Source organism: Gillisia mitskevichiae, assembly GCF_003634585.1.
GTDB classification, from domain to species: Bacteria; Bacteroidota; Bacteroidia; order Flavobacteriales; family Flavobacteriaceae; genus Gillisia; species Gillisia mitskevichiae.
In genome coordinates, this window is the sequence record NZ_RBLG01000003.1 from 115,344 (window position 1) to 173,014 (window position 57,671).

Annotated in this window: 52 protein-coding genes (2 of these 52 cut by a window edge); 5 read left to right on the forward strand and 47 right to left on the reverse strand. The window is 32.4% G+C overall.

Going from position 1 to position 57,671, the window contains the following annotated elements:
• The 4 genes from thrA to BC962_RS11420 all read right to left on the reverse strand — a co-directional run.
• Positions 1–35: the beginning of a bifunctional aspartate kinase/homoserine dehydrogenase I gene (gene thrA, locus BC962_RS11405; RefSeq protein WP_121346159.1), read on the reverse strand. It extends 2,413 nt beyond the left edge of the window; 35 of the gene's 2,448 nt are visible here — the first part of the coding sequence; it begins with the start codon at positions 33–35; its stop codon lies beyond the left edge, outside the window.
• Positions 36–412: 377 nt separating this feature from the next.
• Positions 413–826: an ester cyclase gene (locus BC962_RS11410; RefSeq protein WP_121346160.1), complete on the reverse strand. Its 414-nt coding sequence runs from the start codon at positions 824–826 to the stop codon at positions 413–415.
• A gap of 77 nt (positions 827–903) precedes the next feature.
• A complete protein-coding gene (locus BC962_RS11415; protein WP_121346161.1) occupies positions 904–2,367 on the reverse strand; it encodes a MoxR family ATPase in 1,464 nt (487 codons plus the stop codon).
• A gap of 68 nt (positions 2,368–2,435) precedes the next feature.
• A complete protein-coding gene (locus tag BC962_RS11420) occupies positions 2,436–3,566 on the reverse strand; it encodes a vWA domain-containing protein (protein ID WP_121346162.1) in 1,131 nt (376 codons plus the stop codon).
• A gap of 208 nt (positions 3,567–3,774) precedes the next feature.
• On the opposite strand from BC962_RS11420, the gene BC962_RS11425 reads away from it, so the two are divergent.
• A complete protein-coding gene (locus BC962_RS11425; protein ID WP_121346163.1) occupies positions 3,775–4,602 on the forward strand; it encodes a phosphatase PAP2 family protein in 828 nt (275 codons plus the stop codon).
• A gap of 45 nt (positions 4,603–4,647) precedes the next feature.
• Positions 4,648–5,727 carry an endonuclease/exonuclease/phosphatase family protein gene (locus tag BC962_RS11430; RefSeq protein ID WP_121346164.1) on the forward strand — a complete coding sequence of 360 codons (1,080 nt, stop codon included), beginning with the start codon at positions 4,648–4,650 and terminating at the stop codon, positions 5,725–5,727.
• Here the strand turns inward: BC962_RS11430 and BC962_RS11435 are convergent.
• The 5 genes from BC962_RS11435 to BC962_RS11455 form a co-directional block, all read right to left on the reverse strand.
• A complete protein-coding gene (locus BC962_RS11435) occupies positions 5,724–6,128 on the reverse strand; it encodes a response regulator (protein ID WP_121346165.1) in 405 nt (134 codons plus the stop codon). The genes BC962_RS11430 and BC962_RS11435 overlap by 4 nt on opposite strands.
• The gene (locus tag BC962_RS11440; RefSeq protein ID WP_121346166.1) at positions 6,128–7,894 is read right to left on the reverse strand and encodes a PAS domain S-box protein; all 1,767 of its coding nucleotides are present in this window, start codon (positions 7,892–7,894) and stop codon (positions 6,128–6,130) included. The genes BC962_RS11435 and BC962_RS11440 overlap by 1 nt, the downstream gene beginning before the upstream one ends.
• 6 nt (positions 7,895–7,900) lie before the next feature.
• Positions 7,901–8,332, reverse strand: a complete 432-nt coding sequence (locus tag BC962_RS11445; RefSeq protein WP_121346167.1) for a response regulator — start codon at positions 8,330–8,332, stop codon at positions 7,901–7,903.
• Positions 8,333–8,362: 30 nt separating this feature from the next.
• Positions 8,363–12,562 (reverse strand): PAS domain-containing sensor histidine kinase, encoded by a 4,200-nt coding sequence (locus BC962_RS11450; protein WP_121346168.1) that lies wholly within the window; start codon positions 12,560–12,562, stop codon positions 8,363–8,365.
• 161 nt (positions 12,563–12,723) lie between these two features.
• Positions 12,724–14,061, reverse strand: a complete 1,338-nt coding sequence (locus BC962_RS11455) for a capsule assembly Wzi family protein (RefSeq protein ID WP_121346169.1) — start codon at positions 14,059–14,061, stop codon at positions 12,724–12,726.
• An 84-nt stretch (positions 14,062–14,145) separates the two neighbouring features.
• Between BC962_RS11455 and BC962_RS11460 the strand changes: the two genes are divergently transcribed.
• Positions 14,146–14,889, forward strand: a complete 744-nt coding sequence (locus BC962_RS11460; RefSeq protein WP_121346170.1) for a tyrosine-protein phosphatase — start codon at positions 14,146–14,148, stop codon at positions 14,887–14,889.
• A gap of 4 nt (positions 14,890–14,893) precedes the next feature.
• Here BC962_RS11460 and BC962_RS11465 read toward each other — a convergent pair whose 3' ends face one another.
• From BC962_RS11465 to BC962_RS11505, 9 genes are all read right to left on the reverse strand, one after another.
• Complete coding sequence (locus BC962_RS11465; protein WP_121346171.1) at positions 14,894–17,290, reverse strand: GumC family protein; 2,397 nt, start codon at positions 17,288–17,290, stop codon at positions 14,894–14,896.
• 6 nt (positions 17,291–17,296) lie between these two features.
• Positions 17,297–18,055, reverse strand: coding sequence for a polysaccharide biosynthesis/export family protein (locus tag BC962_RS11470; RefSeq protein ID WP_121346172.1), 759 nt, complete (start codon positions 18,053–18,055; stop codon positions 17,297–17,299).
• A 50-nt stretch (positions 18,056–18,105) separates the two neighbouring features.
• On the reverse strand, positions 18,106–20,112 hold the full coding sequence (locus BC962_RS11475) for a polysaccharide biosynthesis protein (protein WP_121346173.1): 2,007 nt from the start codon (positions 20,110–20,112) through the stop codon (positions 18,106–18,108).
• Between the two features lie 17 nt (positions 20,113–20,129).
• Positions 20,130–21,287 (reverse strand): DegT/DnrJ/EryC1/StrS family aminotransferase, encoded by a 1,158-nt coding sequence (locus BC962_RS11480; RefSeq protein ID WP_121346174.1) that lies wholly within the window; start codon positions 21,285–21,287, stop codon positions 20,130–20,132.
• 5 nt (positions 21,288–21,292) lie between these two features.
• Positions 21,293–21,892 carry an acetyltransferase gene (locus BC962_RS11485; protein ID WP_121346175.1) on the reverse strand — a complete coding sequence of 200 codons (600 nt, stop codon included), beginning with the start codon at positions 21,890–21,892 and terminating at the stop codon, positions 21,293–21,295.
• 2 nt (positions 21,893–21,894) lie between these two features.
• Positions 21,895–22,500: a sugar transferase gene (locus BC962_RS11490; protein WP_121346382.1), complete on the reverse strand. Its 606-nt coding sequence runs from the start codon at positions 22,498–22,500 to the stop codon at positions 21,895–21,897.
• Between the two features lie 118 nt (positions 22,501–22,618).
• On the reverse strand, positions 22,619–23,776 hold the full coding sequence (locus BC962_RS11495; protein WP_121346176.1) for a glycosyltransferase family 4 protein: 1,158 nt from the start codon (positions 23,774–23,776) through the stop codon (positions 22,619–22,621).
• Positions 23,777–23,930: 154 nt separating this feature from the next.
• On the reverse strand, positions 23,931–25,028 hold the full coding sequence (locus BC962_RS11500) for a hypothetical protein (protein ID WP_121346177.1): 1,098 nt from the start codon (positions 25,026–25,028) through the stop codon (positions 23,931–23,933).
• Positions 25,029–25,467: 439 nt separating this feature from the next.
• Positions 25,468–26,442, reverse strand: a complete 975-nt coding sequence (locus BC962_RS11505) for a hypothetical protein (RefSeq protein WP_147405652.1) — start codon at positions 26,440–26,442, stop codon at positions 25,468–25,470.
• Positions 26,443–26,697: 255 nt separating this feature from the next.
• Here BC962_RS11505 and BC962_RS11510 point away from each other — a divergent pair, with 255 nt between their 5' ends.
• Both BC962_RS11510 and BC962_RS11515 read left to right on the forward strand, forming a co-directional pair.
• Entirely contained in the window at positions 26,698–27,360 is a 663-nt protein-coding gene (locus BC962_RS11510; protein ID WP_121346179.1) for a PglD-related sugar-binding protein, read from the forward strand.
• Positions 27,360–28,310, forward strand: a complete 951-nt coding sequence (locus BC962_RS11515; protein ID WP_121346180.1) for a glycosyltransferase family 2 protein — start codon at positions 27,360–27,362, stop codon at positions 28,308–28,310. Before BC962_RS11510 ends, BC962_RS11515 begins: the two co-directional genes overlap by 1 nt.
• A gap of 23 nt (positions 28,311–28,333) precedes the next feature.
• Here BC962_RS11515 and BC962_RS11520 read toward each other — a convergent pair whose 3' ends face one another.
• The 29 genes from BC962_RS11520 to BC962_RS11660 form a co-directional block, all read right to left on the reverse strand.
• Complete coding sequence (locus BC962_RS11520) at positions 28,334–29,473, reverse strand: glycosyltransferase (RefSeq protein WP_121346181.1); 1,140 nt, start codon at positions 29,471–29,473, stop codon at positions 28,334–28,336.
• The gene (locus BC962_RS11525; protein WP_121346182.1) at positions 29,470–30,315 is read right to left on the reverse strand and encodes a glycosyltransferase family 2 protein; all 846 of its coding nucleotides are present in this window, start codon (positions 30,313–30,315) and stop codon (positions 29,470–29,472) included. The genes BC962_RS11520 and BC962_RS11525 overlap by 4 nt, the downstream gene beginning before the upstream one ends.
• Positions 30,316–30,341: 26 nt before the next feature.
• The gene (locus BC962_RS11530; protein ID WP_121346383.1) at positions 30,342–31,322 is read right to left on the reverse strand and encodes a polysaccharide deacetylase family protein; all 981 of its coding nucleotides are present in this window, start codon (positions 31,320–31,322) and stop codon (positions 30,342–30,344) included.
• A 183-nt stretch (positions 31,323–31,505) separates the two neighbouring features.
• Positions 31,506–32,258 carry a hypothetical protein gene (locus tag BC962_RS16515; protein WP_245984172.1) on the reverse strand — a complete coding sequence of 251 codons (753 nt, stop codon included), beginning with the start codon at positions 32,256–32,258 and terminating at the stop codon, positions 31,506–31,508.
• 439 nt (positions 32,259–32,697) lie between these two features.
• Complete coding sequence (locus tag BC962_RS11540) at positions 32,698–33,639, reverse strand: GNAT family N-acetyltransferase (RefSeq protein WP_121346184.1); 942 nt, start codon at positions 33,637–33,639, stop codon at positions 32,698–32,700.
• Positions 33,640–33,777: 138 nt separating this feature from the next.
• Positions 33,778–34,923: a glycosyltransferase gene (locus tag BC962_RS11545; protein WP_121346185.1), complete on the reverse strand. Its 1,146-nt coding sequence runs from the start codon at positions 34,921–34,923 to the stop codon at positions 33,778–33,780.
• A 232-nt stretch (positions 34,924–35,155) separates the two neighbouring features.
• Complete coding sequence (locus BC962_RS11550; protein WP_121346186.1) at positions 35,156–36,247, reverse strand: glycosyltransferase; 1,092 nt, start codon at positions 36,245–36,247, stop codon at positions 35,156–35,158.
• A 6-nt stretch (positions 36,248–36,253) separates the two neighbouring features.
• The gene (locus BC962_RS11555) at positions 36,254–37,129 is read right to left on the reverse strand and encodes a GNAT family N-acetyltransferase (RefSeq protein ID WP_147405653.1); all 876 of its coding nucleotides are present in this window, start codon (positions 37,127–37,129) and stop codon (positions 36,254–36,256) included.
• An 8-nt stretch (positions 37,130–37,137) separates the two neighbouring features.
• On the reverse strand, positions 37,138–37,845 hold the full coding sequence (locus BC962_RS11560) for a polysaccharide deacetylase family protein (RefSeq protein WP_183075501.1): 708 nt from the start codon (positions 37,843–37,845) through the stop codon (positions 37,138–37,140).
• Positions 37,846–38,012: 167 nt separating this feature from the next.
• Entirely contained in the window at positions 38,013–39,179 is a 1,167-nt protein-coding gene (locus BC962_RS11565; RefSeq protein ID WP_121346189.1) for a glycosyltransferase family 4 protein, read from the reverse strand.
• Positions 39,180–39,246: 67 nt separating this feature from the next.
• Positions 39,247–39,783 carry a serine O-acetyltransferase gene (locus BC962_RS11570; protein ID WP_121346190.1) on the reverse strand — a complete coding sequence of 179 codons (537 nt, stop codon included), beginning with the start codon at positions 39,781–39,783 and terminating at the stop codon, positions 39,247–39,249.
• Positions 39,784–39,933: 150 nt separating this feature from the next.
• Positions 39,934–40,920 carry a hypothetical protein gene (locus BC962_RS11575; RefSeq protein ID WP_121346191.1) on the reverse strand — a complete coding sequence of 329 codons (987 nt, stop codon included), beginning with the start codon at positions 40,918–40,920 and terminating at the stop codon, positions 39,934–39,936.
• Positions 40,917–42,152 (reverse strand): polysaccharide biosynthesis protein, encoded by a 1,236-nt coding sequence (locus BC962_RS11580; protein WP_121346192.1) that lies wholly within the window; start codon positions 42,150–42,152, stop codon positions 40,917–40,919. The genes BC962_RS11575 and BC962_RS11580 overlap by 4 nt, the downstream gene beginning before the upstream one ends.
• Complete coding sequence (locus BC962_RS11585; RefSeq protein WP_121346193.1) at positions 42,149–42,826, reverse strand: acylneuraminate cytidylyltransferase family protein; 678 nt, start codon at positions 42,824–42,826, stop codon at positions 42,149–42,151. Before BC962_RS11585 ends, BC962_RS11580 begins: the two co-directional genes overlap by 4 nt.
• Positions 42,826–43,869: a nucleotidyltransferase family protein gene (locus BC962_RS11590; RefSeq protein WP_121346194.1), complete on the reverse strand. Its 1,044-nt coding sequence runs from the start codon at positions 43,867–43,869 to the stop codon at positions 42,826–42,828. The genes BC962_RS11585 and BC962_RS11590 overlap by 1 nt, the downstream gene beginning before the upstream one ends.
• Before the next feature lie 3 nt (positions 43,870–43,872).
• A complete protein-coding gene (gene neuC / locus BC962_RS11595; RefSeq protein ID WP_121346195.1) occupies positions 43,873–45,030 on the reverse strand; it encodes a UDP-N-acetylglucosamine 2-epimerase in 1,158 nt (385 codons plus the stop codon).
• The gene (gene neuB, locus BC962_RS11600; protein WP_121346196.1) at positions 45,027–46,040 is read right to left on the reverse strand and encodes an N-acetylneuraminate synthase; all 1,014 of its coding nucleotides are present in this window, start codon (positions 46,038–46,040) and stop codon (positions 45,027–45,029) included. The genes neuC and neuB overlap by 4 nt, the downstream gene beginning before the upstream one ends.
• Positions 46,037–46,660 carry an acetyltransferase gene (locus tag BC962_RS11605; RefSeq protein WP_121346197.1) on the reverse strand — a complete coding sequence of 208 codons (624 nt, stop codon included), beginning with the start codon at positions 46,658–46,660 and terminating at the stop codon, positions 46,037–46,039. Before BC962_RS11605 ends, neuB begins: the two co-directional genes overlap by 4 nt.
• Complete coding sequence (locus BC962_RS11610) at positions 46,650–47,792, reverse strand: LegC family aminotransferase (protein ID WP_121346198.1); 1,143 nt, start codon at positions 47,790–47,792, stop codon at positions 46,650–46,652. Before BC962_RS11610 ends, BC962_RS11605 begins: the two co-directional genes overlap by 11 nt.
• Positions 47,792–48,979 carry a UDP-N-acetylglucosamine 4,6-dehydratase gene (locus BC962_RS11615; protein WP_121346199.1) on the reverse strand — a complete coding sequence of 396 codons (1,188 nt, stop codon included), beginning with the start codon at positions 48,977–48,979 and terminating at the stop codon, positions 47,792–47,794. The genes BC962_RS11610 and BC962_RS11615 overlap by 1 nt, the downstream gene beginning before the upstream one ends.
• A gap of 60 nt (positions 48,980–49,039) precedes the next feature.
• Entirely contained in the window at positions 49,040–50,611 is a 1,572-nt protein-coding gene (locus BC962_RS11620) for a hypothetical protein (RefSeq protein WP_121346200.1), read from the reverse strand.
• 144 nt (positions 50,612–50,755) lie between these two features.
• The gene (gene rffA, locus BC962_RS11625; protein WP_121346201.1) at positions 50,756–51,907 is read right to left on the reverse strand and encodes a dTDP-4-amino-4,6-dideoxygalactose transaminase; all 1,152 of its coding nucleotides are present in this window, start codon (positions 51,905–51,907) and stop codon (positions 50,756–50,758) included.
• A gap of 1 nt (position 51,908) precedes the next feature.
• A complete protein-coding gene (locus BC962_RS11630; protein WP_121346202.1) occupies positions 51,909–52,784 on the reverse strand; it encodes a formyltransferase family protein in 876 nt (291 codons plus the stop codon).
• 11 nt (positions 52,785–52,795) lie between these two features.
• Positions 52,796–53,722 (reverse strand): glycosyltransferase family 2 protein, encoded by a 927-nt coding sequence (locus BC962_RS11635; RefSeq protein WP_121346203.1) that lies wholly within the window; start codon positions 53,720–53,722, stop codon positions 52,796–52,798.
• Positions 53,723–53,726: 4 nt separating this feature from the next.
• On the reverse strand, positions 53,727–54,089 hold the full coding sequence (locus BC962_RS11640) for an EamA family transporter (protein ID WP_121346204.1): 363 nt from the start codon (positions 54,087–54,089) through the stop codon (positions 53,727–53,729).
• Positions 54,089–54,946: a glucose-1-phosphate thymidylyltransferase RfbA gene (rfbA, locus tag BC962_RS11645; protein WP_121346205.1), complete on the reverse strand. Its 858-nt coding sequence runs from the start codon at positions 54,944–54,946 to the stop codon at positions 54,089–54,091. Before rfbA ends, BC962_RS11640 begins: the two co-directional genes overlap by 1 nt.
• 6 nt (positions 54,947–54,952) lie before the next feature.
• A complete protein-coding gene (rfbB, locus tag BC962_RS11650) occupies positions 54,953–55,996 on the reverse strand; it encodes a dTDP-glucose 4,6-dehydratase (RefSeq protein ID WP_183075502.1) in 1,044 nt (347 codons plus the stop codon).
• Positions 55,997–56,005: 9 nt separating this feature from the next.
• Positions 56,006–57,016, reverse strand: coding sequence for an NAD-dependent epimerase (locus tag BC962_RS11655; RefSeq protein WP_121346207.1), 1,011 nt, complete (start codon positions 57,014–57,016; stop codon positions 56,006–56,008).
• A gap of 14 nt (positions 57,017–57,030) precedes the next feature.
• A protein-coding gene (locus BC962_RS11660) for a nucleotide sugar dehydrogenase (RefSeq protein WP_121346208.1) crosses the window boundary here: on the reverse strand, positions 57,031–57,671 show its final stretch. 754 nt of this gene lie beyond the right edge of the window; 641 of the gene's 1,395 nt are visible here — the last part of the coding sequence; the start codon falls outside the window, past its right edge — the gene reads right to left on this strand; the stop codon is at positions 57,031–57,033.

The window sequence follows — 57,671 nt, forward strand, 5'->3', positions numbered from 1 at the left end:
GCTAATGAAGATCCTCCGAATTTCAATATATTCATGCTGTAATTATTAAAAATGGAAAAAAAATGGAAAATTTGGTGCGGAAGTTTTATATATAATACCCCATAGGGGTAATAGAAAACATATAAATAGCAGTATTGCCTGTAGTGCCAGGAACAATTGTGGAAATGCTATTCGAAAGATTTGTATAAATCATGTTTTCTTAAAAAACTGATTATAAATGTATACATAAAAGTTCTCTTAGAGATCATTTATTTTATATTAAAATGAATATTAGAATATTCTTAATCAGTCTATTATAAAATAACAAATCTGATAATTTAAAGATCTTAAATTATCAGATTCGTATTATGATTAAGTACTTTTTAAATGTAAAAGCACTATTATTGAATTTTAAAAAGCGAAAAAATAGATTTTACACCGGCTTTACACCTAGTTGTTTTAAAATTCCAAGTTCATCTGTTGCTCCCCAACGTTCTACTAATTTGTTATCTTCGAATCGGCCAATCTGCATTCCACGAACACTAAATTGTTTTCCCGTAGGTGAGACTCCCATAAATTCCCCTTTATGTGTTCCTGATGCTGTGTAAGCAAAACATACATGATCTTCATCTGTAACTAAATTTTTAACCTCAACCTCAAAATCCGGAAACGCAGAACGCATCATTCCAAAAAAGTCTATAAATCCTTGTGCGCCCGGGCCTTGAATATCCGCTGGGTCATGGTCTTTAACTTTTTCAGAAACCACATCCCGAATCATTTCTAGATTACCTGTATTTACCGCTTCTCCAAATTTTTCTTGTGCTTTTACGTTTTTGTCTTTACTCATACTATTTAATTTTTATCATCAATCTTAAGGTGAAAATCTGTATAATCTTAATTCAAATAAATTTGTAGCTTAGAAAATTACAGTCCACTTATATAACTACCATAAAGGTCTTTAAACTGAATACCTTCAGAAAATCTATATTTATTAAGTTTTTTAAATTCTACCAAACCCCATAAAATAAATTCTTTGAGGAAATAAGAATCCTCCTTCGAAATATCAGCTTGATATTTATTTATTAGCTGAGTAAGAGGTGGAATAGAATCTAATCGTTCCTTGTATTCTTTTTCTGAAAGATCGTCTAGCAACTCAAATCCACTTTCAGCAAAGAACCATTCAACTAAATCATTATATGGATTATCCTCATCTACTTTCTCTAATTTTTCGATCTTTGGAAAATATTTTGGAAATAAAGTTTTCACTGCATCACTAATTAATTCTTGAGCAACCACAGCACTTCCCTCCTGCTCTCCTTCATAAACCAATTCAACTTTTCCTGTGATAGCAGGTATAACCCCAAGAAAATCACTAAACCTCAGCAAAGTTTTTTCTTCTCCTGTAATTAAGGCTCTACGTTCTGCAGCACTTAAAAGATTTTCGAAAGCGGAAATACTTAATCTGGCACTAATCCCACTTCGTGAATCTATATATTCATTATCTCGCGCTTCAAAACTTATCTGTTCTAAAAGATCTTTAGCTAATTCTGGAACATGTACCAACCCAAGTTGACGCTCATCTAATTTCGCTTCTTGCTGAGTAATAGTTTTGGCAATTTCTATGGTTCTAGGGTAATGTGTTAATATCTGAGAACCAATTCTATCCTTGAGAGGAGTTACAATGCTTCCTCTATTTGTATAATCTTCTGGATTGGCAGTAAATACAAACTGCATATCTAATGGCAATCTCAATTTAAATCCTCGTATTTGGATATCTCCTTCCTGAAGTATATTAAAAAGTGCCACCTGAATTCTGGCTTGAAGATCTGGAAGTTCGTTGATCACAAAAATACTTCTGTTTGCACGTGGAATCATTCCAAAATGAATAACTCGATCATCTGCATAACTCAATTTTAAATTGGCAGCTTTAATTGGATCTACATCCCCAATAAGATCTGCTACAGTTACATCTGGAGTTGCTAATTTTTCGAAGAATCGTTCTTCCCTTGCCACCCAACTAATTGGAGTATCATCTCCCTTTTCTTTAATTAACTCTTTTGAATATCTCGAAATGGGATCAAAAGGATCATCATTAATTTCTGAACCAGCAACGATGGGAATGTATTCATCTAGTAAATTAACCATTAATCTTGCTAAACGAGTTTTTGCTTGACCTCGCAACCCAAGAAAATTAATATTATGTTTAGAGAGAATAGCTCGCTCCAGTTCTGGGATCACAGTATGTTCGTACCCATGTATCCCTTCAAAAGAGCTTTTCCCATTTTTAATATTGGTTAATAGATTTTGTCTTAATTCTTCTTTAATACTTTTGGTTTTATATCCTGAAGTTTTCAGATCTCCAAAGGTTTTAATATTTTCGATTTTCATATGTTTTAAAATTTTGTCAGAATAAATATCTCTGAACGTGTTGGGTGCTTAAATAATTCTATAGCTAATTAACCTCTAATTTTCTTCTTTCTATTGTTCTCATAATCTTCAAATATCATTTCACCTAAACCTTTAAGTCCGGTAAAAAATGCTTTTCCATGATTGGCTTGAGTAAATTCCCGAACAAAGCGTTCCAGATAAGGATCCTGAGCGATCATAAAAGTAGTTATTGGGATATGTAATTTTCTAGCCTGACTGGCAGCATTGTAACATTTCTCTATAATATAAGGATCCAATCCTACACTATTTTTATAATAAGTGCCATCTCGCTCCCTGATACAACTCGGTTTCCCATCTGTGATCATGAAAATTTGCTTATTGGTGTTTCTCTTACGTCTTAAAAGATCCATAGCCAATTGCAATCCAGCAACAGTATTGGTATGATAAGGTCCCACATTTAAATAAGGCAGATCCCCAATAGAAATAGCCCAAGCATCATTCCCGAAAACAAGGATATCCAGTGTGTCTTTAGGATAACGAGTGGTAATAAGTTCGGCTAAAGCCATGGCAACTTTCTTAGCTGGCGTAATTCTATCTTCGCCATACAAGATCATACTATGACTTATATCTATCATAAGCACCGTGCTCATTTGTGATTTATGATGAGTTTCCTCCACCACAAGATCATCTTCAGTCATTTTAAATTCTCCCGCCCCATGATTGATCTGTGCATTTTTTAAGCTTTCTGTCATAGAAATCCTATCCAAAGAATCGCCATAATGGAATTCCTTAAATTCTCCCGTATGCTCGTCACCCAAACCTTGATGCTTTGTGGAGTGATTCCCAGAGCCACTTCTCTTGATCTTTCCGAAAATTTGATTTAAAGCTTGTTGTCTTATGGCTCTTTCAGTCTTCGCTGTAATTCCCATTCCTCCTTTCCCGTCCGGTTTTATCTCTTCTCGGATGTAGCCTTTTTTCTTAAGATCTTCTATAAAGTCGTCAATTGTATATTCACTGGTGGTAAGTTTGTATTCCTCGTCCAAGTTTCTAAGCCAATCTATTGCCTCATCAAAGTCTCCAGAGGTATGTGTGATCAACTCTTTAAATATCTCGAATAACTTATCGAACGGACTTATATTTTCTTCTTCAAAAGTTTTAAAAATAAAACCGCTGCGTATGTTTTCAACCTTCTTTTTCATACTTTAAAGTTAACTTATTTTGGGCGTACTATGAAGTTATACTATTGTGAACAGGAACTAAACTTTTGTTAATAACGAAATAGAAATCATAATTCCCCTTTTTTAGGTAGTCGAGTTAAACATCTTGAACGTGCATTATTGTTGTTATACTTTTCTTAAACCTTTTCCACAATTGTTCAATTAATATGAGATTTGATGAAAAAATAAAATGACGAAGAACATACACCTATATTTATTAGTTTTTATAATCACTTTCTCTGGATTTTCTCAGGAGAAAAAAGAATCTCCTTATGAAACAAGTTTTGTGAAAGACGGTATTTGGATCACTTCTGCGGTAGGTTTAAATGTTATAGGTGTAAAGATCATCCAAGAAAAAGATGACCTAAGTTTAACAGATTTAAATAAGCTTTCCAAAGATGACGTTTGGGGAATAGACCGATGGGCGGCAGGATATTATTCTGAAAAAGCAAATGAGGAGAGTTATATTCCTTTTTATGCATCTTTTATTATGCCCTTAGCGCTTTTACTTAACGAAAATGAACGCAGCCATGCCGGACAAATATCTGTTCTTTTTGTAGAAACAATGGCTACAACTGGTGCGCTATTTACGGTGACTGCGGGTCTAGTTGAGAAAAGTAGACCATTAGTTTATAATACATCTTTAGATATAGACAAAAGAATTGATAGTGATGAACAACGTTCATTCTTTGCTGGCCATACCGCTGCCACTGCCGCTGCAACTTTTTTTGTAGCAAAAGTATTTAATGATTTTAATCCAGATTCACCATTAAAGCCTTTGGTTTGGGGAATTGCCGCGGCAGTACCAGCATCTGTAGGATATATGCGTATTAAGGCTGGAAAACATTTTTTAACAGATAATTTAGTAGGATATGGAATTGGTGCAGCAGCAGGGATTTTGATTCCTGAGCTTCATAAAAAAGCTAATAAAAATCTTCAAATTTATCCAACTACCAGTTTTAATCAAGGAGAATATAATTTCTCTTCGCAGGGATTGGCTTTAAATTATCAGTTTTAAAAGAAAGCTTAAATTGCAATTTAATTTGAACTGAATATTTTATCAATGGGATTAACTGAAATTGTTGTTATTGTAATCGGGATTATTATGTTAATTCCAACCTTAGCATCTATCACTAGATTTGACCATTGGTGGATCCGAGGATTCGATTTCCCGAGATTACAAATTAGTTTTCTTTTAATTTTAGAGATCATCGCCTTTATAATTATCTTCAAATTTGATGAGCTTTGGGAAGTAATACTGTTATTCCTTTTAGTATTTAGTTTGTTTTATCAATTTGTAAGAATCTTCCCGTATACACCTTTTGCAAAAAAAACGGTTCAATCTTTTAGAGGAGACGACGTAAAAGATCATATCTCTATTTTAGTTAGCAATGTGCTAACTACAAATACTAGCTACGATAAATTAATACATCTTGTAAATAATAAAAATCCTGACCTTTTACTCACGTTAGAAACAGATAAAAAATGGGAGAGTGAATTAGAAGTAATTGAAGTGGATTATAAATACTCTGTAAAGATCCCCATGGACAATTTATATGGCATGCATTTATATTCTAAATTAGAATTGGAAAACATCCATGTTAAATATTTAATAGATGATGAAATACCTTCTATACATGGTCATGTTATCCTACCAAATGGCCACCAAGTAAAGATTCATTGTTTACACCCAAAACCACCTAGTCCAACTGAAGATCTAACTTCTACTAATAGAGATGCCGAATTATTATTTGTAGGTCGGGATGTTAAGAAAGATCAGGAAAGTGTTTTAGTTTTAGGAGATCTTAATGATGTAGCTTGGTCCAGAACTACAAGATTATTTCAGAAAATTAGCGGATTAATGGATCCCAGATTAGGAAGAGGCTTTTTTAATACATTCCATACCGGTTTCTTCTTTTTAAGATGGCCCTTAGATCATGTATTTCATACCAATGATTTTACTTTAGTAAGTATTGCCCGTTTAAAAAGTATAGGCTCAGATCATTTTCCTATGTATATTAAACTGAACCATGAACCCAGAGCTGAAGGATTTCAAGATAAACCTGAAAAAGCAGATAGTGAGGAGCAGGAATGGGCAGAAGAGAAAATTAATAATGGACATCCTACAGAAACGGATGTTTAATTTGACTTTTGAAAAAAAGGTTTAAGAATAGGTAATTCTTTAAGTTGATCGCAATTCTTTGCAGTTATAGGTTTCTCTATAAAATTGATAATCTTATCGTAGTTTTTCGCCTTTTCCTTGTCATTATAATCTATAGATGAGGTAACCATTAAAACATAAATATTATCCTTTACTGCCATCTTATCGATCTCATCTAAAAATTGCCATCCATTCATTAAAGGCATATTAATGTCCAACATCAATAAATAATGATGTTCTTTAGAAGCGGTATGCAAATATTCTACTGCTTCAGACGCTCTCTTAAATTTTATGGGATCCTGAGTGACTTTACAATTTTGCAGTAATTTCCCCTGAACTAAAATAACAATATCATCATCATCAATTATCAATACTTTTAGCATTATCGGGAGGTTAAAGTTACATCTTCAGTTTTACTTGTTATATTTCGTATTATACCATCTAATTCTGTAGCTGAGGTATTAATATGTTCTAGCAATTGAGCTTGTTCATCAATATTTGGATAGCTTTGAATTAGATCTATTAATCCCATAATTCTAGCTAAAGGAGCTCGCACCACATGAGATTGCGTCCAGGCAATATCTTTTAGCCTGCTATTATGGTTTTCTATAGTCTGAATATAGTTCTGTATTTCTGTTATATCTTGCATAGCTCCAATTATACGAATTGGGTTGCCATTTTCGTCTGTAATTAAGTAACTCCTATCCAGAACGTATTTATAGCTTCCATCTGCACACCTAAATCTATATTCAATTTGAATATGACCAGATCTAAGCTTTTGTACTTGTTTAGAATATCGTTGTACTCTTAATTTATCTTCGGGATGCAATTTATCATTCCACCAACATCCAGTGTTTTCTATTTCATTTTTAGAATAACCAAAAATACTTTCTATCCCTTCATTATAGTACATTCTATCGTTAGCTACATCGTAATCTGTAATAGTATCACTGGTAGCTTTAGCAACAATATCATAACGTTTTAGGCTATGGATTAATTTTTTTTCTTGCTTAATGAATTCCGTAATATCTCTAGAATTAGCAACCAAGCCATTTATAGAAGAATCATCATTCAAATTAGTCACAATAGTCTCTATATAGCGCCATTTATTATCTGAAGTTTTGATTCTATAAGACGGAATTTGGACTCGTTTATTATCTTTAAGTTTCAACAAATAAGTTTTCACATTTTTAACGTCATTTTTATGTATAAAATGGAAAAAGTTATTTTTTATCATTTCCGAATCAGAAATACCAGTCATTTGTAAGGCAGAAGGGCTTACGTAAGATAAATCGCCAGAAAAATCCATGATCATTATTAGATCTGAAGCATCTTGAACAAGAGCTTTAAAACGTTTCTCACTATGTTTTAATGCTTGCTCGGCATCTAATTGAGCTGTGATATCCTTTGCTTGCGTTACTCTAGCTTCTTTTCCATCAAAATCAATAGGATTGCTCTTAATTTCCATGTGAACCAACTCACCATTTTTCTTATGATGCTTCACAGTTATCCCAAAATTCGAGTGATAATTTTCTCTCCACGTAGATTCAATTTCCGACTTTGTGTCCTGAGTCCACAGGTCACGTACATTCATGGTCAAAAATTCCTCTTTGGAATAACCGTATAAGGATACCGCTGCATCATTCACATTTAAGAACTCTAAGGTATGTTTATCTAAAACCCACATAGGTAGCGGGCTAAAATCGAATAATGCTTTATATTTTCTTTCAGATTCGCTTAATCTGTAATCTATATTCTTACGTTCTATACTATAATAAATGCTTTTTGCTAGTTGGGAAGAATTTAAATCATCTTTTAATAAATAATCTGATATCCCTAAGGATAAGGTTTTTACACCAAATGCTTTACTCGCAAAACCAGTAAGCACAATTATTGGTGTATTAGGAGCTAAAGCAACCATCTGAGTAACCAAAGTTTCGTTATCATCTACATCTGGTAAGGAAAGATCTAATATAATAACCCCAAAACTATTGGTTTCATTTAAGTTGTCTTTTGCTTCTTTAAAGGTTGTTGCCCTAGTTAAGTTTATTTGTAAATGCTCCTCGCTTAAATATTCTTCAATTAAAATATAGTCCCCTATATGATCTTCAACTACAAGAATGTTTAAAACTCCGTTTCTATCCGTCATATAGTTTTATTTATTATGCGGAAGGTTAACAGTAGTAAACCAAAATTTTTCTATGGACGATATAACATTGGTAAAATCATTTGCATCTACAGGCTTTGTTATATAACAGCTAGCTTGATTTTTATAACATTGGTTTATATCATGTTTAGCAGAAGAAGTACTCAGCATGATTACCGGAATATGTTTTATACGATCATTAGATTTTATTTTTTGTAAAACCTCGTGTCCATTCATTTTGGGTAAGTTAATATCTAATAAAATGAGATCGGGAATTACAGCAGTACTATAATTTTCTTTCTTTTCTAAATACAATAACGCATCCCATCCATCCTTTACTACAAATATTTCCTTAGCTATATCCCCTTCTAATAAAGCTTCTTTAGTAAGCAGAATGTCTCCTTCATTATCTTCAATAAGTAAAATAGTAATAGGGTTCATAGGGTGATTCTTAAAGGGGTCTCAAATATACTAATTTTGTTTTTTAATTGTAATGTGGAAGGTACTTCCTTTATTTATTTTTGAACTTACCCAGATCTCTCCACTATGCTTTTCAATTATCTTTTTACATATGGATAAACCAATACCTGTACCAGAATATTTGTCTTTACCATGTAATCTTTGAAATACTACAAAAATTTTATCAAAAAATTGTTCCTCAATACCAATTCCATTATCTGTCACATCAATTTGCCAATAATCTATAGCATCAAGTACCTCTATTTTAATTATCGCATTAATCTCGCTTTGCTGATATTTTAAGGCATTGCTTATTAAATTGGAAAGCACCCGTTGTAAGGGAATAGGTGCTGCATTTATCTTAGGGAGATCACTAAAAATTATTTCACCTCTAGCCTCCAAGATCAAATCTCTGTGTAGGTTACAAATTTCCTTGATCATAGTATTTAGATCCACTTCTTCGAATTGGTAATTCATTCTACCAACTCGAGAATATTCCAAGAGATCTAATAAAATTTGTCTCATTCTTACCGCACCATCTGTAGCATAATAAATATACTGCTGGGCTTTAGGGTCTAGTTGATCTTTATATTTTTTGTTTAATTGAGTTAAAAAACTTGTAACCATTCTTAAAGGTTCCTGAAGATCATGAGATGCTATATATGCAAACTGCTCTAATTCTGCATTAGAGGTCGCTAATTCATTTGCTCTGTTCTTTAATTTTGTGTTTAACTGCTCTAATGAAATAGCATTCTGCCTTATTTGACTAATATCTTGTAAAGACCCAATCATTCTAATTGGAAATCCTTCCTTATTTCTTGTAATTAAACCACGGTCCATAACTATAGATGTTTCCTTATTGGCTTTAATAAGTTTATATTCATATTCCCAATTATATACAGAGCTATTCTCCAAGGCTTCTTCCAAACTGGCAATCACTTCATCTCTATATTCTGGATGCAATTGATTCTCCCAATGTTCTAAACCATCAACTAATTCAGGAATTTCATAACCATAGGTGCTAAAGTAGGCCTTGCTCCATTCCATAGTGTTTTTTGGTATATCCCAGTCGTAAATTGCTTCATGAGTTACCTTTGTAATAAGATCATAACGTTCTTTCGCAATTCTAATCTCCTCACCTGCCCTTTTTTTCGTGGTGACATCTTTGAAATAAACCGATAGGCCTTCAGCACTAGGATACGCATTCACTTCAAACCAAGTATCATAAGGCTCAAAATAATCTTCGAAAGATACTTTTTTGCCCGTCTCAAAAGCTTTGGAATAGTTTTTAAAAGAAATCGAAGTTTTAGCATCAGGAAAATATTCCCACAAGTTCTTATTTATAATTGTCTCCTTAGGTATCCTTAACAACCTCTCTGCTTCAGTATTAAAATAGGTTATAATCCAATTTCTGGTCATGGAGAAGAACCCATCCGTAATACTTTCTAGAATATTATTTACCCGATCATTGAATCTTTTTAATTCATTTTCATAATTCTTACGATCTGTAATATCTGTATGGATTCCATAAATAGCAATTAATTCATTATTCTGATTAAACACTGGTCCTCCACTAAACTGATAATCCAGAACATTTTCAGAAGCATTGATAAGCTGTATATCTCCGCTCCAAGGTTTTCCGTCTAAAAGTCGATTAAAAACATCTTCTCCTTGAGTTTTATCCTTAAAGGATTTTTTGATTTTTGAAACTATATTAAGATTACTTATTTCATTTCCTATTATTTGCTTAAAAGCACTATTAAAATAAAATTCTTCTGTTTCTAAATCTATAATTGTTACGCCTTCAGAAGAATTTTCAATGATATTTTTAAATTTCAGCATTTCTAAATTTGCTGTTTTTAGTGGGGTAATATCTAAACCAAAAAGATTTATAACTCCATCGTCTGTAATGATTTCTGAAGGGGTCCAGGAAATCCATTTCCATTCCCCTTCTTTTGTCCTACACCTGCCTTCATAAGATTTTGGAACATAGCCTTGAGTAACTTCTTTTAATCTTTTAAAAGATAATGCTACCTCCTCCGGATGCAAGAATTCATGATAAGGAGTAGATAATAGCTCTTCTTCAGTATACCCGAAAATTTTTGTAAAGGAAGGACTTACTTTCTTCATATATCCATCCATTCCAATAACCGCAATTAAGTTAGGGGAATATTGGAAAAGGTTGTTTAGTTGAGATTCTGCAATTTTTCTCTGGATATTACTTGAGATTTGCAAACTCAACCTATTTAATATTTCGGTTATAACATTAACTTCTCTATCTCGTTTTAGACCATAAAATGTTAGTACTTGTATAACCTTTTTGTCAAAAATCACAGGGACAGCTATCAATATACTTTTCGTTTTGTTACCTGAAGAAATTTCTATTTGTTGTGATCTTAATGCAAGCGTGGCGAGATCTATTGGAGAATTGGAATTAATATATTCTGAAATAAAAGATTTATTTTTTTGCTTATTATAGTTCACATATTCATTTAAACTATGATCTATTATCCCTATTTCCCAAGCCTGAGCATAATCAAAATTAAAAAACTCAGAAATTGCTTGAATTGTCTCCCTTAAGCCTTGTTTCAAATTTTTAGAAATACTCAAAGAATCAATTAATTTTGAACTTATTTTTTGTTCTTGTTCAAATTCATGATTTTCGGTGATATTACGAGCAATTCCAACCAAGCCTATTACAGCACCTTTTTTTGTTTTAAATGGAACCTTAGTTAATAAAATAACTTCCTTTTTACCTTTGTGATCATAAACAACATCTTTCCTATTGATAACAGTAAGGTCATTTTCCATTACTAATCTATTATCCTTGATAATTTCTTCACCAAGTTCTTTAGATAAATATTCTGTAGGTTTTAATCCAAGTAAATCTGCTTCACTCGTCTTACCCAAATAATCTGAATAGAATTTTTTATTGGCAAGAATTAATTCATCGTTTATATTTTTAACAAAAACGTAATCTGGTATATTATCTATTATTGCTCTTAATATATTCCGCTCTTCCTCTAATTTAGATTTAACAGCATTCATTTCTGAAGCATTCTTAGCAATACAGAAATTTAACTGCTCCTCTTCTACCCATTTAGCAGACCATACCATAGGGATAACACTGCCATCTTTCTTTATATATCTATTTGAGAAATTTGTCTTATCAATACCTTGCATGATTTCTTGAGCATTAAGTTCTGTATGCTCCTTATCTTCATCCATAACAAGGTCTTGAAATTTCTTGCCTTTCAATTCCTTGGGAGTATAACCCCACATTTTATAGCAGGATTTGTTTATATCTACGAAACGCCCATTTTTATCTATTGTACAAATAACATCTAGAGATTGATCAAGAATCATCTTATAGCGATTATCTAGATCCTTTGCCTTTTTCTTTAAATATTCGGCTTTCGTAATATCTTTTGCAATTCCAAATACCCCATTAATTTTACCATTTATAAAAATTGGGAAATTAGTGACATTTATAATTCTATCTGTTCCTTTAAAACTCTTAAAATTAGTGTTGTAGTTTTGGACTTCCCCTCTTGCCGCTTTTTTGAAATGGCCAATAACTCTTGCTACATCATCTTTGGGAATTACTTCCATCACTTTATGCTGACTCAACTTATCGTGAGCTATTTCACCTAATTTGGATGCACTTTCATTTGCACTTGTAAAATATCCCTCAAGGTCGAAGGAGTAAATAGCGTCGGGATGATTATTAAATAAAGACTCAAAAACTTGAGATGTTTCATTTAAAATTTCTACTTCTCGTGGTGTTTCTGTTAAAGCTGAATTGGGATCTCGATTTGTAAGTGGATCGATAGCTGCTAAATCAATTTTAACAAAGCTAGTTCCATCTTTATTCTTCAGAATTTTCCTAATTCTGATATTGCTGTTGGTAATAGTACTTTTTATAGTAGTACTTGTAGCATAACCATGTAAAGTCTCATTGAACTGATCTAAAACCTCTTTCAATGATTCAATAGGAATTAGTTGAAAAACACTTTCCTCCTTTTTCAATGATATGTTGAAATGATATTTTAAAAATTCAACAGTTTCAGCAGTGATAATTTTAAGCTTTCCATTTAGATCAACAAAAAGTGAATTTTGGATATTTTTGCTATCTATCTTAGTAATTTTGTTACTTAAAATTTCGGAGATTAGGGACTCTCTCTTTAATTTTTCGAGATTTTGACTTGGCATAGATGTAGGTTAGGGTAAAGTGCTCTTCAAACTTTAAAAGATAGAAAAGTTTATTTTATAAAACAAGAGCACTAATAAAAGCTGGTTTTAATAAAATTTAAATTTTGTGAGTTAATACTTATAGCTCCAGCTAGCTATAGAATTCTAAAGTTTGAATCACATTAAAAGAATTTTTTACTTATTTGAACCCCTGCACCAAAATTTGGAGAGGCTTTGGAGTTGATATCTGCTCCTAATTGAAGATTTACATCAAAAGAATCTCTCCAAACTTTAAGATCAAGATAACTAGATAATATAGTGCTTTTCTTAAAATTTCGTGCTCCTTTTGCTCCATAGTTCCTTCTATAACTTGATAGAAGTTTATAAGGCAAATCTCCTACTACTCCCGATATTCCAATATGGTGAACAATTATCTTATTATTATTAATCCTGAATCTATCATCATCTAATGTTATAAAAGGCACTCCCAAAATCCTACTTTCGTAGGTCCACCCAGACCTATATAAATTGTTATTAAAGTAATTATCATTTCCATCTGTAGTTATATCATCATCACTTTGATCCCTAGTATAATAAAACTCATACATCACAGAATTGATAATATTATCTGAGTAAGGGCTTTTAACAAAAAGACCGTATCTGCCATCTGGAGTGTTTCTTAAAACTCTCCCAGATCCATCTTCAAACAAATGATTATAAAGAATTTCAATATTATAATCATTGATTGAAGTAGTTAGATAAACCTCATAACTCCCAAGGTGATTCCCTAAGGCATTTGCCTCCTGACCACCAACTGTATCCTCGCCTTCCCTTCCTGTAAAAACATCTAAATAATCTCCAAAGCTACCCGGCAGTTTTCCAAAAACCGGAGAATTTCCACCCCATTGAACAAAATGTTGAAGCCCAACTTTTACTCCAAAATTATTTATTTTATTAAAAATTAAATGAAAACTTTTATGATGAATTCTTGTATCCTCAACATAACGTTCATCATCTGTTATAAATTCCTCCCAAGTAACATCTAAACTTATGCCTGCTTTTTTACTAATAGTTACTGGTTTTTTTAAGGACAAACTAGCTCCAGCTAATGGTCTTGCATTTAAAGACCAAAGGATATTTTGATTACTCGCACTTAAACCATCATATAAGAGATCTTTTTGCTTTCTTCCTAAATAAGCTTTTAACCAATAATTCTCAAGCATTATATAAGATTCATCCAATTGTAATTTTTCTGAATAGCCATCATGAAAGAGTCCTCCTAATCCCACCTCTAGTCTAGCATGTCGTGAAAATTGATAGGTAGCCTTACCACTAAAATAGGCAGATATATTACTAGCTTCATCTATTCTTCCTCTTTGATTAGAGTGAATCCAAAATGGAGATTCATCTTGAGAATAAACAACACCCGCTAAAGAGCCTGTACCTTCATATTTTATTTGTTGAGCATTGAGTAAGAAAGAACCTATTAAAATAAGTAGGAAGGTTAAAGAGAACTTCATATAGAAAATAAATAAGGGTAAAGATGCTCAGCATCCAATTTTAGAGATAAAAATATGTAATTTTATACGATATAATTGAATTTTATGATTTCCATTTTTAGAAAAAAAGAATATTTAATAGACCATTTACAGGGAATTACAGATATCCATAATCATATCCTGCCGGGAATCGATGATGGTGCTCAAAATGTTGAAGATTCAGTAAAATTATTGGAGAAGTTTAAAGATTTAGGGATCAGCAAATTTATAGCTACTCCACATATAATGAATGATTATTACCCTAATACTCCACAATCCATTAATACGGCTTTAAATCTTCTAAAAGTTGAAATTAAAAAGAATGAAAATTTAAAAAATACAGAGATCAGATTTGCTGCAGAATACATGATGGACCAAAATTTTTTAGATCTTATGAAATCTGAACAACTTCTTGCTTTAAAAGATAATATGGTTCTTGTTGAAATGTCTTATTTTCAGGCTCCTATAAATCTAAACGAGATTTTATTTAAACTTCAAACCAAAGGCTATAAACCAGTGCTTGCTCACCCAGAGAGATACGCATTTTATCACGCGAAAGATCTAAATAAATATCAAGAATTAAAGAATAGAGGATGTTTATTCCAATTGAATATTTTATCCTTGACCTCTCATTACGGAGGGAATATGCAAAAAATTGCCTCCAAGCTCTTAGAGAATGGAATGATTGATTTTATAGGTAGTGACGCCCATAGAATTCAACATATAGAGAAGCAATCTACTATTAAATTAGAGCGAAAACCACTTAAATACTTAAAAGAAGTGATTTCCAGAACTAAGGATCAATTTTAGGTAATTACTTTTTTAAAACTTTTTTCTTTACCCTACTCCATTTACTCTCCTCATCTACACCATATCCATATCCATATCCATAAGAATAACCATATTTGGCACCATATGAAAATTTAGAGTAATCCACATCATTTAAAATAATTGCCAATCCTTTTAATTTACCTTGTTGCTTAAGTTCCTTTGGGAATTCTAGCAATTTCTTTTCCGTATACCCTGCTCGCGTTACATATAAAGTTGTATCTGCTAATGGGCTTATTAATAAAGTATCGGTTACAATCATAGTTGGAGCAGTATCAACAATAACAAAATCATAATTAGAAGATAATTCGTCTAATAAATTTTTCATTCGATCGCTCATGAAAAGTTCTGCCGGATTTGGTGGAATTGAACCAGATAACACAAAGTCTACCTTTAAATCTTCATTTAAAGATTTATTAATAATATCAAAAGATGTAAGGTCATAATTATACAAATAATCCGAAAGGCCTTTACTATCCATTGGCAAATCCAAATATCTATGTAATTTAGGGTTACGGATATCTGCTCCAATAATTACAACTTTCTTCTTAGTAGAAGCCAAGGTTCTAGCTAAATTGTATGTAATAAAGGTTTTACCTTCTCCCTTAATGGTTGAGGTAACATAAATTATTTCACCTTTGTTATTAGACTTAGGTTTTAATAAATAAGCTAGATTTGTTCTTAAAATCCTAAATGACTCAGCTAAGGGAGACCTATCATTTAACTGAATAGTCTCTTCCAATCCTTCACTAATTCTCGGGATTTCCCCTAGAAAAGGGATGTTTTTTATTAGGGTTTCCAAATCACCTTTATGGTGTACTTTAGTATCCAACATAAATTTCCCGAAAAGGACCAGTAAAGGCAATAAAAGTCCAATTAAAAAACCTCCAACTAAAATAAGCCAAGGTTTAGGGTCAACGGCTGAGGGTATTGTATAGGCTGGATCAATAACTTTTGCTACTGGACCGGTAACAGCGAATGCTATTGCCGCTTCCTCCCGGCGTTGAAGAAGAAATAAGTATAATTGCTCTTTAATTTGTTGTTGTCTCTCAATCCCACGCATACCTTTCTCCATACCTGGAAAGCCACTAAATTTACTTTGAGAAGCCCTATCTAATTGATTTAATTCACTTAGTTGGATATTCAATGATCGCTTCTGACTGTCTATATTGTCCCTTAAATTTTCCTTTAGTGAATCTAAGGAAGCAGTGATTTTTTGTACTACTGGGTTTTGGGGTGTAGAATTCCTTAAATAAGCATTCCTTTCCAAAACTAGTGCGTTATAGGTAGAAATAAATCCAGATATTCCACCTTCAATCCCAATATTAGATGGTAGTAATTCATAATTTTCTCTAGATTTAAGTATATCCTCAACAGAAGTAATGATCATTAACTGGGTCTCAATATCGAAAACTTCTTGCTCCGCCCGGCTTGATTTGGCCAAAAATTCTTGTGCCCCAGAAGAAACGTCCATGAATTTATTCTCTCTTTTGAAACTTGCCATTCCACCTTCAACCGAATCCAATTCAGATGTAATTATTCCAAGACGATCTTGAATAAATTCTGTTGTGCTTAAAGCAACTTGCCGTTTATCTGCTACCCCATCCGCATTAAACTGAAACATCAAATTATTGAGAAAATCTTGAGATTTTTCACTCTCAGCATGTATAATGGATAATGATAAAATATCAGCCGCCTTTCCTTTCGGTGCTATAATAAGTCTTGAAATATATTCACCTGCAGTTTGATCTATGGGTCTTATATTGATTTGAACCGTCCTAGTTTTTTTGAAAATAGATTCAGAACCTATATTTTCAGGTACAATTGAAAATTTTAAGCCATCCAAATTTACAATTTCACCAATATTATGCATTTTCTCATATTCTGAAACTTCATCCTTTAAAACGAATTCAGTATCTGATGTAGGAGTAATAAATAATGTTTTCGATGCTTTTTGCACTAAACTATCTGGAGAAATGAATTTGATTTTAATGGGGCTATTCTTGTAAGCCTCGGTAGTAATTACATTTCCTTCTATAAAATAGGAGATATTATGATTTAATTCCTCAACTACTTTTTCTACTAATCGTTTGGACTTGAGAGTAATTATTTGGTTATCTAAAGAGTTATCACCAAAAGTCAATATAGAACCTCCTCCCGAAGGTAGTGCACTCGCCATATTACTTTTTTCATCATTCAGAATCATCATTGATGCTTCCGTACGAAATTGAGGTATAGTATAACGATTATAGAGAAAAGCAAGTAACCCTCCGATTAAGAAAAATAGCACAAGCCATTTCCAATGGGCCAGATATTTATATATTTCAGCCTTTAGATCAAAGTTAGACTCTTTTTCCTCTGTAAAATCTTGTAATTCTTCCATATATAATTATCTGGTAATAAGTACTACAATTCCAAAAATCGTGGTTGCCAGTGAAATTAATCCAGTATATGATGTTATAAAGCCAGCAGATTTAACTTTCCTGTATGTAGGTTCAACATATACTATATCATTTTGCTTTAGGAAATAATATGGATTTTTAAAAACGTCTGAAGTAGTCATATCTACTCTACCATATGTTTTCTCACCATCAATTTCACGAATAACTAAAATATTATCGCGTTTCCCATCATAAGTTATTCCTCCAGCTTGGGCCAGTAATTCAGGGATCGTAATTTGTTCATTTTCAACTTCCACTACAGATTGCCCTGTTTCTCCCAGAACAACAACTCTAAAATTTAACAATCTTACTGCAATTACAGCATCTGTAACATAATTCCTTATTTCTTCAGTTAAAAAAGATTCAAGCTCACTTCTACTTTTACCTTCTACTGATATTTTCCCTATCACTGGAAACTGTATATTTCCATCTACATCTACCATATAGCCCATAAGTGATGGATTTTGTTGTCCCCCTCCACCTTGAGATTGACCACCGGTATTCATTTGAAATGGAGCAGCTACCACTTCATTCATTGATGAAACTTTTATATGAAGTATGTCATTTACCCCAAAGACGGGCTCGAAATTTTTCATTTTCTCCATTGACTCAAGATTCTCTGGATTTTGAAAAAATAAAATTTCTTTTTTTGTTGAGCAACTAAAAAAAAGCGCACTAATTAATAATAAAACAATATTCTTTCTCATGGATTTCTTTTGAGGTATCAAATATAATATGATTTAAATTAAATCATATTTTACTTATTAATTTGTTCTTTAGAAATGTTTTGTTTCCTAATATCAAAAGCAACTTTATCTAAACTCTGATAAGAAGAATTTTTACTAATGAATTCAGGTATTAATTCCTTCAATTTCGCAACCACTTTATCATTCTTTAATTTTTCCGAAGATTTAATAATTTTTTCAATTTTCAAATTAATAATATCATAATCCTGAATCTTATCTACTCCAATCATTATTTTTTTATGATGTGTAGGTAAGGTTTTACATTCATCATTTAATAATTCTTCGTATAATTTCTCACCGGGTCTGAGTCCCGTAATTTTAACTTTAATATTCTTATTAGGGGTATATCCAGCCAGTTTTATCATCTTAATAGCAAGATCCATGATTTTCACCGGTTCTCCCATATCAAATACGAATATCTCTCCCCCTTTTCCCATTGTCCCAGCTTCTAACACTAATTGACAAGCTTCAGGAATTGTCATGAAGTATCTAATAATATCTGGATGTGTAATAGTTACAGGACCTCCTTTTTCTATTTGCTTTCTAAATAAAGGAACTACAGAACCATTGGAGCCTAACACATTCCCAAATCTTGTTGTAATGAATTTAGTTTCTTTTTTGTCAAATTTTGATTGATTATGATATAGTGCCTGAACATAAATTTCGGCAGCTCTTTTAGAAGCTCCCATCACATTACTTGGATTTACAGCTTTATCTGTAGAAACCATTACAAAGTGTCCCACATCATACTTTACCGCTAGATCTGCAAGATTTTTTGTTCCCCGAATATTTACTGAAATTGCTTCATGTGGATTTGCTTCCATTAGAGGGACATGCTTGTAAGCCGCAGCATGATAAACTACATCTATACTGTGATTTTGAAACATTAACTCCAATCTTTTCTGGTTTCCAACATCACAAATTATAAATCTGCATTTTAAATCAAGAAACTTAGCCTCTATTTCTAGTTGAAGGTTATGTAATGGCGTTTCTGCCTGATCTAGGATAATTAGCTTTTTCGGTTTGTAATGAGCAACCTGTCTAACAATTTCGCTTCCAATGGATCCAGCACCTCCAGTTACCAAAATTGTTTTACCAGTGAGCTGTGCCGTTTTATTTTCTCTATCCAATACAATTGGTTCTCTATCTAATAGATCTTCAATTTGTAAGGTTTTTATTTTTTGAGATATAGGCTTATCATCATCTTCCCAATTAGAAACTAATGGCGCATTATAAACCTGAATGTCATTTTCTAAACAATCTTCTACTATTGCAAATTTTTCTTCTGAAGTGAAATTTTGTTCAGTAAGTATAACAGCTGAAGCATTTAAAAGCTTTAGCTGATTGTGGATAGTTGTTTTATACTTTACAACTGGTTTGTCTAAAATTCTAATACTATTATTGTGCTTAGTTTTAGTTAAAAACCCAACAATTTTAAATCTTCTTGGATGTTCAATGTTTAATGCTCCCGCAATAGAAATGGCATTCTCATCTGCACCTAAAATTACAGCTCTTTTAATTGCATCTCCCCTCATTACAATTTTATAGAACTCATAGGTCTGTTTCACACCCAATCTAAATAAAAATAGAAGAGAAAACGAGATCCATAAATTAATAAGCAATCCGCCTACCAAGTAGATCTTTTGACCAATTACAAAAAATGTAATATAATTAAGAACAACTAAAGTTATAAATGAAGATGTAGTAGCTAATATTAATTTTAGAGCATCAATATTAGATGAATACCTAATAATACCAGCGTATGTTTTAAAAACAAAGAAAAAGAAGATATTAGTTAAAACAATAATCACCCCTTTTAACGGGAAACCCAATAAAGTATAATAGTTAGGAGTGAGATCTATTATAATTAAGATCGTTAGTAAAGCGGATAGAGAAACTAAAAATATATCTATTAGAAACACTGCCCATCTTGGGAGATACTTTAAGTTCCTCAAATTCAATGCACTATTTTTAGAGGCTAAACTTAATTTTAATGCTGAAAGTAAACGCTCACCCATTTGTAAATTATTTAATTCTATGCTCCAAAAAATTCATTAATTCCAGTTCTCAATCTTTCTCTATCTTGATTTGCCAAATTAGAGCCTGAAGGTAAACATAAACCAGATTCAAATAATTCTTCTGCTAAACCATTTCCATAAAACGGCATATTTTTAAATACTGGCTGTAAATGCATCGGTTTCCAAAGAGGCCTACATTCTATATTAAGGGCTTCCATATATAGCCTAAATTCTTCTCTGTTTTTTCCTGTGATATTTTCATCAACAGAAATAATGGTTAACCAATTATTACAAAAATAATCATCATTTGGTTCAGAATACACAGTAACACCTTCAATATTTGAAAAAACATCTTGGTAAAAGAGATTCATTTCTCTTCTTAAATTTACATGCTTATCTAAGACTTCCATTTGCCCTCTCCCGATACCAGCCGAAATATTACTCAATCTATAATTATAACCAATTTCAGTATGTTGATAATGTGGGGCATCATCTCTTGCTTGAGTAGCTAAAAATATAGCTTTTTGTTTAACCGCCTTTTTATTAACGATTAATGCACCTCCACCAGAAGTTGTAATAATCTTATTTCCATTAAAAGATAAAACACCAATTTCCCCAAAAGTACCACATTTTCGTCCTTTATAACTACTTCCTAATGCTTCTGCACTATCTTCTATAATTGGAATGCCAAATTTATCTGCAACTTGCTGAATATCATCAACCTTATAAGGCATTCCATATAAATGCACTGCAATTATAGCTTTTGGTTTTTTACCTTTGGAAATTCTATCTTCAATAGCTTTTTCCAATTGAATAGGACATAAATTTAAAGTGTCTTTTTCACTGTCAACAAAGACAGGAGTCGCGCCTAAATACATAATTGGGTTAGCAGAAGCCGCAAACGTCATACTCTGACATATAACTTCATCATTCGGCTTAACATCTAATAAGATCAATGCTAAATGAAGAGCTGCAGTTCCTGAACTTAAAGCTGCAACATGTACCGGAGTTTCCTCATGTTTTGAGTTAGATAAATAGTTTTCTATATCTATTTCAAAGCCAGTAACATTTGGGCCCAAGGGAGCTATCCAATTTGCATCAAAAGCTTCGTTTACAAATTTTTGTTCAGTCCCACCCATATGAGGTGAGGAGAGCCATATTTTGCTCTGTTCCATATATTTTAGTTTAAATACTTTATAACTTTACCTGGGTTTCCTACCACTACGGCATAATCTGGAATATCATTTATAATGACAGCACCTGCACCAACTGTTGCCCATTTACCAATTTTTATACCAGGAATTACTACAGCTCCAATTCCAATATGAGTTCCTTCTTTAATAATAACATTTCCTGCAATAGCCGCATTTGGAGATATATGTACGTAATCACCTAACTCACAGTCATGATCTATTGTGGAAGCGGTATTTATTATACAATGCTTTCCAATTACTGTAGAAGAATTTACACATGCACTTGGCATTATAACTGAACCCTTATTAATACTTGATCTTGGTGAAATTATAGCCGAGTTGTGTATTATTGCATCAGCGATCCTACCTGTAAAGGAATCTGCAACCTTCTTTCTTATTCTATTATTTCCAATTGCAATAATAGTTTCAGAATCTAAAAAGATTTCATCTAGATCATGAATAACCGGAGTTCCATTAAGCAAGGAAACATTTTTGTTATCATCAAAAATTTGTTCAATAGGAATATTAATTGACTCTGCGATATCAATAATTACTTTTCCATGTCCACTGGCTCCGTAAATATTCATAATTAATTATTTCCATTAAAAGGTTCTGTTGTAGCCATGTTCTCTGCATTAATTCCTTCTGAAACCAAAACTTTTCGTACCGTTTTAAAGAGGATTTTCATATCTACTAAAAAAGATACGTTTTGAACGTACCACACATCATACTCAAATTTTTGAGTCCAACTAATTGCATTTCTACCATTTACTTGAGCCCAACCTGTAATTCCAGGTCTTAAATTATGTCTCTTATATTGAGATGCTGTGTATATGGGTAAATATTGTGGTAATAGAGGTCTTGGGCCAATAATACTCATCTCTCCCTTTAAAACGTTCCATAATTGTGGCAGTTCGTCTAAAGATGTCTTTCTAATAAATTTTCCAACTCCTGTCAATCTCTGAGAATCCGGAAGTAATATTCCATTAGAGTCCTTCTCATCGGTCATAGTTTTAAACTTAACGATCTTAAAAATTTCACCATTTTTACCAGGTCTCTTCTGTACAAAGAACGGATTTCCTTTATTCGACCAAAATAACAGGATCGTAGCTATTATTAGTAACGGACTTAATACTAGGAGCGCTCCGAATGAAATAATAAGATCTGAAAATGGTTTAAAAAATGATTTGTAAATCTTCAAATGTTTTCTTTAAATTATAGAATTATCTGCCTGTACTTATTTCAAAATTTCAGTGATAAATTCGGGCAAAAGTACAAAATTCTTTTCAGGAACTATTATATTTATCTTCGCACTAACTATACTGTTCTTCCAACTCTTTATATTCAGCTAATAGTAAATTCCAAAATTGTTCTCGTTCATAATTTGTAGTTATATGAGATCTTGTATTACTTTTCATCTCCTCTAAAAAGAAACGATCATTTTGCAATTTATTCATTGCATTATACAAACTCACACTATCCTTAACTGGAATTATAAGACCATTCAAATTATTCGTGATGATTTCGTTACAACCGTTTATGTCTGTAACTATAGATGGTAAATTCATTGCTCCTGCCTGCATAACAACGTTAGGGAAGCCTTCTCTATAACTAGGAAATGTGAGAACATCCGAAATGGCTAAATAGGGCCGAACATCTTCTTGATAACCAACAGTAATAATACCTTGGTGAGAATTTATTATTTCCAAGTTAGAATCTTCGATTGGATCTAGATCACTTTCAAAAGGACCAACCAACAACAACTTCAATTTTGAATTAACTTCATACAATTTCGTGAAAGCTGTAATTAATTCATTAATTCCTTTTTCAGAAACGATCCTACCAATAAAAATAAATACTAGATCCTTATCTTTTATTTTAAGTTCTTTTTTAAGATTCTCATTTTTAGCCTCAGAATATAAGCTTGGATCGAAATATTTGGTATCAATACCGTTTGAGCTTCCCTTTCCCAAAATTTTAAGTTTTTTGTCTGAGGTAAAACCCTGATCGAGAATGATATTTTTTAATTCAAAAGAATTTGGATAGATCTTCGTAGCAAAAAAATAAGTGAGCTTTTCTACAAAATTTAACACTTTTCTCCTATTTCCGGTAGTTTCTAACAAGGGCAATCCAGCAACGGTATGCAATCTTATAGGTACTCCTGCCAGTTTAGCCGCAAACATTCCTACAATCCCTGCTTTTGGTGTATGCGTATGAACAATTAAAGGCTTTTCCTTTTTGAAATATTTATATAATTTAAAAACAGCTTTTAAATCATCTGTAGGGGTGATTTTTCGAGTCATATTAACCCAGAATGTCTTCACCGCATTATCTCTCCCATATTTTTCCAAACGCTCTTTCTCAGCAGCTATAGCTGTTACTTCATAATGTGAATTCATGAATGATAGTTGACCTTCTAAAAGTTTTTCTAAAGAAAGCGGAATGGTGGTGATGCGTACGAGTTTAGGCAAATGAAGTTAGAATTAATTATAAAAAATTATCAGCGAACTTTGCAAATATATATTAACTTAATAAAAAACTTATTGGGCATTAACATTTAATACACCATTTAAACTTTAATCATTAAAGCATAATTTAGATCAAGCTAAAATTCTAGGAATATTCTTAAGCAACATTCAATAATGGATTGGGTTTAATATTTAGAATTTCACCTGACTTTAACTGCTTTTCATGAGCTAAATAATAATATATAACGAAAAAGATAAAATACATTATCATAGATTTTTGCCTTATTATGATGCCAAGATTAGACATCACAAAAGTCATAGCAAATGATGTGATTAAAAATAATGCTAGGCTCATTTTTACATTAACAGGAGCTAGCTTAATGAATTTTATAAAATTCCATTTAAAAATTTTAATAAAAAGAAGGATGTATATCAAATTTTCTACTGAAATTATCACCCCTAATATTCCTGGAGCATCAAAAAACAGTGGTCTAAACCAAAAACTAAATATTTTTTCTGGTAGTGAATATTCTGCCATATTTAAACCTGAACCAGAATTACTAAGAGATTCTGCTCTATGTGATGTGAATTTTAAGAAATCTGAAATGAGATGATTAGAATTTTCCAAATTCACTACTGAAAGTATTGAGTTTTGAAGTAAAACCAAACTCACAATACATACCCCAATTACGATACCTTTATGTTTCCAGGTAAATTTCCCAACCCCCGTTAAAAAACCTAAAAGAGATCCAATTGCCAGAATCAAGAAAATATGAGGTCTAATGTAGAAAACTAAAAGAGATCCTATAATTAGTGTTAATATACGCTCTTTTGGTCTTGAGATAGCATATCCAAAAAGCATTAAGCCCAAAAATATCAGAGCACCCTTTCCTAAAGAAGCAGTCCAGAAATGCATATTCGGAAGAAATAGAATGAGAGTAAGTAAATCAACTTTTTTAAACACTTTTACATCTAAGGGAATGTTTTCTTTAAAAAACAAATAAGCATTAACAAATCCCATAAATCCTACCCAAGTGAAAAGCAGCATCATCATTTCATAACTAAAACCTAAATAGTTAATAAAAGGATAGGAAATAAAATCGATAAATGTTGTTTCCGTTCCCAAGAAATCTAACCATGTTTTATTAATATTTTGTGGAACATTATAATACCTAACAGAATCTGATCTATTGAAAAGTGCATAAATATAGTATACACCACCAAAACCTAGGTGATACAACGAAAGCACATTCATTAGTTTTATATTAAAAAAAGAATGTCTCAGTTGCAACTTTGAGAAAATATGCTGATTTATAAATATCAAAATCAACAGCAATAAACTCGTTTGAATTATATTTATAAAGAAAACTGTGCTTACTTCCATACTTCCTAATATTCTTGAAGCATAGCATATTACAATTATAAGACCGCTTAGAAGAAATTTTAAGCTGAACCTTTAAATATTGGGATACTAACTATTTATCAGTGTTTTAGGAGATATGGCTTCAAAAGCTCTTTTATAAGATTAATGGGAAATGATTAAACAATCCCAAAAAAGTGTGGAAATTTTACATAGAATAAAAGAATTTCAATTGGTGAAGGCATAATATTTTGATTGAATATTTCTAATTGAGAAAGGGGAAAATCTAAAAATAGATCATCCCCTTTCTTGCTATTAGCCCTTTTACATATTTCTAAGGATTAGAAATGACGACAACTTTTAATTCTACAGAATCTGAGCATTCTCCTTCAACAATTGTATACGTTGTAATATAATCCCCCTCCATTCTCAATCTATTCGGATCGTTAAACATCCTAATTAATTCCCAAATAGATGGACTAAAAGTTCCGTTTCTTGAGATCCCTGGTTCTAACAAACTTAAATAAAGCTTTCTAACCTCATCCCAACTTTCAATAGCAGCAGCGCTAGATACTGACAACGATACGAAATTGTCTGCTCCAGCCGATAATTCACATTCTGGCTCTTCTTGCTCATCTGGAATTACCACCACGGTTAGAATAACAGAATCCTTACAATCTCCTTCTCCAATAGTGTATGTAGTAGAAAAACTTCCTAGAGGATCATTCTGAAATCTATTTATAAGATCCCATATTGCAGGATCAAAAACACCATTTCTAGGAACTCCAACCTGTAAAAGACTCAGATATAATTTTCTTACCTCGTCCCAGCTTTCTATTCCAGCGGCTTGAGAATATGTAAGACTTATAGTGTTGTCTGGTCCCGCATCAATTTGACAGATAGGAGTAGATTGATCGGGTACAACTCTTAGAGTTAACATAACAGTATCTTGACATTGATCATTATCAATAGCATACCAGGTTGTGTAATCTCCTAAACCTCCATCTTCCTCATCGTTGAACTTATTAATGATATCCCAGATAGTTGGATCAAATTTACCACCTCTGTAAATTCCATCCCCTAAAAGGCTTAGATACAATTTTCTTACTTCATCCCAGCTTTTAATAGCAGCAGCTTGGGAATAAGAAATAATCATTAAATTATCTGGTCCCGCACAGCCAACATCGTTAGGATTAGACTCTGCATTAAATTCTTGTATTTGGTTCTGCTGAAAATCTTCTTCAATAGGATCCACAGAGCAGGAAATAAAAAACAAACCAAATAGTGGAAATAGTAATATCTTCTTCATAATCATCTGTTTTTAAGTTTATTACATTAAATTACTATATAAAAACATATAAAATATTATTAATCGATGATCATATAATTTAACCGATAAGAAGCTATAAATCAGATCAAATTGATAGATTATTTGGAGGAATGCTGCTAAAAATTGTAGGAACTATTGGAGATTAAAATGTTAATTCCAATCTTTCTTTAGGTAGGCCTACTGCCTCTTTAAGAGTAAAAGACATATATTTGAAAAATTGATTGTGATTTAGTTATGAAGAAGAAAAAATTAATTATTTATGGGATAGGGAAATTTGCAGAATATGTAGATTATGTTTTTCAAAATGATAGCGACTATGAAGTAATTGCCTTTTGTATTGAAGAAAAGTACTTAGAGACCAAACTTTTCAATAATAAACCATTATTAAAATATGAATCTCTAGCTGATAGTTACCCTCCAAATTTATATGACCTTTTTATTGCTGTCGGGAACAATGAGATAAGAAAAAAGATCTTTGAGCATTCTATTTCAAGAGGATACTATTTAGCAAGTTATATTTCGTCCAAAAGTAAATTTTGGGATAATTTAATTACAGGAAATAATGTTTTTGTTGACGAAGGCTGCGTACTCCAACCCTTTATTAAAATTTCCAACAATTGTATACTTTTCACTTCAAGTTTAGGGCATCACACCCAAATTAAAGAACATAGCTTATTGAGCGGAAGTAAGACAGGAGGAAATGTAATTATAGGTGAAAATTGTTATATAGGGTTAAATGCCTCTATTAAACAGAATATCAATATTGGAGATAATACAATAATTGGAATGAATTGCGCTATTGAGCGGGATACTAAACCAAATGAAGTATATTCTAATAAAGGTACTACCAAAAGAAAACTGACTTCTTCCGAACTTGGAAATAGATTCTTGAAATAATGAATTTTAATCAGTTTAAGACAGAGTTTCAAAAATCTAATGTCTATCATTATAAAAGTAGAATTCCTAATAAAGTATTGCTTAGCGTAATTGTCCAAACTTTTAATCATGAAAAATATCTCAGGCGATGTTTAGATTCAATTCTCTTCCAGCGTACAGATTTCGAATTCGAAATATTAATCGGCGAAGATGATTCAACTGACAATACCCGTGATATCTGTATTGAATATGCGAATAGGTATCCAGATAAAATCAGATTATTTTTACATGACTCAGAAAATAAAATACCAGTTTTAGATAATCCAACAGGAAATTTTAATGCTTTTTATAATTTATTTTCAGCCACTGGAGATTATATTGCCTTTTGCGAGGGGGATGATGCTTGGACAGATAAATTTAAACTTCAAAAACAAGTTGATTTTTTAGCTATTCATACAGAATACTCATTTAGTTACCATTCCTTTAAAACTATTGATGAAAATAGCTTATCAGCTCTAAGCGCTGAAGAAAATAATCAACCGACTTTTAATATCAACTCTTATGATCTAAAAACTAATAAATACCATCCTCTTCTACTCACAATATGTTTTAGCAATGTGTTCCAGCAAATACCGGAAGAAATGATTAATGTAATTAATGTAGATACCTTTATAATTAGTTTACTTGGAAATCATGGAGATGGCAAATTTTTAGATAGTATTGAACCATCCTTATATAGAAAACATTTGGGAGGAATTTGGTCTCACAGAAATAAAGAAAAGAAGTATCTATCAAAAGTAGTGACTTATCAGAAATTAATGGATTACTACAACAGAATTGATGAAGGGTTTATTGCTGATTTTTATAGATCGAAGCTTCGATCAACATATAAATCCATGATTTTATTGGAGCTAAAAAATGTGAAACCAATTAATGTAATTAAATATTTATCACGATTAAGAAGCCTCTAAAAACAATAGAGCTTTTCTATTGGTCATTTTGATCCAGAAATAATTTCTTTATAAAAATTTTCATATTGCAAACTTACCTTAGCGATATCAAAATTTTCTTCTGCATACTTATAAGACGCATTTACCTTTTCCTGCCAGTTATTTATAATTAAGGCCTCTTCCATTTTTTTTGATAGCTCCAAAATATTACCGGACTTATAAAAAAGTGCTCCATTCTCTAAAAAACATTCTCTGTTTTCAGGAATATCTGATACAATTGAGGGAGTTTTAGAAATAATAGCTTCTATGAGGGCACCCGGCAATCCTTCAAAATAAGAGGTGAAAACAAAATAGTCAGAAATAGCCAAAAGCTCAGGAATGTCTTCTCTATAACCAAGAAGGAAAACATTATTTTCCAAGCTTAGGCTATTAATTAAATCTTCCAATTCCATCCGAAAAGATCCTTCTCCTGCAATAAACAATACTGTATTTGGGTTTTGAGCATTTAGAACCTTAAAAGCATTCAAAAGATCTAATTGCCCTTTTCCTTTATGGAGCCTGCTAACATTTAAGAAAACTTGGTGCTCTTCCAGATTAAATTCCTTTTTAAGCAAATTAAAAGCCTTTGTAGATGGCAAATAATCCTCAAAACGTCTTCCCCTGTAAATCACCTTAACTTTATTCCCGGAAATCCCTAATGCTCTTATATTAGATTTTTTGATCGCTTTGGAATTGCAAACAAAAAAATCGACCTTACTGGCAGTCATCCTGTCCCTCAATTGAGTTGAAAAGAGTTTAATTCTTGAAATAAAGGGCAATTGTTTGTATCTATTTACTCCATAAGAGTTACTAACAAAGCTTCCGACTAAAATGATGTGCGGAAAGGACTGTTTTAATTTTCGCGCGACCAGATCAGCCCTAAACAGGGTGGAATGAATAATTTCGGGCTTCTCTTTATTTATAATTGGTATAATTGAATTTATAGCCTCTTTGAATCTGAATTCTGAAACAAGTTCGAGTGAATAAACCTGAATCCCCCTTAATTCAAGACTTGATTTAAGTTTATCACCTTTATAAAGATGTATAAATACCGGAGTAACCTGCTCCATATGCAGTGCAATTTGAACAATGCTTTTTTCTGCCCCATAACCTTCCAAAGAATCTATTAAAAATATTACTTTCATTTAAGGTGTTTTAAGTATAAAATTTTCAATAAAGCCTTTATATGGAAAAGATTACTAAACCATGATAATTTATACCTATCTAATGCTTCTGATTTCATATTTGATTCTTCAAGCAAAAATCCTATCAAATAATTTATTTCTGATTTAGCCTTTAAATTACTTCTGTAGTTGATTTCATGTTTTTTATACTGATATAGAATAGAATTCAATCTGTTTTCTAGTGAATTACTTTCTCTATTATTGGTATTTAAATTTTGTTGAGCCAAAGGTAAGGCAATGTAATTTAAATTTAAGTTCTGAATGGCGCTTATACGAATTCCCAATTCATAATTTTCACCGAAAGTTATTTTAGAATCAAAACTACCAGCAGATATTAAAACCTCCTTTTTATAGCAAACACTTCCAGCTAAAAATGTACCTACCATATCATTATACATAGGACCTAAATTTTTCGGCTTCCATAGTGAATATTTATTATCGATACATTTTTTAAGTTCCCAGAATATTAAGTCATAATTTCTTAAATCTATTTTATGAAGCTCTTCTAACAAGAATGGGTATAACTCATCATCAGAATCTAAGAAAATAATATAATTATTAGAAGCCAAATTTATTCCAATATTTCTGGCAACTGAAACACCTTTGTTTTCCTGGTAGACATATGTTATTCTACTATCTGTTAAATAAGAATTAATAAGATCTTTGGTTCCATCGTTAGAACCATCATCAATTATTAAAAGTTCCCAATTACTATTAGTTTGCTTTAACACACTATCTATTGCTCTAGATATTAACTGCTCTCTATTGAAACTGGGAATAATAAAGGTAATTGGTTCTTTCAATCTAAGTAGATATTTATACTATAAATTCAGGATATGTTTCTTACTATTAAATTTAATTCTTCCATATTTGTGGATTGAAAACCAAAATCTTGAGTGCATTGTTTGTAATGCTCCAAAAGTATATGCAAATCCTTTAGGTTATTTTTTGGATCGTCTCCAAAATTATGAGGATGCCACCATAAATGGTAAATTTCATTATTTTTTGCAGCAGAGGTCATTTCTGACTTGACCCTTTCTAATTTTAAATTGTTGAGAAATTTATTTGCAGAATAAGAACGCAATAACCTGCCTGCCTTTTGAGACAATGGTTTTCCCCTTTCAATATTCAAATCAGTTAACTTGTAGGATTTATTATTGAGACCTAAATATGCATCCCCGGTCCTGAAGATCTTGTTTTTTAAGGAATCATTTTGAGTGTCTTTCCAATACCAATCAGTAGGATTGGAGCGCACATTTTCAATACCTAACTCATAACAAACTTTTAAATAATCCTCATTGAATTGATTTCGTGGAAATACTAAGGATTTAAGTTCTATTCCCATTTGTTTGGCGAGTTTAATTGAATTTTCTAAATCTCCTTTGAAGGAAGCTAATGTCTGACCATCTTCCAGGCAATAAAAATGAGAATAGGTATGGGTTCCAATTTCCTGAAAGGGCGTGTTTAGGATTTGCTGAATTAGATCCTTCGCGAAACAAAGAAATTCTGTCTCCGGCGAATTTAATGCTTTGCCATAATTGTATGCAGAAAGAGCGGTGTTTTTATAATTTGGTGAAATTTCAGGAATATTCATTCTCCATTCTTCCCAATTTTCATTGAACAACATTCCCACGGTAGCCCAAGTACAATGAATATCATATTCCGAAAACAAGCCTAAAATTTCAGGAATCACTTTTCGTGTATTTTTAAAGTAATTAACCTTCTCTTTATGATCTACCTTATCAAAAACTCCCCAAAGAAGCTCAAAATCTAAAGATATTACTAAAAATCCGTTCGTTGATTTATTCATTTGTCGATAGTTAATTCCAATTTCCATACCCCAAAGGGTTATAAGAATATTTTTCTATTTTCTGTTATTTGTCTATTATTAAAAATACTACAATATTAATTCATCTCAGCGTTACTGTATCAATTCACTACAACATCGCTACTTCACTCTTCACTCTCCACTCCATCACAACAGTTTCTTTTTTCAATTCAATTTCCCTTGCATGTTCAACTTTTTCAATCTTAAAATCTTATCATACTTCTTCTGTGCTAAATAATAATAGATCACAAAAAAGGCAAAGTACATAACCATCGACTTTTGTCTCATTATGATTCCTAGATTAGACATCACAAAAGTCATTGCAAAAGAGGAAAGAAAAAATACCACCAAACTCATCTTTACAACCACCGTTGAATTTCTAATAAAGCTGATAAAATCTTTCCGGAGAATTTTAATAAATAATAGTAGATACATTAAATTCTCAACAGATGTTATTAAGCCTAATAATCCGGGTGCATCGAAAAACAATGGCCGAAACCAGAAAGTAAATAATTTCACAGGCAGAGGATAAGAGGACATATCTACACCAGAACCAGAATTACTTAAAGATTGTGACCGATCTTCAGAAAATTCATCAAATCCTTCGACAAGGTCCTCTGACCCTTCAAGACCTGCAACTCCAAGTATAGTATCTTGAACTAGAATAAGGCCTCCAATAAGTGAAATATAAATAAATGCTTTCTTCCAGAATGATATTTTTTCCTTTCCACTCATATATCCAAGAACCGTACCTACTGCTACAAACATAAATACATGAGGACGAATATAGTATATTAATAATGAACCAAAAATTATAGTGATAATCCTGGATTTTGGATTCCTAATAGCATAAGCAAATAGCATCAACCCCAGGAAAATGGGGGCTCCTTTTCCTAAAGAAGCGGTCCAAAAATGCATATTGGGAAAAAAAAGAATAAGAGTTAAAAAGTCTAATTTTTTAAATACAGTAATTTTTAGTGGAATATTTTCCCTAAAAAAAAGATAGGCATATACAAAACCCAAATAACCCAACCAGGCGTAAAACACCATCATCATTTCATAATTGAAACCAAAAAAATTGATGAAAGGATAAGAAAGGAAATCTATAAAAGTAGTACTAGTTCCAAAAAAGTCAGACCATGACTTAGCTTCATTTTGGGGTCTGAGATAATATAACGCGGAATCGGATCGATTAAATAAGGCATAAAGATAGTACACAACCCAAAAAAATAAATGATAAAAGAAAAGATAGTTCATCAATTTCTTAGAAAAAAAAGCATGTTTTTTAGACAGGGAACTAAAAAGCACCTGGGTTATAAGAAATAATATTAATATTAAAAATAAGGCGCCCAGCATATTAAAATAATTCCAAATCCCCTAATGTGTAGGACCAATTGTTAAGCTGTAATAATTCCTGTTTTAAATTTGTATCCAAATTTACATCTCTCAGGCTCAAAACTGGTCCATAATTTCCAGAAAATCCTATTCCAAAATTTAAATCCGAAGTTGTCGTAATAAGATGCGCCCCATATTTTCTACTGAATTCCTTTACTGCCTTATTATTTTTTTGCAGACCAACATCATCAGTGTATATATGCTCAGTAATTCGCAGTTCCTTGAAATATTTATGTTCTTTTATATATCCCGCGAGATAAAAATCTTCATCTGCCTTGACTTCATATTTTTGTAAAGGATTATTTTCATAACGCCATGAGAGATAGTCAAGAGATTTTGGAGTAAATAATTTATTTTCCTCAGCTTTGAATGTATTATATTTTGAGATCAACTCGACTAATTGAGCATCGGAGCTGTTAATATTTACCTCGTAGATCTTGGCTTGTTTATTTGCAAACCAGTTGAGCGGATTAACAGAAACAATCCGAATCCTTAATTTATTCACTTCTTCCCAGCCCATATTTAAATATCCGGATAAACTTTGGGTATTAGGAGTGTTAAAAATAAAATGATCACTCTGCTCCTTAGATATTTCTATTGCTTTCAAGGTTAGTTTTTTAAAAACCCCTTTTCCCTGATGATCGGGGTGGGTTGCTGTATCTACCGCTCTCAAAGCTGAAAATACCTGTTTTCCCAATTGCCATTTCCACCTCATCAAAGCACGAACCCCAATAATAGTGTCATTTATCACTGCCACTAAAATCAGCGATTTCCCAAAAGGGTTTTCCAAATGTTTATACCTCCACACGGCTTCCGTCTTTTTTGAGGAAGTTTCACCAAGACTGGCTTTGAGTACTTTTAAGATTTCCGGTATATCTAGCTCTGTGGCTTCTCTAATTTGCATTGGCTATTGGTTATTTCCCCTCCCCTACGAGGGGGAGAAGGAGATTTTACTATTTATTGTTTATTGTAACAAATACATGATATAACTATTCACAGGATTACTTCATCTCAACCTAATAGAATCCCCTTCATACCATTTTCACCCCTTCACTCCTTCACTCTCACTTCGGAGGTTGGGGAGTAACGATAAATAAATTTCCTCCAGTGAATCCACCATCCTTTTTAAACTAAAGGAATTCACAGCACGTTCACGGGCTGCTTTTTTAAGATTATTTAACTTTTTCGGATCATCAATTAAAACCTGGCATAATTCAGAAAGTTTTTTCCATTCTTCAACTTTACAAATGAGTCCGTCCTGTTTATCTCGGATTACTTCTTTTATACCTCCCGCATTTGTGGAAACAATAGCGCACTCCATACTCATAGCTTCAAGAAGGGCGATTGGCAAGCCTTCGAAAGAGCTGCTCATCATAAAAATATCCATCGTTGAAAAATAGGGTTTAACGTCTGTTTTTAAACCCGGGAAGAAAACTTTTTTTTCTAATTTCAATTTTTGTAATTCAGCTTTGATCTCCTCTTCCAAAGGCCCAGCGCCGACTATTATTCCATATACATTTGGATTTTTAGTTTCTATATCCTTAAAAACCTGTAACCATTCAATAAGTCTTTTCTGAAAACGGAATACAGTTACATTCCCTATGACCAAAGCATTCCCTGGAATCCCCAATTCCTTTTTTGTTTTATTACCCAATTCAGGATCTCTTCGAAAAGAATTAGTATTTGCACCATTTAAAAGAGTTTTAACCGGAATCCTCGGATTGACATTCTTTTTTATGGAATTTGTGACATCTTCTGAAACTCCCAAAGCCAAACTCTGGGAATTGAATGTGAATTGATTGATCTTTTTGGTAGCTATATGATAACGTTCCTGCATATTATGCTCGGTGTAAATAACCGGAATTTTAGTCTTAGAAAAAATTAGCCTCCCTAAAAATCCGGCCCAGGGCAAATGGCAATGGATTAAATCTATTTCATTTGTTTTACAATATTCAATAACCTTTGAATACTGTTGCATCAATTTTATATTGTTGGATGCCGAAAAACAAGTCACCTTTCCCCCTGCATTTTCGATAGAGTCTACCATCTGGTTCTTCCAGGGAAGAAAATAGATGGTATGAAACTCAAATCTGGAGGTATCGTGTATTTTTAAGGTTTCAGGCAACAACATTTCAGCCCCACCCCTCCCTAAGGATTTTATTATATGTAGAATCTTTATTTTTTGCATTTATTTAGAAATCTTAATCGGCAAATTTAAGGCAATATAAAACGACGACAAGGATTTAAGAGGAATTTAAGAGTTGTGATGGACACAAATTACGCGTATTAAAACGAATTGCACTGATATCGAATCCGGACCCAATTGTGTTGATTCCAAATTATGAACTTTCACTCTTGCCTCGTTAAAAGGTCACATCGCCACTTCACCAAAGCTTTAAAATGGAATTTTAACCAATCAACTAATCCCGAATTAACGAATTACCAATCACCCTCGCATACACTTCAACAAACCTTAGTGCTATCTCCTTATTCATAAAATCCTTAAGTACCATCTTGTGCGCTGCATCAATTTGTTCCACATTTGGATTTTCCAGAGTTTCAAAAACAGCTTTTAAAAAGCCTGCTTCATCATCCTTTTCTACTAAATTTCCGGTTTGCGAGCTAACAATTTCTGAAATTCCGCCAACATTATAAGCTACTACATGCGTTTTGCAAAGCATGGCTTCCAGTAAAACTCCCGGAAGTCCTTCAATTATGCTTGGCAATACCAAAACATCTGCAGCTTTAATGTAAGACAATGGATTATTGACAAAACCGTAAAAATATATATTCTGTTGAATACCTAATTTTTCAACTTCTTCTTCAATTTCAACTTTCAAAGGACCGTCACCAATTAAATGAAGATGAACATTAGGCTTACTTTTTAAAACTGATTGAAAAATCCTTAAAAGTCCCAGATGATTTTTTTCAAAGCTAAACCCTCCAACATGAACAATGTGTTCTACGCCATCAGGTTTTAAACTAATTTCTTTAATTGTTGAAATGGTGTCTAATCCTACTGGAATCACTTTAGTTCTCCCGGATAGAAATGGGAAATGGTTTAAGAAATCTTTTTCTGAAGCTTGTGAAACTGAAATTACAAACTCCACATTTTTATAAAATAAAGAATTAAAGCTTTTTTGAATTGGAGATTTTAAATAGCGACCAACCTCACTTGCATTACGGGAAACTATGGGGTTTTTCCATCCAAATAATTTTTTGGAGTAAACTGCGTATTTTAGAGTGTCTCCGGCATTTGCCTGAATTATATCAGGATTGAATTCTTTAACTATACTTGCTAATTCCTTCCAAGCTGGCACATCATAAAATCTGTTATTAGCAGATGCTTTTATAGAAGTAATCTCTCCATTGAAAGGCAAAATAGCTTCCCCTTCAAAAAGGGCTATAATCTTAACCTGATAGCCCAATTCAACTAAATGGTTTGATAACTGACAAGTGAACATTTCTGCTCCTCTGTTTTGTGGTTTTTGGATGAGGTGAAGAATTTTCATTAAATATTAAAGTTTTCCTTCCAAATCTCCTAGGGAAAAGTGTAATTTATCACCAATAAGATACTTGTCATTTTTTATAACCACCACAGGACCATTTCGTTTAAATGACTTTAAAAACCGCCCATTTTTAACATCACTCCCATAATAATAAATAAAAGGAGTTTTATTCTTTTTAGCCAAAGAAATCAACATGATTCTTTGTTGAGCAGGGTCTCCAATTATTTCATAAACTATAAGAGATGGAATGTTATTAATTTTACTTTTTTTGTAAATAACATAATTCCCTTCCGAAGAAAAATCTGCAATCTGATACACCGGCTCTTTATACCTCCATTTTAGAAATTCATCAGACAGTATCGTTCCGCCAATTGATATTGAATCCTCTCCCTTAAAATTTATCTGATCTATTAAAATAGATAAAAAAATGGTAGATTTAGCAAATGGATTTATTAAACCTACTCTAAAATAATCAAGCTTTTCCATTTTTCTCCAGCCCATTTTTAAATATCCTGGTAAACTATTATTGTTGGGTGTATTAAATACAATATCATATTCACCTGAAATATTTTCAAGGCCATCCAGTGTAAGCTTTTTAAAAATACCCATTCCCCTGTAATTTTCGTCTGTTACAGTATCTACAGGCCTAATCGCTTTTAACTTACCATTTGGCGTCTTAAATTCCCAAAACATAAACATTCTTAATCCAATTATTTTATCTCCATCCAGAGCCAACAACCCATAGGATTTTCCAAAAGGATTTTCCAAATGTTTCCATTTAAAAAAATCTAGGGTATACGTAGAATCTAAATTCTTGTGAATAAGAGAGATTACTTCAGATAAATCTGTTTGATAATCAATTTCTCTAAAATTCAAATTTTCCATATCAATTATCAATTTAGACTTCTAATGTGTGAGGCTATAAAAGAATGAATACCTGAAGTTTTAACCTTGAATTCATTTATTACTGTATCTGAATTAACCCGAATTCTTGAAATTCTTAAAGGGTTTACATTTTTTTTATTGATTTTGTGATCAAATAAAAAAGCCAATTTTATTTGATTTCGTTCTAACAGTAATTCAGAATTTTTATCAAAATTCCCATTAGGATAGGCAAATACATCAAAACCATTTAAATTCCATTTCTTAAAAAGACTTTTTGATTCCTCGAATTCGTTTTGTATTTCATATTCGCTGGACATATCTAACATAGGATGAGTATGAGAATGATTCGCAATAAAAACACCTCCAGTTTTTAATTCTACTAAATCGCTGAAGGTTAACTGGGAGACAATTTTATTTGGTTTATCTGAATTATTTCGTAATTCCTTTAAATAATTCTCACGTTTTATGTTAGGCCATGATTTAACTTCCTTAACTTTTTTGTTACCATCATCATTACCTAAATATTCTCTTATTTCATCCCACCAAAATGGTTTTTGAGAATTTATTAGATTAGTAATGACAAATAAACAAGTCGGAACCTTGTTCTTTTTAAGAATTGGTAATCCATATTTTAATACAGAAAAATCACCGTCATCAAATGTTATTAAAACCGAACTTTTAGGAAGCTGTTTTTTTTTAAATAAATGCTCTTTCAAGTCCTCAATATTTATGATATTAAATTGGGTTTTTAAATATTGTATTTGCTTTTCAAATTGATTTTGGTCAACTATATCATGATAGGCTAAAACCCTAAGCCTATTTTTATAAATCCTATTAAAAATAGGAGAAAACAAGTTTAGTGTTTTATATATGAAATTTCTCATCATTCTAATCTTCTATTTTCCTTAACTGCGTCATATAATTTTTCATACTTATTGGCAATATTTTGTATCTCAAATTTCTCTTGTGCCTGCATTCTAGCATTTTCGCCAAGATTCTGCAGTTTTGAAAAATTCTTAAGAGCATATATAATTCTCTCCGCCAGTTCATCAATCTGGCCTTTTCTAAAGACCAATGCACTATTTTCATCTACACACTCAAGGTTCTCTCCAATATCTGATGCTACAATTAATTTACTGGACATCATGGCCTCAATTAATGCTCCTGGTAAACCTTCTGCGTAAGAAGGATATACGAAAATTTTTGATAATGCTATCAGCTCGGGAATATCCTGTCGTCGTCCAAGTAACTTAACATGATTTTGTAAATTAAGTGCTGCCGCTCTATCTTCAATAATAGTTTTGTACTCCCCATGGCCTGCAATGAGTAATATAGTATCAGGAAAGATTTTCAATACTGCAGGTAAGGCATTTATAATGTCCAATTGAGCCTTTCTCTGGATCAATCTACTAACGTTTATAAGGATATTTTTGCCTTCATCAATCCCTAACGAGGTTTTAACATTTTTTAAGGCAGACTCATCAAGATTGATATAACGCAAAAGATCCCTACCCCTGTAGATTACTTCAATTTTTGATTGAGGAACTGATAACGCTCTTCCCTCAGATCTTTTTATAGTATCAGAATTAGATATAAAAAAGTCTACTTTATTCGCAGATCGTTTATCCATTTGGTAAGCCAGCCAGAGTTTAAGCCTCATAGCGATACTTTGATTCTTATATCTTAAAGGGGTGTAAGAATTATTTACAAAACTTCCTATTAAAGGGATATGAGGAAATTTACTTTTAAGTTTTCTGGCCACCATATCTGCCTTGTATAAAGTAGCATGAATCAAATCTGGCTTTTCCTTGTTATAAATAGGAATTAACTGGTCTACAGCATCTTTAAATCCATACTTCTTTTCAATATTTAAAGAGTAGACAGATATACCGGAACGCTCCAGTTCAGGTTTTAACATATCCCCTTTATAGATATGTACAAAAACAGGGCAATAGCTTTTAAAATATTTGGCAATTTCAACTAGGCTTCTTTCTGCCCCGGAACCCTGAATAGTATCTATTAAAAAAAGTACTTTTTTATCTTTGCTCATACTATAAAATTACGCTTTATAAAGTCAGCAAAAATAAGCTAACAAAATGATAAGTTAAACTGGCAGACTATAAATTGTTCAAAATTTTATTATTTATATAGCCTTCAGAACCTGAATAATTAACTATTTCTCCCGGATTTCCCACTACCAATGCGTTTTCAGGAACGTCCCTATTTACAAACGTTAATGGTGCTATTAATGCGTTGTTGCCTATTTTTATATTTCCTACAATAACGGAATTAGCCCCTATCCAGACCTCGTCACCAATTACCGGACATCCTTTATTCTTCCCCCTGTTTACAGCTCCAATAGTAACTCCTTGGCTGATATTACAGTTTTTTCCTATTATTGACTTAGCGTTAATTACGATGTTCCCATAGTGTCCCAAAAATAAACCTGCTCCAATTTTTGTGCTATGTGGAATTTGAAAACCATATTTAGCCTGCATTCCTTTAAAATAAAATTTAAAAAAAAGGGCAACTGGAGTATTTTTATATGTATTGCATAATCTAAAGAAAAACATGAACCGCATACCTGGAGTATTAAATATACCGGGAAAAACATTACTGCTAAATCGTTTGGAGTCTATTAAGATATCATTCATTTTATTTAAAGGTTTTCAAGACAAATTACTATAAGTAAATTAAAAAAAGATTAGAATTAAATTAATAAGTTATTAATTTTTCCCTCGATATCTATTATCCAAACGTCTATTAATCTACATTTTGAATAAAGGGATTATGAAAAAAAATAATTAAATTCTAAGAATATTTAAATTTGAGGTTTTATTGGCCTGAAAATATTTATATATATTTAAGATTGAACTTCTTTGTTTCGGAAGGAGTATTTCTGATTCACTTAAGTTTATAGCATAAATATTAAGATCCCCGGAACCAAGGTAAGAAAGGTTAATTAAAACTGATGAATAAAAAGATGCAATATTTTTCGCGAAAAATTTACTTTCCATATACTCTTCCTCAAAAATCTTTTGAAAATATCTAATTTTAAAAATATTAGCCACTTTTTGTTTAACTTCTTCTGATTCTTTTGGATGCGGAAAATAAGTAATCTCATATTTCGGAAATTTTAACTTGAGTTCCGCTAATTTTTTTAAATACAACTCCAAACTTACCAGCCCCATATCCACCAGAGGTTGCCCGGCAAAATACATTAATTCATCCTTTAATTCTATCAATTTATTGGGAGAAGATTCAATTTTTATTATCTCGTCAAAAACAGGTACTTTAAACTCTAGTGGGGAAGTATATGTTAAAAATTTTATAGCAGGTTGCTTAAAACCGGCCAAATTAAAAATTTTGGAATTCCGTCTAAGGCTTTTTGTTCTGCTTTTAGCCCTTTTTTCAGCCACCGAGATCATCTGCAAGCCATCATAAAGCAAATATAACTTAGACTTATCTTCAAAAGCAGCCACAATACCAAGGTGAAAAAAATTGTCATAGCTACCAATAAAAAGTTCATCAATACCACTATATCTTTTTTTTAGCAAAGAAATTTTTAAGCGAAATATAAAAATTTTATAATATGCTCTAGTGCTTTTAATACCCTCAATATCCCAAACAAAAATTTTGGCCCATGGAAATATTTGGAGTTGAGATATTATTTTTTCATCTATCCCTTTTAAATTTTTGGTAACTAACAGAATAGACTTCTGGTTAACAATACCGACTGTTTTACTCAAAAAAAAGGCCTGTGAAGGTGTTGAGACTACAAATAGCTTCATGATTTTTTAATATGTGTAACTTGATAAAGAAAATAAATCATTACTAAAGTAGAGATAAATTCCGCAATAAGTAATCCTGAAAAAATCATTACCAGACTATCTTCTTTTGAATCCATAAAATACATTACTGATGGAATTATTAAATAAAGAATATTCCTAGTCATGGAAACCTTAAACTGTGCCCGGTAACTTTTTAAAGTATTAAACACATTATATAAAATACTATACATTCTTAAAAAACCAATACCCACAGCAAGCATGGTAATATAAACAGCTTCGGCATATTTTGGGAAGAAGTTTTCTATGGCATAAGGTATAATAGTCAATGATATTAAGCCCGCGAGGCCTAAAAGCAGCAAATATCCACTAATTTGTTTAATTTTAAGCCATAAATTGTAACGGTTTCCATCCTTTCCATATTGATAGGTAATGGTTGGATAGAAATATTTTGCCAAGGCAGCTGGCAATACTCCAAAGGCCATTAAAGCCGCATTAGCAGGAGCCGTCAAACCCAATGCAGTGGTAGATATAAAAAAGATGATCAAAATCTTTGGGTAGGTTTCTGGTATGCTCCTCAAGAAATTCAATGCCAGCATTGGGAAGCCGGTTTTTACAGTGGCCATATAAATCAGTTTGTCAAATTTTGATTTTAGCTTGAAAGGTCTAAAATAAACAAGTAAAATGGTCGAAATTAAGCTATGCACTAATAGTAACCACATATAACCTCTAAAATCATAATAGTATATAAGCGGAATTAATAGCAGTCCTATTATGGCAGAATATATATATACCCGGGAAAGATCCTGAAAACTACTGGTAGATCTGTAGGTTGAAGACAGGTAATTGTCCACGAACATAGTAGAAATAAATACGCCAGCTGTTACAAAAACCATTTTTTCTTCAATACCTTCTGCCACCAAAAAGGTGAGTAACAAGGTAAGTAATATAGAAACTAGGGTATACATAAGGGTAACAATCTGAGCATTGGCAACATATCTTTTAACCTTCGCACCCCTGTTTTTACCCATATAAAAGGGTAATTCCCTACCCAAACCTTCAGTAAGGCCAAGTTGGGCAAAACCCAAGTAGGGTTTTAAAATTAATGCGGCATGCCACAATCCTATTTTTTCAGGGCCAATTATACTCAGAGCAAAAAGACTGATTGCCATTCCGGAAAAAGTTTTAAATAAAGAACTTATGGTAAAAACAGTACCTATTCCAAATTTCATCATTTACTGTCCTTTGTTAATATTTCAGCTACAAACCAATCCATCTCTGTATCAATATCATGAGACGAAACTTCATCCATTACATACTTTTTCACTTTCTTGAATTCACTAATTTGCCTAGACTTTAATGATTTTACATTTATAATATATATCGCCCCATTCAATTCCCAGACTTCAGGACAATCCTGTCTCCTGATAAATTCACCTTTCTTAGAATTTTCCAAAAATCCCTGACTATTTTCTTCCTTCAATACATAATATGGATTTGATTTAGTTTCTTTAACAGAAACTACCATATCTAAATCATTATTATAAAGTTTCAAAGCTTCCTCAATATGACTCGAATTTCTAAAAGGTGAAGTTGGCTGTAATAAAATAAGCGTTTGTGGATAAAACCCTTTACTTTCTACAAAACTCAATGCGTGTAGTAAAACTTCCTGTGAACCGGAAGTGTCTTTCCCAAGTTCTGCAGGCCTGAGAAACGGAACCTTTAATCCTAAACTTTCTACCGAGGTTTTAATTTTTTCACTATCAGTACTTACAATTATATCCTTGTCCTTAAAAATATCTCTGGCAGCATCAATTGTATATTGAATTAAAGGTTTTCCCCCGAATTCTTTAATATTCTTTCCGGGAACTCCTTTTGATCCTCCTCTCGCGGGTATAACAACTATCATTAATTTAAATGTTTTACAAATTCCTGAGCCTGTTTGTAATCAAGTGGTTTACCAATATCTATCCAAAAACCTATTATAGGATTGTGAACTAGTTTCCCCCCTTCTTTTACAAGATTATCCATTAAATCTGTGATATCATAAAACTGGTTTTTAGGAATTTTATCTATCAATTTTTTATTCAAAATATAAATCCCTGCATTTGAATGGTAAACATAAGAAGGTTTTTCTTTAAAATTTATCACCTTCTTTTCATTTGTTTCAAATACAGCAAACGGCACATCTACCTTGTACTCTGTAGATGCTACAGCCATGTCTGCATTGGATTTTATAAGCTCCAAATACAAATCTTCAAAATCTACATTGGTAAACAAGTCGCTATTCATTAAGAGCACATGATCTGATTTGAATTCATTTACAAGTGCCAATGCCCCTGCAGTTCCCAAAAATTCCTCTTCCCAAATATATTCTATACAAATCCCCTTTTTGCTGCCATCTCCAAAATATTCCTGGATCTGCTCCCCGAGATATTTTACCGAAATATATATTTTCTGAATCCCGAATGCTATTAAACGATCAATATTATGTTCTATTATGGGTTTATCACCTAATGGCAACATTGGCTTTGGAACTGTATCGGTTAACGGGCTCAATCGTTTGCCTCTTCCCCCCGCCATGATCATGCATTCCAATGGCAATACAGATTTTGTTTTCTCTAAATCTATTATCCGTAGCATCCTTTTATCTTCATCCAGAATGGGCAATATTTTTATATCCCTTTTCCTGTAAGCTCTTAAATCCAAAAATCCCTTTTTATCGGTTTCAAATACAAAATTTATAAAACAAACATCCCCTACTTTTTTCCTTACATCTTCTTCATTAGCCAAAGATCTGCGGATATCGCCATCGGTTAATGAACCCAGAACAGATCCATCATTATCCGTTACAAATAAGATTAGACGGCTTACATCACGTATTTTATTCAATTTGTGAAGCGCGTCAAGAATGGTTTTATCTTTATGAATAAGTATGTTTTCGATTTCCATAATTTAAAATTGAATATCGTAAAAGGATTTTTTTAAGTTGTTTACATCTTGATTTCGAAAAATATCCATTATTTTTTCAACGGTATTTCCAGAACCATATAGTTGCTCCTGACTTTTAATTTTTGTTCTAAAAGAAATATCAACTGCTTTTTCGTGAGCTAAAGTGATAGCTTCAACTGTTGGTTCAGCCTGAATAACACTTTCCGATAATATTCGTCCTTTTTGCCTGTCCCCTACATTTATAGTTGGAATATTAAAATAAGGCACTTCAATAATTCCGCTGGATGAATTTCCCAAGTTAACATCCATAAACTTTAAAGCAGATAGATATCGCAATTGTCCCATGGATTTAAAAGCAACTGCTATCTCCTTGTTTTCATTTACGAATTGTTCTATCATTTGATTTATTACACGCCCATTCTTATCAGAATTGGCATGAGTAAATATAAAATGTGTGTCTTCCAATGAACCCAAGCCATCTAAAATAGCTTTAAACTGACCCTGAGCCGATTGATTTTCTAATGTAACAGGATGAAATGTAATTAGAATATTATTCTTGCCTAATTTAAAATTAATCGATTTTTCGAACTCATCTTTATTTAGAAGAACCATATTTTTTATAGAATCCAAACCGATAGCCCCAACATTGAAAACACGATCGGGATGTTCTCCCAACTGAATGATCCTCTTCCTGTATGTTTCTGTAGAAGCAAAATGCAAATAACTCATTTTCGTAATTGCATGTCTTATACTTTCATCATAAGCACCTTCAGTGGTCTCTCCGCCATGAATATGAGCTATTGGAATATTGCCTATCATAGCTGCGGTTGCTGCTGCTAACATTTCGGTTCGGTCCCCAAGTATGATTACCAAATCCGGATTTAATTCATTCAAAGCATCAGCAAAACCAATCATCGCCAAGCCAACAGATTTGGTTATTCCCACGGCTGAATCTGAAGAAAGCAGGCATTCTACTTTTTTATCTATTTTATAACCTTTCTTTTCTATTTCATCAACAGTAAATCCAAATTCAGGAGAAAGATGCATCGCCGTTACAATAAGTTGCAATTGCATTTTCTGATCATTTTGAATTTCATCCATTAATGGACTCAATAATCCAAACTCTGCCCGGGTTCCTGTTACAACTGCTATTTTTTTCAAATTAATTCTATTAAATCGTCTTCCTGAAAATCTTTTATTGCTTTCCGTCCAAGGATTTCATCCCATCTCATTGGATTGATTCCGATTCCCGGGCGTTTTATTGAAAGGTTTTCTTCTGAAAATACCTCACCTTTTTTAATGTTTTGAGAAGCAATAATACTTTTTCTGGCTATAGGTTTGTTTTTGGCCTCTGATGGAGAAGGTTCTTTTATTCCCGAACCTGAAATCGCCTTTTCTATATTTCGAATAGCGGTGACCATTGCTTTTAACTCACAAGGCATTAAAGACGCCTTGTGATCTGGTCCGGGCAAATCCCTGTCTAAAGTAAAATGTTTTTCTATCACTTTTGCCCCCAATGCCACCGCGGCAATTGGAACTTCAATCCCCGAAGTATGGTCTGAATAGCCAATTTTTGTATTTAGCTGTTTTTGAATATCCAACATCGCTTTTAAATTGACATCTCCCATTGGGGTAGGATACTCAGTATTGCAATGCAAAATTGTAATGTTTTCTTGTTTTGTCCCATTCTCTATCAACACCTTAAAAGCGGCATTTATTTCATCCATATTGGCCATTCCTGTAGAGAGAATAATCTCAGGGAAAAGTTTTGCCATAACACGCAGGTAGGGTAGATTCGTTATCTCACCCGAAGGTATCTTAGCCAATTTCAATCCTAAAGATTTTAAATAAGTAAGGCTTTCCAGATCAAACGCCGTAGATAAAAATTTTATATTTTTACTCTCACAATAGTGTATCAATTCCAGATGCATCTCTTCTGAAATTTCTAACTTTTTCAACATTTCATATTGTGAATCCTTATCTCCCGTATTTGAATCCTGATATTTAGCCCTGGAAGCAGATTTTGTCACCATTTTATCCGCTTTAAAGGTTTGGAATTTTACATAATCCACTCCCGCCTCAGCGGCTGCATCAATTAGCTTTTTAGCCGTATCAATGCTTCCGTTGTGATTCACGCCTGCTTCGGCTATAATTAAAACTCTATCTCTCATAATTCTCTTCCTGGATTTCCAACTATTTTTCTGTTATCGGCAATATTATTCAAAATTACAGACCCCGCCCCGATAATCACATTAGCACCAATTCTCACCCCTTGTTTAATTACCGAATTTGCTCCTACAAATGTATTATCTCCAATAAATACATTTCCCGCTAAAACAGCTCCAGGAGCAATATGAACTCCATTTCCAATAATACATTCATGCTCTATAATGCATCCAGTATTTAATATACAAATATCTCCTATTTCCACCAAAGTATTTACAGATACATTCCTTGAAATAAAATTACCATTCCCAAATTGAACTTTTGTCGATATTGAAGCTGACGGATGTATTACATTAAGTAAATCTACACCCTTAGAGATTAACAAATCGACCGTTTTTCTTCTTATAAGGTTATCTCCAATCCCTAAAATATAATCATATTCTTTGTTCCAAAAGGCAAAATCTAAATCATCTTCAAATCCTAAATAAGCCAAATCAAAGGGGTTTTTAGTAATTTGTTTTTTATCGGTATAATATCTCAAATTCATGTTTGATGTAATTGCCGCATCTGCAACAACAAATCCATGACCAGAATAACCCACAAGTACAACTTCTCTATTTAACACTACTTGGAATATTTACTATTCTATCTACCAAAAATTTGGCATTCCCCTGTTCATCTTTTAAACAATCCTGATACATTGGTAATCTAAACATTAATTCCCAGATTGGTCGGGTCATTACTTTAGCCTCATTGGTCTCCTTTAAAAAAAGATCCCTGGCATTCCTATTTTCGAGCTCTACACACATCAACCAGTAATTGGCTTTTGTTTCCGACAATTCAGTCCTGAATTTTGCATCTGCTCCTTTAAAGAATTCTTCGTATCTTTTTGCCAACTCTATCTTTTTTTCAAGAAACCAATTGAGTTTTTCAAGTTGTGCACAAGCCAGGGCTGCATTGAGATTTGGCATTCTATAATTATATCCCAACTCATCGTGAACATATTCGTATGCATGAGGTTGCTTTGCGGTAGTGGTTAAATATTTTGCTTTAATTCCCAAAGCGTCATTATTTGTAACAATTGCTCCTCCGCCTCCACTGGTAACTATTTTGTTTCCGTTAAAGGAAAAAATCCCTACTTCGCCAAAACTTCCTGTTGGCCGCCCTTTAAATTCACTACCCAAAGATTCTGCAGCATCCTCCACTACCGGGATTTTCCAATCATCGCAAATTTTAATCAATTCATCAATATATACAGGAAAACCAAAAGTGTGCATTGGTAAACAAGCCGCTATTTTATTGCCGCTTTTTTTATTATAACATCCGTCTTCCCGAAGTTCTCCATATTCTTCCAGGAAATTTTGAACCGCCTTGGGAGATAAGCCCATTGTATCAAGATCAACATCTATAAATACAGGTTTGGCTCCATTATAGGCAATTGCATTGGCTGTAGCCACAAAAGTAAGTGCTTGGGTTAAAACTTCGTCTCCACTATTAACTCCAACTAAACGCAAAGCAACCTGGATTCCGGAAGTTCCGTTAACAACCGCTACCGCTTTTTTCGTTTGGGTAATATCCTGCATCATTTCTTCAAACCTATCTACATAAGCTCCCACTGAAGAAACAAACGTAGAATCTATGGTATCCAGAAGGTATTTTTTTTCGTTCCCCACAAATCTCGGTTCGTGGAGCGGAATAAAATCCTGAGTCTGGTAAATTTCCCGTATAAATGAAATGGTATTTTTAATTTCTGACATTACATTTTTGAATCTAAATATTTCCCGGTTTCCTTATGCCCAAAATCTGGGATCATTTTATGGAACAAAGCTACAATTTCTTGTTTGGTCCAATTTTTAGAGAATCTGAAATTAGAAATGCGCTCTTCAAAATATTGAAGTTGTTCGTTTTCTAATTTCAATTCATTTTTAATGATCCCTAAATTTTGAAACCTTTCAAGATCCAAAGTTTCCTTAGCTGTAAAGAACTCTTCAAAATCTTTTTCCCCAGTAGTATCACTTCCCGTAAAATAACAAGGCCATTTTTTTTGATCCGGCAATGTTTTTACCAGTTCGCGGGCTTCCTCTTCATTTTCGCAAAGATAAGGCTCGTAACCCAACTGTTCAAGATATTTAATAGCAATATCTGCAAATGAAATTAAATGTAATTTTTCACTCAATTTTGGAAAAAACACATCTCTATTTTCTCCAAATATACAGGACATCAAACACAACTCCCCACTTTCCTGAGGGGTTACGAAATAACGTTTCACATCATTTGGGGCTACAATGGGCTGCCTTTTTTGAATTCGTTGGTTGAACCCGTGCAATAAAGAACCGTCAGAAAAAGCAACGTTGGCGAAACGGGCAGTGGATATTTTGATGTCCTTGCTCCTGCGCATTAAAAACATCTCCATAATCCTCTTGGAAGCTCCCATCATGTTAACTGGATTAGCAGCCTTATCTGTAGAAACACAGAAATATTTTTTGGTGCCATTTTCAATAGATTGAAGTAGGGTTTTATCGGTATTAAAAACGTTGACATCAATCATTCTCATAAGGGTAAAAGGATCCTTTTCGCTACGAACATGTTTTAATGCGGAAAGATTTAGAACATAATCATATTTTCCATCGGCTTTAATAAAAGCTTCATATTCAAGCGAACCTAGATCTAAAGCGAAGGTTTTAAAGTCCCCGTCAATATATCCATAAGAACTGCGTATATCCCTCACTAGTTCTACCATATTGTTTTCACTGATATCAACAACATGAAGTTTAAGTGGTTTCCTTTTAAAAATTTCCTTTGTAACTGCCTGGCCTATGGACCCGGCACCGCCAAGAACGAGGAAGGAAGAGTCGGAAATTTCATCGTTGAGTTCATTTTCATGCAAAAGGATATCTTCCTCAAATAAGGGTTTATTTCTTCCTATTAAATTTAGTACATTCATATATTCAATAATATATTATATTTTTAAAATTGATCATTTTTATAACAGATGCAATTAACCTTATAATACTTTTAAATTAAAGTCAAAATATTCCGTCCATCTCTCCTTATTTCCACTTAAATAATCTCCATAATAAGTAACTAAAGGGTAAATTGGCAATGATTTTTTTGAATAGCTAATTTCTAATTCTAAATTAGGGTTAACCAGGTGATAATTTGAAAGATTATAACTAAAAAAATACGGTGTCAACTTTTTAAATGTACTATCCTGATTATTTGAAATAAATTCATTTCTCTGAATTAACATTATATTTTCTTTCGGATGGCTCAATTTCAAAATACCACTTAATTCATAAAAGCTAGATGGATTTCCTTTGTGAGTAAAATTAGATGTATTGTCTTTGTATAAAATTGTTTGTGGAAAATCCCTTGAAAAATTTTGTGATTCTAAATAATTATTAACAACTACCTGTTTCATAAATCCTTTAAAATAATTGAATTGAATAATAATATTCAGGATAACAAATAATCCTATACTCATGGCTAATGTCAAATTCCTTATTGTCTTTGACGAAATATAAAAAATTAAATTAACAACCAATAAACTAATTCCAAAACCAATTAGCAACTGATGTCTTGATGAATAACCAGTAAAAGTAGGATACTTATCTACAAGAATATATGGGAATAACCCAATAAAACAAACTATCAATCCGATTAAAAATTTTGTCTTTGTAGATTTTAAATTTAAATTGAACCTGCTTAATTTAAAAAAAATAAATCCTGAGAGAATAACAAACAATAATATAAATTCTAAATTCTGGAATAATTCCTTTAACAGTGGGTATAGTGTTATAAAGAATGCATAGATTGATCTAATTAAGCGATAAGGAATCTCAAAAAATGATTCCAATTTAATCTCATTATAATTCATTTCTTTGTATTGCAGAGATGGAGAAAAATATAAAGCTCTAACTATCCAAAAAATAACTGGCATGATAATAAAATCAATATGACTTATAATTGATTTTATTAGTATATTAAATACAACTTTTATTTTTTTTATTTTATGCTCTATTATAAACCGAAGGTCTTCATAGAAAATAATTAATAAAAGTGGTATTAAATAAAAGAAAATTAAAGAAGTTGTGAAAAAAGATATAAAAAACAATATTAAACTTAAAATCCTGAAAAGGAATATTCTTTCAAATTTATAAATTATCAAGAAATATGTTGCAGTTATGAACAAAGTTAAACATAGTGTATAAGGTAAAACTATCATTGTGATTTTAGCATCAAACAAGGGTAATACACTATATACCAATATGCCAAAATATAAAAATATTGAGTTTTTATACTTAAATTTATCTATGATTTTAAATAAAATAAAAATGGATAATAGCTGTAGTATAATTGTGCAAAAATGATATATTAAGGGGGTATTAATAAGATTTTGAAGAAATATATGCATGTATCCAAAAACAACGACTCCATTCCCATAAAATTGGTTCATTATCCCTTCATCATTCATATTATAAAGTGTCCAATCATCCCAGAAAATACCGGAATATGTTAACATCATAAAATTGCCAATAAAATAGAGAATATATGTTAATTTTTTAATGCTATCCATTAAGGAGAATTATTTGAATGTTAAAGTTATCCTGTGAAATTAAGACATTAAATAGCTCCTTTTCCACAGATAAATATTAAAGCACATCTGCGCTTATAAAACCATAAATTACACCTAACGAGATTAAGCAAAATCCAAACAATATTAGATATTCTTAACAGCCTCATATAGCTCATTTTTAATGAAATTTATGGCGTCCTTTTCCAGTTCGTAAAAAAACGGAAGTCTTACAACACAATCTGTATAGCGGTCCGCATTTACCAAATTTCTGCCATCGTGTTGATCTAAATAAAACGGACTTTTATGCAAACTCAAATAATGAAACACGGCCAATATACCATTAGATTTTAAGTTATCTATAACTACATTTCTTTGTTCCAAATCTTTACATACCAGATAAAACATGTGTGCATTATTGGTTGCAAAATCCGGAATTCCCGGGAGTCGAATATCATTTTCCATGGCCCATTCTTTTAAACCTTCATGATACTTATTCCAATGCTGAAGTCTTTTCGTTTGTATGTCGTCCAGATTCTCTAATTGTGCCCAGAGAAAGGCAGCAATAATTTCAGAGGGCAAAAAAGAACTTCCCACTGCCACCCAACCATATTTATCTACTTCTCCTCTAAAAAAAGCAGATCTGTTGGTTCCCTTTTCCCAAATAATTTCGGCTTTAGCCATAAATTGAGGATCGTTAATGGCCAGCATTCCTCCTTCCCCTGAAATGATATTCTTGGTTTCATGAAAAGAAAATGCAGCCAAATGACCAATAGATCCAAGAGCTCTTTTAATGCCGTCCTTTCCGGTATAAAAACTCTCGATTGCCTGTGCGGCATCTTCTATAACAAAAAGATCGTATTTATCTGCCAATGCCATGATCTTATCCATATCACAGGCAACTCCGGCATAATGCACAGGGACAATCGCTTTGGTTTTGGAGGTGATTAAAGCTTCAATACTGTCTTCGTCAATACCGGGATGATCTTCTCTGCTGTCTGCAAATATTATTTTGGCTCCTCTCAGAACAAAGGCATTTGCAGTCGAAACAAAGGTATAGGAAGGCATAATTACTTCATCTCCTGGTTTGATATCAATGAGGAGTGCCGCCATTTCCAGCGCGTCTGTGCAGGAAGTGGTAAGCAAACATTTCCTGAAGCTATAGCGCTCCTTTAAATAATCCTGACACAGTTTGGTATATTTTCCGTTCCCGGATATTTTACCTGCATTTACCGCATCATAAATATAATGCGTTTCTTTGCCGGTGAGGTGGGGTTTGTTGAAAGGTATTTTTTCCATTCTATTTTAATTGTGTTCTAAATTTTTTAAAAACAAAGGGATTATTATTTAAATCCTCAATTACGAGAAGTTTAACCGCTTTTTTTCCACAGAGAATAATAGGATACTCTTCATCATACATCAACAGTTTTCCTGGAGCAGGGATTTCAGATATTATATCATGAACAACTTCACATTCTCTTATTCGAATTATTTCCCCATCTTCAGTTTTACTCTTAGCTCCTCCATACGGATATCCAACAGCATCTACAAACCTCACAATTTCAGCGGCCTCTTTAGCCCAGTCTATATAATAATCATCTTCATTTCTCCATATACTATATGTAGCATCATTTTTCATTTGAGGTAAACTGGGCAATATATTTTTTTCTAATATGGCATTCATTATATATAAAACTATATCAACATATAAATTAGCTATTAATTCAATTGCTTTTTGAATTTTAAGAGGATAGGTTATATTCACCTTTTTTTGAAAAATAATATCACCTTCATCCATTTTATCATTTGCCCAAATAGCAGAGGCCCCTATATATGTCTCTCCATTGATGAGCATATTTACAGTCGGAGAAAAGCCCCTATATTTTGGGAGAAATGAGTCATGTAAAACAATAAGATTTTTTTGATCTTTAATTAACCATCTCCAACCTATTGCTAAAGAATGTTCACTTTGAATTGTCAAATTTTGACCTCGTTCTATATACTTGATATTATAATTGTTGCAAAGTACACGAATTTCATCAAAATAATCTTCCTCATTTCCTTTGTCCCTTGCACCCACAACTAAATCAATGTTGCTTAAGTATTTATTGGTCTTAGTTAAAGCTGTTAATACTTTATAACCTTTCTTATTCAACAAATAAAGTGTTAACGCCATTAATTATCTGATTATTTATTATTTATTATTTTTTTTATTATATATATCGGTCGGTTTTTAACACCCTCAAAAGTCTTACCTACATATAATCCAATAATCCCTAATGTTGATAAAATTATTCCAGATAATAACCAGAGTGATATAATTAAACTCGTATAACCTAAAACTAAAACATCACCTTTTAACCATTTTATAAAATAAATAGATGCTACCAAAACAGAAATCACAGAAATGAACAACCCGGTTTTTATCAAAAGACGAATAGGTTTATCTGAATAAGCAAGAATAATATCTAAAGCCAGATTGATCAATCTTTTAAGATTATAACTAGATTCCCCTTCATTTCTATCATCATGTTCAACATTTACTTTTGTTGATTTAAAACCTACCCATTTAACCATAGTAGGAAAATATCTTATGGATTCCCGCATAGATACAACTGCATTCACCACGTTCCTATTATAGATCCCAAAGTTGGCTACGGATTCATCTTGTTCAGATCCCGTTAGATAACCAAGTGTTCTATAAAACATTTTTGAGAAAAATTTCTTAAAAAAACGATCCTTTCTATCAAATCTCCTTCCTAAAACAATGTCAAAGCCTTCCTGAGCCTTTTTATATAGCTTTTCAATTTCTTCCGGTTGATCTTGCAGGTCACAATCCATTACCACTACCCAATCTCCCTTAGCATGGTCCAAACCAGCGGTAATTGCATAGTGTTGTCCAAAGTTTCTACTTAATTTTATTCCAATAATTTTTGGATTGGTATTAGTTATATTTTCAATCACTTCCCAGGAATTGTCCGGCCCACAATCCTCTACCAGTATAATTTCATAATCGGAGGTGATTTTTTGAATACTACTTTCAATTCTTTCAACTAAAGCAGGTATTATTTTTTCGGCATTATAAACAGGACTCACAATGGAAAGATACGGCATATGTTTAAAATTTAACTGTTACTATGGTTCCTATAATAATTAAAAATAATCCTATTACTTTACCCCAAGTAAATGTTTCTCCCAGTAAAAAAACACCAATAAAAAAAACCAAGGCAGGAGCCAAACTCATAAAAGGATAAGCTACGGTAATTTCAAATTTAGTCATAGCAGCCATCCAAAATATAGAAGCCACGAATGCACTTAAAAAACCCGAAATTATATATATATCCATTAGGGCATGAAATAAAAAGGATGCTTTACCCGAAAAAGATTCTGGTAAACTTCCAAATTGATTAAGACGCCACTTTAAAATAATTTGACCATAAATAGTAAAAAATATGGTGCCAAAAATATAGATATAATTCATTATATTAAGGATCTTAAATACTCACCATAATTACTTTTACCGTATTTAAATATAGCATCCTCTATTTTATCAAATCCTATAAATTTATGTATATACGCTACTTCTTCAATGCAGCCAATCATAGCGCTTTGTCTATTTTGAATTACCCGGATAAATTCAGTTGCATCGTCCAGTGATTCTACGGTGCCTGTATCGAACCATGCCATTCCTCGAGTCATCACCCCAACTTCTAAATTTCCTTCATCCAGATACATTTGATTGATAGTGGAAATCTCCAATTCACCACGATCAGATGGTTTTACATTTTTCGCATATTCCACCACACTATTATCATAAAAATATAATCCAGGAACTGCAAATTTAGATTTTGGTTTCTCCGGCTTCTCTTCAATACTAATTGCTTTATATTCTGAATCAAATTCTACTACCCCATATCTTTCTGGATCTTTAACGGGATATGCAAATATAGCTGCACCATTAACATCAACTTTACTTCTTAATAAGGACCCAAAACCATTTCCGTAAAAAATATTGTCACCCAAAACTAAAGCCACCTTTTCCTTACCAATAAATTCCTCCCCAATAATAAATGCTTCTGCCAATCCATTTGGTTGTTCCTGTACAGCAAATTCAAATTTACAACCTACATGAGAGCCATTCCCTAATAATTTTTTAAACGCTTCCTGATCATGAGGTGTTGTTATGAATAGAATCTCACGAATCCCTGCAAGCATTAATACTGATAGAGGGTAATAAATCATTGGCTTGTCGTAAACTGGTAACAGTTGTTTACTCACTGCTATTGTTATAGGAAACAATCTTGTCCCAGATCCTCCTGCTAATATGATTCCTTTCATAATTTATTAATTGTATTGGTTCATATAGTATTCCTGATATTTTCCTGAGGTCACATTCTTTAACCAATCCTCATTATCTAAATACCATTCTATAGTTTTTTCAAGTCCCTGTTCAAATGTCACCGAGGGTTTCCAACCTAATTCATTATTGATTTTTGTTGCATCAATTGCATAGCGCTTATCGTGTCCCGGACGATTCTTGATATAGGTAATTAGTATTGCGGAACTGCCACTATCCCTAAGGAGTTTTTTATCCATGAGTTCACAAAGGATCTTTATTAGATCGATATTTTGCCACTCATTGAAACCCCCAATATTATAAGTCTCTTTGTTTTTTCCTTTGTGAAAAGCAAGATCAATAGCGATTGCGTGATCAAGTACAAATAACCAATCTCTAGTGTATTTTCCATCGCCATAAACGGGAAGTGGTTTTTCCTCAATAATATTATTAATAAAAAGAGGGATTAGTTTTTCGGGAAATTGATTTGGGCCGTAATTATTTGAACAATTGGTTATAATATAAGGCAAGCCATAAGTTTCGCCATAAGCCCTTACAAAATGATCGGAACTGGCTTTTGATGCGGAATATGGCGAATTTGGAGCATAAGCTGTGGATTCTGTAAAAAGTCCGGTTTCACCCAAAGTTCCATATACTTCATCAGTGCTGATATGATAAAAAAGCTTGTCCTCTAAATTATCTTTCCATAATTCCTTTGCAGCATTTAGCAAATTCATAGTGCCTATTACATTGGTTTTTACAAAAGCCAATGGATCTGTAATGGAACGATCTACGTGAGATTCTGCCGCTAAATGAATGACTTTATCGAAATTATATTTTTTAAATAAATTATTGATTTCAGAGGCATTATTTATATCAGCTTTTATAAAATGATAATTTGGTTTTTCCTCTATGTCTAAAAGATTTTCCAAATTACCGGCATAGGTCAATGCATCTAAATTAAATATCTCGTATTGCGGATATTTATTAACGAAACGCCTTACAACGTGAGAACCAATAAAACCAGCTCCTCCGGTAATTAATATTTTCATGATTAATGGTTATATGTAATATTGTTTATACCAATTAATGAATTTGCCCACTCCTTCACTAACATTAATTTTTGGATTATAGTCAAAATCCTTTTTTAATGAATCTACATCTGCCCAAGTCCGGTTTACATCACCAGCTTGCATTGGAAGCATTTCTTTTTTGGCTTCAACCCCCAATTGTTTTTCAATTTCTTCAATAAAATCTAATAGCTTTACAGGTTTACTATTCCCTATATTATAAAGAGAATACTTTTCTCCCTTATCCTTCTGGTTTTTTACATTGACAATTCCATCAATAATATCGTCAATATAAGTAAAGTCACGTTCAAGATTTCCTTTATTAAATACCTTAATAGGATTTCCTTTTATTATAGCGTCGGTAAATAAAAACATAGCCATATCCGGTCTTCCCCATGGTCCGTAAACAGTAAAAAATCTTAAACCTGTGGTTTTAAATCCATACAAATGGCTGTAGGTATGAGCCATTAACTCATTGCTCTTTTTGGTCGCGGCATATAGACTTATAGGATGATCTACATTGTCTTCAGTGGAAAAAGGAACTTTGGCATTTAGGCCATAAACACTTGAACTGCTTGCGTAGATTAAATGTTTGACATTATGATGCCTACAACATTCCAGAAGATTTAGATATCCTACAACATTGCTGTCTACATATGCTTCAGGATTTTCAATGCTATAACGAACACCTGCTTGCGCAGCGAGGTTACAAACAATATCGAAATTGTTTTCCTTAAAAATTTCCGGAAGGTTTTCCCTGTCCTCCAAATTAAGCCTTATAAACTTAAAGTACTCATATTTATTACTGGAAACAGGCTTATTAAAAATTTCGGCCCCGGATCTATCAATTCCTAATTCGTTCAACCTGTCATATTTCAGATTTACGTCATAATAATCATTAATATTATCTATCCCAACAACATTAAAACCCTCTTTTAACAGCTTTTCCGCTAAATGGAAACCAATAAATCCCGCAGCACCTGTAACTAAAATATTCTTCATAATTATTAATCCAATTAACTCCCAATCACAAAAACCTCAAATCCAACTTTCTTCAATTCTGCCTTATTCAATAACCTTCTTCCATCAAATAGGAAGGCTGGTTTCAACATATTTTCATAGATCTGTTGCCAGTCTAAATTTTTAAATTCATCCCATTCAGTTAAAACCGCTACTGCATGAGAATTTCCACAGGCTTCTTCGGCCGTATTAACCACTTTTACAAGGGATCTATTCTCTGAATCTGTTCTTGTTCCTAAATAGTCTAGATCTTCATAAATTTGCTCTGCAGTAACCTTAGGATCATATACAACTATTTCTGCCTGTTCATTAAGAAGATAATCTGAAACGTAAATTGCAGCAGATTCCCTAGTATCATTAGTGTCCTTTTTAAAAGCCCAGCCTAAAATTGCTATTTTTTTACCTGAAACTGTATTAAATAAGGTTTTAACGATATTAGCAGCAAATCTTCGCTTTTGATGATTATTTAAAATGATCACTTGTTCCCAATAGTCTGCTACTTCATTTAATCCGAAAGACTTTGCTATATATACCAAGTTCAAGATGTCTTTCTGAAAACAAGAGCCACCAAATCCAACTGAAGATTGAAGGAATTTTGAACCAATTCTAGAATCCATTCCTACAGCCTTAGCAACTT

Bases quoted from the DNA above. Each gene is read 5' to 3' on its own strand.
- BC962_RS11440 (WP_121346166.1), bottom strand. From the start codon at position 7,894: ATGACGGATAGAAACGGAGTTTTAAACATTCTTGTAGTTGAAGATCAT.
- BC962_RS11655 (WP_121346207.1), bottom strand. From the start codon at position 57,016: ATGAAGAATATTTTAGTTACAGGTGCTGCGGGATTTATTGGTTTCCAT.
- BC962_RS11500 (WP_121346177.1), bottom strand. From the start codon at position 25,028: ATGAATGTGCTTTCGTTGTATCACCTAGGTTTTGGTGGTGTATACTAT.
- BC962_RS11555 (WP_147405653.1), bottom strand. From the start codon at position 37,129: ATGGAAAATTTGAATTTTAGAGAAATTGATTATCAAACAGATTTATCT.
- BC962_RS11485 (WP_121346175.1), bottom strand. From the start codon at position 21,892: ATGAATATTTACGGAGCCAGTGGACATGGAAAAGTAATTATTGATATC.
- BC962_RS11455 (WP_121346169.1), bottom strand. From the start codon at position 14,061: ATGAAGTTCTCTTTAACCTTCCTACTTATTTTAATAGGTTCTTTCTTA.
- BC962_RS11445 (WP_121346167.1), bottom strand. From the start codon at position 8,332: ATGAACCCTATTACTATTTTACTTATTGAAGATAATGAAGGAGACATT.
- BC962_RS16515 (WP_245984172.1), bottom strand. From the start codon at position 32,258: ATGCATTTTTGGACCGCTTCTTTAGGAAAAGGAGCCCCCATTTTCCTG.
- BC962_RS11620 (WP_121346200.1), bottom strand. From the start codon at position 50,611: ATGGATAGCATTAAAAAATTAACATATATTCTCTATTTTATTGGCAAT.
- BC962_RS11515 (WP_121346180.1), top strand. From the start codon at position 27,360: ATGAATTTTAATCAGTTTAAGACAGAGTTTCAAAAATCTAATGTCTAT.
- BC962_RS11575 (WP_121346191.1), bottom strand. From the start codon at position 40,920: ATGAAGCTATTTGTAGTCTCAACACCTTCACAGGCCTTTTTTTTGAGT.
- BC962_RS11420 (WP_121346162.1), bottom strand. From the start codon at position 3,566: ATGAAAAAGAAGGTTGAAAACATACGCAGCGGTTTTATTTTTAAAACT.
- BC962_RS11630 (WP_121346202.1), bottom strand. From the start codon at position 52,784: ATGGCGTTAACACTTTATTTGTTGAATAAGAAAGGTTATAAAGTATTA.
- BC962_RS11465 (WP_121346171.1), bottom strand. From the start codon at position 17,290: ATGGAAGAATTACAAGATTTTACAGAGGAAAAAGAGTCTAACTTTGAT.
- BC962_RS11430 (WP_121346164.1), top strand. From the start codon at position 4,648: ATGGGATTAACTGAAATTGTTGTTATTGTAATCGGGATTATTATGTTA.
- BC962_RS11550 (WP_121346186.1), bottom strand. From the start codon at position 36,247: ATGAAAATTCTTCACCTCATCCAAAAACCACAAAACAGAGGAGCAGAA.
- neuB (WP_121346196.1), bottom strand. From the start codon at position 46,040: ATGAGAGATAGAGTTTTAATTATAGCCGAAGCAGGCGTGAATCACAAC.
- BC962_RS11545 (WP_121346185.1), bottom strand. From the start codon at position 34,923: ATGCAAAAAATAAAGATTCTACATATAATAAAATCCTTAGGGAGGGGT.
- rfbB (WP_183075502.1), bottom strand. From the start codon at position 55,996: ATGAAAATATTAATTACCGGAGGAGCTGGTTTTATTGGTTCTCACGTT.
- BC962_RS11530 (WP_121346383.1), bottom strand. From the start codon at position 31,322: ATGAATAAATCAACGAACGGATTTTTAGTAATATCTTTAGATTTTGAG.
- BC962_RS11450 (WP_121346168.1), bottom strand. From the start codon at position 12,562: ATGCCAAGTCAAAATCTCGAAAAATTAAAGAGAGAGTCCCTAATCTCC.
- BC962_RS11570 (WP_121346190.1), bottom strand. From the start codon at position 39,783: ATGAATGATATCTTAATAGACTCCAAACGATTTAGCAGTAATGTTTTT.
- BC962_RS11565 (WP_121346189.1), bottom strand. From the start codon at position 39,179: ATGAGCAAAGATAAAAAAGTACTTTTTTTAATAGATACTATTCAGGGT.
- BC962_RS11520 (WP_121346181.1), bottom strand. From the start codon at position 29,473: ATGAAAGTAATATTTTTAATAGATTCTTTGGAAGGTTATGGGGCAGAA.
- BC962_RS11475 (WP_121346173.1), bottom strand. From the start codon at position 20,112: ATGGGTGAGCGTTTACTTTCAGCATTAAAATTAAGTTTAGCCTCTAAA.
- BC962_RS11635 (WP_121346203.1), bottom strand. From the start codon at position 53,722: ATGCCGTATCTTTCCATTGTGAGTCCTGTTTATAATGCCGAAAAAATA.
- BC962_RS11410 (WP_121346160.1), bottom strand. From the start codon at position 826: ATGAGTAAAGACAAAAACGTAAAAGCACAAGAAAAATTTGGAGAAGCG.
- BC962_RS11590 (WP_121346194.1), bottom strand. From the start codon at position 43,869: ATGGAAATCGAAAACATACTTATTCATAAAGATAAAACCATTCTTGAC.
- BC962_RS11580 (WP_121346192.1), bottom strand. From the start codon at position 42,152: ATGATGAAATTTGGAATAGGTACTGTTTTTACCATAAGTTCTTTATTT.
- BC962_RS11480 (WP_121346174.1), bottom strand. From the start codon at position 21,287: ATGGAACAGAGCAAAATATGGCTCTCCTCACCTCATATGGGTGGGACT.
- BC962_RS11510 (WP_121346179.1), top strand. From the start codon at position 26,698: ATGAAGAAGAAAAAATTAATTATTTATGGGATAGGGAAATTTGCAGAA.
- BC962_RS11505 (WP_147405652.1), bottom strand. From the start codon at position 26,442: ATGAAGAAGATATTACTATTTCCACTATTTGGTTTGTTTTTTATTTCC.
- BC962_RS11425 (WP_121346163.1), top strand. From the start codon at position 3,775: ATGACGAAGAACATACACCTATATTTATTAGTTTTTATAATCACTTTC.
- BC962_RS11470 (WP_121346172.1), bottom strand. From the start codon at position 18,055: ATGAGAAAGAATATTGTTTTATTATTAATTAGTGCGCTTTTTTTTAGT.
- BC962_RS11585 (WP_121346193.1), bottom strand. From the start codon at position 42,826: ATGATAGTTGTTATACCCGCGAGAGGAGGATCAAAAGGAGTTCCCGGA.
- BC962_RS11640 (WP_121346204.1), bottom strand. From the start codon at position 54,089: ATGAATTATATCTATATTTTTGGCACCATATTTTTTACTATTTATGGT.
- rfbA (WP_121346205.1), bottom strand. From the start codon at position 54,946: ATGAAAGGAATCATATTAGCAGGAGGATCTGGGACAAGATTGTTTCCT.
- BC962_RS11415 (WP_121346161.1), bottom strand. From the start codon at position 2,367: ATGAAAATCGAAAATATTAAAACCTTTGGAGATCTGAAAACTTCAGGA.
- BC962_RS11540 (WP_121346184.1), bottom strand. From the start codon at position 33,639: ATGCAAATTAGAGAAGCCACAGAGCTAGATATACCGGAAATCTTAAAA.
- BC962_RS11460 (WP_121346170.1), top strand. From the start codon at position 14,146: ATGATTTCCATTTTTAGAAAAAAAGAATATTTAATAGACCATTTACAG.
- BC962_RS11615 (WP_121346199.1), bottom strand. From the start codon at position 48,979: ATGAATGTACTAAATTTAATAGGAAGAAATAAACCCTTATTTGAGGAA.
- rffA (WP_121346201.1), bottom strand. From the start codon at position 51,907: ATGGAAAAAATACCTTTCAACAAACCCCACCTCACCGGCAAAGAAACG.
- BC962_RS11610 (WP_121346198.1), bottom strand. From the start codon at position 47,792: ATGTCAGAAATTAAAAATACCATTTCATTTATACGGGAAATTTACCAG.
- BC962_RS11435 (WP_121346165.1), bottom strand. From the start codon at position 6,128: ATGCTAAAAGTATTGATAATTGATGATGATGATATTGTTATTTTAGTT.